Here is a 54,855-nt window from a genome sequence, read left to right on the forward strand (position 1 = left end):
ATCGGCCATCCCCGCCGGGGCTAGGGCCCCCCACAGGACCGGGCCGGCCACGTAGCGGCGCAGCACGCCCCCGAAGCCGTCCGGCTCTTCCAGGGGCCGTTCGAGCACGAAGCGGCGGCGCCGCGCGCCGAGGGGCGGGTGTTGGGACGAGGACGCCATCGGGGAAACTCCGGGAGCGAGCGTCACAGCCGTGTCAGAGCCGCATCCGCCGGAACGGCGCGGCGAGTTCGGCCGCGTCGGTACGGGCGGCATCGGGCTCGTCGCCGCGATGCTCGTAGCGGGCGGCGGCGAGACGCAGGATCGCGAGGCGCAGAGGCTCGGGGAGCGGCGGCCCGTCGCCGCCGTATCCCGCCGCGACCTCGATCAGGATCGTGCGGCCGGCGGGATCCGGCACGGCGGGATCGATGCGCAGGGACGGCGCCTCGCCCGGATCGGGGCCGAGGCGCACGAGCCCCGCGGCGAGGTCGGTGACGCCCCCCGAAGCCTCCGCGAAGCCGGCGCGGAGGAGCGCGACCAGGGGGCTCAGGGGCAGCGGCACCTGCCCGTCCGGCGGCCATGCGGACAGGGCGATCCGGTAGCGGCCGGGGATCAGGATCCGGCGGGTCTCGATCTCCAGGCTCGCGCGCGCCGCACTGATCAGGGCCTGGAGCAGCCCGTCCTCGTCGGCGCCCGCATCGGACTCGAACCGCAGGTAGGCGCGCAGGTCGGGCACGCCCACCGGCTCGACGGCGGCGGCCTCGATGCGTAACGGGATCATCGCGCGTCTCTCTGCAGGTGGTCCGATGCCGATCTCGAAGCGCCGCCCGGTGCGCCACCCGGCGGGGGGGAGCCTTGCGGCGGTCCTTGCGGCGGCCTTCGCGGCGGCCCTGGCGCCGATCCTGGCGTTCGCCGCCCTCCCGGCGCAGGCGGTGGTCGGCGGCACCGAGGCCCCGGCCGGCGGGGCCGTGATGGTCCTGTCGTCGAAGGGCGGCGTCTGCACCGGCGTGGTGCTCGCCCCCGACACGGTGCTGACCGCCGGCCACTGCCTCGCCGACGCAAGGGAGCACAGCGTCCATTTCCGCGACGCCGCCGGCGAACCGGTCCTCGTCGACGTTGCCGCGCAGGCGCTGCATCCGGGCTACGCGCCCGGCGCGGCCGCGGCCCGGCGGCGCTCCATCGACCTCGCGCTGCTGCGCACCGCGACGCCGCTGCCGACCCGCTTCGCGCCCGTGACCCTGAGCGCCGCCCCGGCCCGGGCGGGCGAGATCCTGACCCTGTCGGGCTACGGCGCGGCCAAGCCCGGCGATCCGCGCTCCACCGGCACCTATCGCAGCGTCGGGCTGCCGGTGATCGAGCCCTACGGGCCGAGCCGGGTCCTGGTCTGGCTGAAGGGCACGGGCGGCGGCGCCTGCCAGGGGGATTCCGGCGGCCCGATCGCGGGACCGGACGGGGCCGTCCTGGCGCTGTCGGCCTGGATCGGCGGCGCCTGCGGCGGCCTGACCCAGGGCATCCTGACGGGGCCGCAGCGCGGCTGGATCGATCGCGTGCTCGGTGGCTGGAACCGGACCGCGCGCTGGACGGAGTAACGTCACGGCGACGTGTGCGCAGGGAACCTCAGCTTGGCCGGGCACTTGCCTTGCTCTAGGCTCACCGCGCGCCGCCTCCCGCATCCGGCGCCCCCACCCGCGCAGAGCGCGCGCCCGGAGATCCCGATGTCCCCTCGCCCGATCCGGACGGCCGGCCCCCGCGAGCGCAGCCTGAGGGGCGGCTTGTGGGGCGGCCTGCTCGGCGTGTCGTTGCTCGGCGCCCTGACGGGCCTGCTCCCCACGCCCGCCGCCGCGGTGATCAACGGCGCGACGACGCGGGATCCGAACGGCGCGCGCAGCTTCGTGGTGCGCATCGAGAGCACCGAGGGCGAGATCTGCTCGGGGACGCTGATCGCCCCGGACCTCGTGCTCAGCGCCGCCCACTGCGTCATGCGCCCCGCCGGATACACGGTGATCAGCGTCGACCGGAGCTTCCGGCAGCACCGGACCCCGGTGATCGCCGCCTCCATGCACCCGGACTTCGTGCCCGGCACGACCCCCGAGGATCAGCCCGGCGTCGATCTGGCGCTGCTCAAGCTCGAGCAGCCGCTCGGCAACGACTACGTGCCCCTCGATCCCCGGGGCGCCGGCTCGATCAGCAACGGCGAGCCGGTGGACATCGCGGGCTTCGGCGTGGTGGCGGAGAACCGGCGGAACTCGGCGCGGGTCCTGCGTCTCGCCCATCTCGTGTCGATCGGCTCCCTGCAGGTCGCCAACCGGGTGACCGTCGTGACCGACCGGCGGCGCATGGCCGAGACCTCGGGCGCCGGTGCCTGCCTGGGCGATTCCGGTGGCCCGATCCTGACCGGAGGCCCCGGCGGCTACCGGATCGTCGGCGTGGTGAGCTGGTCGAGCGGGGCCCTGCAGCAGGGCACGCGCCGCACCGCCTGCGGCGGCTTCACCGCCGTGACGCCGGTGGCCGAGCATGCCGGCTGGATCGCCTCGCGCTCGGCGGAACTGCAGCGGATCCAGGTCGGCGAGGCGGCCTCCCGCGGCAACCGGTCGGACTGGATGGCGCGCCCCGGCCGCAACCGCTAGGCGCGCCCTGCGGCGAAACAGTCCCGCCGCCGCGGATCCGTCGCGGCTGCGGGAACCTGAGGCCGCACCGGCACTTTCGCATCCGAACCTTTTCGACTGACGGAGCGAAAGCATGGCCGAGAGCGGCACCAGCACCACACCCCGGGCCCACAAGACCCGCAACGACACCGACTCGAACGCCAAGAAGGTCTCGATCGACGCCCTGAACGCACGGCTCGCGGACGGCATCGACCTCGCCCTGGCGATCAAGCAGGCGCACTGGAACCTGAAGGGCCCGCAGTTCATCGGCATCCACGAGATGCTCGACGGTTTCCGCACCGAGCTGGACGACCTCAACGACAAGGTCGCCGAGCGCGCGGTGCAGCTCGGCGCCACGGCGTTCGGATCGGCCCAGGTGGTCGCCGAGCGCACGAAGCTGCCGCCCTACCCGACCGGCATCTACGCCATCGCCGACCACGTCGCGGCGCTGATCGACAGCTATGCCGGCTACGCCAACGCCGTACGCGAGAACATCGACGAGACCGACGAAGCGGGCGATCCCGGCACGGCCGACCTGTTCACCGAGATCTCCCGGGCGGTCGACAAGCACCTCTGGTTCTTGGAGGCCCACGTCCAGGAGCCGACCGGCGCCCTGCGCGACGGCAATCCGGGCCGCTGAAGGCGCGCGGTCCTTCTGAAGGCGCCGGCCCGGGGGAACCCCGTCCGAGACCGGCGCCGTCCCGGACGCGTGCAGTCCCCCCTCCCCCTGTGGGGAGGGGCCAGGGGCGGGGGCGGCTCTGGACCGAGCGGTCCGGTGACGTCCGAACGCCCCCCGTCCCGGTTCTCCCTGACGGCGGAGGAGCGCGCATCGCGGATGAACCGGCGCGGCGATCCGAAAGCGCCGAGGGGAGCGACGCGGCATCCCCTCAGGAGAATTTCAACAGCTTGATCGCGTCGAAATCCTGCACCCCACCGCCGACGCGCTTGGTGGTGTAGAACAGCACGTAGGGCTTGGCCGAGTAAGGGTCGCGCAGCACCCGCATCCCGGTGCGGTCGACCACGAGGTAGCCCCGGCGAAAATCGCCGAAGGCCACCGACAGGCTGTCCTTGGCGAGATCCGGCATCGCCTCGGCCTCGGTGACCGGGAAGCCGATCAGCGTGGCGGACCGGCCGGCGGCGAGCGGCGGCTGCCAGAGGTAATTGCCCTCCGCATCTCTGAATTTGCGGATCGCACTCTGGGTGCGCCGGTTCATGACGAAGCCGGCATTCTGCCGGTAGGCCGCCCGCAGCCCGTAGACCAGATCGAACAGCACGTCCGCCGGGCTGGCGGACGGGAAGGCCCCGGCCGCCCCCGTGGCGATCGTGCCGAGCTTGCCCGGCACCCAGGCGGCATTGGCGACCGTGTCGTAGCTGAGGAAGCCCCGCGGGCGGCTCGCGCCGTTGCCGGACACGAAGGCGACGCCCTCCTGCTCGGCGAAGGCGGTCTCCACCTCGGCCGAGAGCCACGCGTCGAGATCCACCACGGCATCGTCGAGAAGCGTCTGGGTGGCGGCGGGCATCGCGTAGAGTTCCATAGCGGGGAACGCGATCTCCGACAGGGCCGGCGCGGCGGTCTCCGGTCGTGGCGCGGTCTCGGCGGCCCAGCCGGTGACCGGCGCGCCCACCGAGACCGCTCGCTTGTACTGGGATCCCGAAATCTGCTGCACGCTGGCGATCGACCGGATCGGCGAGACCTGGCCGAGGCGCGTCAGCACGGTGCGCTCGATCGTGTCGGGGACGAGGTAGCCGCCATCCGGCCCGGAGCCGGCCGACAGGGCCTTGGCCTCCAGGCGCTTCAGGCCGGCGCTCTCGCCGGCCCGGACGTACAGATCGAAGGCGGCCTTGTGCTCGTGCGCCGCCCCCGCCTCGCGGATGTCCGGCTGCCCGAGGGGCGGCCGGGCCCGCTCCAGGGCGATCCGGTCGAGGCGGGTGCGGGCGGCGTCGAGGGCCGCGTCGATCCGGGCGAGCTTCTCCTCCGTGAGCACGTCTGCGCCGAGGCGGCCCTCGATCTGGTCGATCCGGGCGTCGTTCGTCTCCTTGAAGGCCGCGAAGGCGGCGGCGAGCTCGTCGAGGGCCGAGCGGACCGGGCCGCCCTCGGGTTGCGCGGCCTTGTTCTCCAGGAGTGGCAGGCCGCTCTTCGTCGCGAAGGCGGGATCGGTGTTCAGGGTCTGGGCGTCCATCGTGAGCCTCGTCGGCGGGGTAAAAGTCAGGACCGCGCGGCCAGCCGAGGCCGGGCGGCGGGTCTGGCGGTGCGGAGCGGTGCGATCAGGCCGGCGAGGCCGCGGATCGCGTCGGCCTCCGGATCCGGCTCGGGGCTCGGGCTCGCCCTCGCCCCCGGCTGCAGCGGGAAGGTCACGAGCGAGATCTCCCAGAGATCGACCTGCTGGAGCCGGCGCTCGCCGCCGGCGCCCTTCCGGGCGCGCAGCGTGCGGAAGCCGATCGACAGCCCGTCGAGGCCGCCGCCGCGCATCAGGGCGTCGACCTCCCGGGCGCGCTGCACCGCGAGGTTGAGCTGGCCTTCCGCGAACAGGCCGCGGCCATCCTCGCGCAGGGCGAGCCACCGGCCGATCGGCTCGGCGGGATCGTGCTGGAACAGGAGCCGCACCCCCGCGGCCCCACGCCGGGCGAGGCTCGCCGCGAAGGCGCCGGGCACCACCACGTCGCGGCCGAGATCGGGCACGCCGAAGAGGCTGGCATAGCCGGAGAAATGCCCGTCCATGGGGGGATCCTCGCGTGAAGCGGGTCGTGAGGGGACGTTCGGAGCTGCCACGGGCCCTCCCTCCCCCGCGCCGGGAGGAAGGAGACCTGCGCCTCACCGGGAACCCGGCTCCTGCGGCATCGCGGGCGGGTAGCCCACCGCCTCGCGCTTCTCCGCCACCGACAGGAAATCGGCGGCCTCGACCCGCCGCCACAGGGATTCCCGCTCCACCGCCAGCGCCTCGATCCGATCGAGGTCCGGCTCCAGGTCGACGAGGCCGAAGGCGGGCTCCAGCCAGCCGGCCAGCGCCTGCGCGGTGCGGGTGGCGAGGGGGATCAGGGTCTGGCGGTAGAGGGCGCGGTTGGCCTCGGCGTAGTTGGCGTGGGTGTTGTCGCCGGGCAGCCCCAGCAGCAGCGGCGGCACGCCGAAGGCCAGGGCGATCTCCCGGGCCGCCGCGTTCTTGGCCGCGACGAAATCCATGTCCCGCGGCGACAGCGCCAGGGGCTTCCAGTCCAGGCCGCCCTCCAGCAGCAGGGGACGGCCGGCATTGGCGGCCCCCTGGTAATTCGCCTCCAGCTCCGCCTTCAGCCGGTCGAATTGCGGTTCGGACAGCGACGCCCCGGCGAAGACCAGGGCCCCGGACGGCCGGGCGGCATTGTCGAGGAGCGCCTTGTTCCAGGCGCTCGCGGCGTTGTGGATGTCGAGGGCCGCGGCGGCGGCCGCGATCGGGGCGAGGCCGCCGGTCTCGTCGTCCGGGTGGAACAGCGCCAGCGCCAGGATCGGCGCCACGGCGGCCCCGGGTTCGGGCAGATCGAACCGGCGGCTGCGTCCGCCCGCCGTGTAGAGATAGGCCGTCGGCCAGCCGTCCGGGCCCGGCAGCATCCGCATGCGCCCGGGCCGGAGAGCCTGGAGCGCCGCGATCCGCCCGTCGAGGCTCACCGCCTCGAGATAGGCCGTGCCGCCGAGCAGGAGGTCGGCATAGACGGTTTCAAGCAGGTGCGTGCCGCTCTCCCGGGGGTTCGGCCGCGCCAGCAGCGCCAGGAGGTCGCCCGCCCGCTCGGCCCCGGGGCCGGTGGCGATCAGCGGCAGGCTCGCGGCGCTCTCGGCGACGAGCCGCACCGCCCGGTGGACCACCGGGTTGGCTTGGTAGCCGGCCCGGGCGAGGGCCGCTGGATCGCGGGGCGTCCAGCTGGCCCGGCCCTCGGCATAGAGGGCGAAGGCCGGGGCCGCGGCGGCCTTGGTGGCGAGCGCCGGGCCGCCGCTGGCGCGGCGCGCCACCCGCGCCAGCCGTTCGAGGAGGGTCGACATGCCGGTCCGTTCCTGAGCTATGGTCACGCGATGCAGCCCCGGTTCCCCACACGGCCCCAGGCGCGGTTCCGGGCGCGCTTCCGCGCCGCCCGTTTCGGCGGCCTCGTCGCGGCGCTCCTCGCCGCGCCCGCCCGGGCCGGCGATGCGCCCGGGCCCGCGCCCCTCTGGCCGGAACCCAATGGAACCCTGATCCTGGCGCGCACCTTCGGCCGGTCCGAGATCAGCCTGCGCCTGTCCCGGCGGGTCGCCGGAGCGGTGGACACCCTGACCTGGGACGGCGTCACGTTCCTGGCCGATACCGAACCGGGCGATGCCCTGCAGGCGCGGGCGGAGGTCGGGTCCGGAGGCGGCTGCCGCCGGGCGAGCGAGGCGGGCACCCCGCAGGACCCCACCGGCGAACCCGCCGCGCGCCGTCTCCGCGCCCTGCGCGCCGGACGGAGCTGGGCCGAGACCGAGACCCGCATGGCCTGGGACGGGCCGTCCGATCCCGCCGACGAGCCCCCGTCAGACTGCCCGACGGGCGCCGCGGCCGCGGCATTGCCCGCGCCGATCCTGCACAAGCGGATTGCCCTCGGCCTGCCCGGCCTCGGCAACGCCGTGGAGGTGCAGGCCCGCTTCGACCTGGCCGAGGCCGCGGCAGCGCTCCGGCTCGAACCCCTCGCCGCCGCCGTGCCGGCGGAATTCTCGTCGGCCTGGCGCTTCGACCCGGCCAGCGGCGGGATCGCGCCCCTCGATCCCGAACCGGGGGAGCGGCCGGACCCCGTGATCCTGGCGACGCCGGAGGGCTCGCACGCCCTGGCGGTCTGGGCGCCGGGCCCGCCGGAGCAGGAGCCCGACGCGCCGCGACCCGGCTTCGCGGTCGACGCCGAGGCCGGAGCGAACCGCCTGAGCTGCCGGTTCCGGGTGGCGCACGCCGCCGCCGGCGCGCACGCTTTCGCCTGCTATGCCCTGGTCGGCTCCCTGGCCGACGTCCGGGCCGCCCTGCGGACCCTGACCGCGCCTCCGTGACGGCGCCCCCCGTGCTGGACCGTCCGGAATGCAGGACCCGCCGGGGGCCCGAGGTTCTGGATGCCGGGCGCGCCTGCGGCGCCCCAAGCTGACGGCAAGGATCGTGCCCCCAGGATGCGCGGCCCGATCCACCCGCCGCCGTCGCACAAGGGGAAAGAATTGTGGTGGGGATTCCCAGCACGGGACGGCACGCCGTGGCAGGACAGCTACAGCTTTGGCGCACGACATTGTGTATACAGGATGCAGTTCGTTCCAGAGACCACGAACCACCTCCGGCGCGCTTCTCACGGAAGCGCGCCGAATTGTTTTCTCGCCGCCGCGGTCATAGCCGCCGGATCCGCGGCTCGGCCTGCGGGCCAAGCATCAGATGCGTCAGCGCCCAGACGAGGGCGTCGAGCCGGTCGGGCGAGGCCCCGCCGGACAGGCCGTCCGGCCCGAAATCGCACAGTTCGTCCTCCAGCGCCGGGAACGCCCCGACATGGTGGACCAGTCCGCGAGCGTAGAGCAGCGAGACCGGCTCGGCGCGGAGATACTTGCCGCGCGTGGCGTGCACCCGCGTGACCGGCACCGCGGGGTCGCACTGGCCGAGCACGGCGGCGGCCATCTCGCCACCCTGGTTGACCTCGACCACGAGGGCGTCGGCCTGGAGCCGGTGATAGAGCGCCAGCGCCGCACCCGCCCAGGCCTGCGGGGTGGCGCGGGCGAGGCTCGCATCGGCCAGGACGTAGGCGTGCCCCCCCGCGCGCCCGGCCGCCACGATCCCACAGGCATCCGAGCGCGCCCCGGAGGCGGCCGGGGGATCCACCGCCACGACGATCCGGCCGAGATCGGGCGCGGCGGCGACCCGGCCCGCCTCCAGCGCGGCGCGGTTCCACAGGGCGTCGTCCCGGTCGGCGATGAGCTCGCCGTCGAGTTCCTGACGGCCGAGCCGGGTGCCGGCGTAGCGCCCGACCACTTGGTCGAGGAAGTCCGGCGCGAGATGTGCGGCGTTGTCATGCGTCCGGGCCCGGCTCACCACCGTGCGCGGATCGGCGAGCAGGCGGCGGATCAGCGGCACCGGCCGGGGGGTCGTCGTCACGCAGTTGCGCGGCCGGGCGCCGAGGCGCAGGCCGAATTGCAGCATGTCGAAGGCGGCGTCCGGCCGGCGCCATTTGGCGGCCTCGTCGCACCACGCGGCGCCGAATTGCGGACCGCGCAGGGCGTCCGGCTCCTCAGCCGAGAAGGCCAGCGCGACCGCACCGTTGCTCCACTCGACGCGGCGGCGGCTCGGCGACCAGACCGGGCGGGCGCGCCCCCGCGCCGGCAGGCCGAGGAGTCCCGAGGGACCGTCGACCATCACGTCGCGCACGTCGAGATGGGTCTCGCCCACGAGCGCGATCCGTCCGACCGGGTCCTCGGTGAAGGCCGGATCGCCCCGGGCGAGGGCGTCGACCCACTCGGCCCCGGTGCGGGTCTTGCCGCTGCCGCGGCCGCCGATCACCGCCCAGGTGGTCCAGGGCTCGGGCGGCGGCAGCTGATCGGGCCGGGCCTGATGCAGCCAGTCGCCGGCCAGGGCCCGGAGTAGGTCCTGTGGCAGGGTCCCGAGGAAGTCAGGCAGCCGTCCGGCCGCCGACAAAGCCAGCATAGCGTCGCGCGATCTCCGCGCGCAGGGCGGGCAGGTCGGGTTCGCTCCCATCGCCCCCCTCCTTCCCCGCGCTCCGCGCCCTGTCCGCATCCACCGTGTCGAGGAGCCGCTTGAGCCCGCCGAGGTCGCGCAGGATCCGGGCGGAGTCGCGCGCGGCCGGCCCCACCCCGCTCAGCGTCGCGTCGAAGGCGGCGATCTGCCGGAGGATGTGGGCGCGCAGATGCGTCCGCAGGGTCGCCGGATCGGTCGCCGGGTCGCCGCGCCGGATCAAAGTCGGCGGCAGATCCGCCCCGAAGGCCGAGGCCAGCATCGCGGCATCGAGCCGGCCGAGTCCCAGGATCTCGGTGACGTCGCCGGGATCGGCGCCCGGGGTGCAGAGCAGGCGGATCAGCGCCGCCCGACGCGCCGCCGGCCAGCGCGCCGTCAGGAGCCTGGGCCGATGCTTCCGCGGTCTCAGCCAGCCGGCCCGGACATTCCACGTGCGGACCGTGCTCGGATGGACACCGAGGCGGGCGCTGATCGCGTCGAACGGCAGATCGGTCTGTCGGAGAAGCTTCAGGGCCTCGGCGCGGCTATCCGCCCTGCTGGGAGGAGGTGGCCACATCGGCGTCTCTCCGCACACGTCTCGACCGTGCCGTGTTGATACACGGGCAGCGCGACGGTGTCAAGCGCAAATTCCTATTCTTGGCCCGGGATAGGATTTAAGGCAGAGCTCGCCCTGGGCTTCAGCCTTCCCACCGGGCGACGCCGCCGTGGCGGGAGCAGGTGCCGCGATGGGTATGGCTGAAGCTCCACGTCCCGTCCCGGCACTTGGCGGTGGCGCCGGCCGGTTTGGCGCCGTCGAGGCTCTTGGCCGGTTGATGGACCTCGGATCCGTCCCGGCTCCGGTAATGGCCGTGCCGGTCGAGGTTCCGGTCGTCCGGTTCGGAGAAGGGCCGCGCGGTCGCACTGCCCGCCATGGCGAGGAGGAGGCAGCCACCGAGGGCGCACCAGCAGGCAGCGCCCCGGCGGAAGGCTCTGGGCCGCAGCGTGATCCGCCACCGGCTGGCGTCGCCACCGGCGCCCCTCCGGCGGAGAATGGGAACGGTCGCGATCGGGGCAGGCAGCACGGCGCCCTCAAGGTTGTGTCAAACACCATCAGACACAACCAGAGCATCGCGTCACGAACTATCTAAAGTTATCTCATCGTCACTCACAGGTTGTCGCTCCCGCATGATGGCCGGTCTGCCCGACCGGCTCGCCGGCGCGTGCGGTCCGGCCGTGCGCCCCGGTTCGGGCGCGCAGGGCGGCGGGGCGCGGAACGGGCTCGAAAGGTATCGCGGCTATCGTCGCCGAAAGTGCGCTGTTGAAGGCGGTGGAAGACCGGAACGGCCGTCCGGTCGACACGTTGACCGGCGCCATCCGCACGCAGGCATCGCCTTTTACGCAGTTCGTCAAAGTGAATCGGGTACAGAATGGTCGGTGAGCCACCAGGGTCCGGCGCGGCACAACCGCCGGATAACGGCCCCTCGGGGGATCCTGGTCGGGGTCCGGCACAGGGGACCGCGGAAGCCGCTGCCCTGAGCGACAGCTTCAAGCGATTCGCCGACGTCGTGCCCCTGATGATGTGGCGCTCGGACGAGGCCGGTCACGCGATCCACCACAACGAGTGTTGGCTGGAATTCACCGGACGCCCCCTCGAGGCGGAACTCGGGCTCGGCTGGCGCAGCGGACTGCATCCCGAGGATTTCGACCGGCATGCCCGGATCGTCGCCGAGGCCTTCGAGGCGCGGGCGCCGTTCACCGTCGAGTTCCGGCTGCGGCGGCACGACGGCGAGTACCGCTGGCTGCTCGACACGGCCCGCCCCCTCATGGAGGATGGCCGGTTCCAGGGCTATCTCGGCTCCTGCTTCGACATCACCGACCGCAAGCACGCGGAGGAGCATATCGAGCACGCGCTGGCCGAGAAGGAGGCGCTGCTGGCCGAGGTCTACCACCGGGTCCGCAACAACCTCCAAGTGATGGTCAGCCTGATCGGCCTCTACGGCCGGGCGGCGCCGGATGCCTGCCGGGGCAGCTTCGAGGCCCTGGGCCAGCGGGTCCGGGCGATCGCGCTGGTGCAGCAACATCTCCATGAGGCGCCGCACATCGCGTCGATCGACCTCAAGGACTACCTCCACCGCCTCGCCTCCGGGCTCGGGCAGCTCCGGCGGGCCGGGCGGATCAGCGTCCATGTCGGCGGCTCGGGGAACGGCCTCGTGGAGCCGCGTACCGCCAACGCCCTCGGCATGATCGTCGCCGAGATCGTCGCCGAGTGCCTGGACGCCACGGCCGAGCACGTCGCCTGCTCCATCGCCATCGACATCGAGTCCGGCCTCCCGGCGCGCCTGTCGATCGTCTCCGGGGTGAGCGAGATGGCCGATTCCGGCCGGTCGAACGTCCCGAAGCTCGGCCCCCGCCTCATCGCCGCCTACGCGGCACAGGCCGAGATCAGCGTGTCGGGCGATGCCAGCCCGGGCGATCCCCTGTGGCTGACCCTGCCGCCGACCCGCCCCGCCGCGCAATGAGCGACCGCGTCGCCGGGCCCCGTCGCCATGACGGCGCGGTCGGCCTATAGCGGCGTGGACCCTACCGGACCCGGCCGAGCATGCTTCCTCCGATCGACACCATCATCGAGAATTTCGAGATCGTCGAAGACGACGACATGCGGCTTGAGTATCTGATTGAGCTGGGCCGCGCCCTGCCGCCGATGCCCGAGTCGGAGCGGACCGAGGCGAACCGCGTCCATGGCTGCGAGAGCCAGGTCTGGATCGACACGAAGGCGGAGCCGTCCGACGGCACGCCGCGCCTCGTCCTCCACGGCTTCAGCGATTCGTTCATCGTCCGCGGCTTCGTGGCGCTGATGGTGGCGCTCTACACCGGCAAGACGCCCCGGGAGGCCGCCGAGACCGACGGCCTCGACCTGTTCCGGCAGCTCCGCTTCGGCGCCCACGTGACCTCGAAGCGCTCCAACGGCGTGCGGGCGATGGCGGAACGCATCCACCGCGACGCGGTCCGGCTCGCCGCCGGGGCCTGAGGGGCCTCACCCCCGCCAGAGGCGCAGTCGGCCCCGATCGGGCCCCGTCGCCTCCCGCTCCAGCCCGTAATGCTCGGCCAGCCGCCCCAGGGCGATGCGGGCCACGACCTTGGCCGAGCGGGCCGGCCAGCGCCGCTCGGCCTCGATCCGCTCCAGGCCCTTGAGGAAGCCGCAGAGGTCGATCAGCAGGCCCGACAGGTCGCTCCCGACCGCATCGAGGGCCCCGCGCACCCGTTGCCGGGCCGCGATCACGTGGTCGGCCGCGCTGGCCGGGTCGCGGGGACCGCCGCCATCGACCCGGGGGGCCCCGAAATCCGAGCCCATGCGCGGCAGCAACGCGGCGGCGGTCATGTCCCGCCGCAGCCGCTCGCCGGCCTCGAACGCCGCCGCGTCGATGAGCGGCGTGCCGTCCCGGTCGCGTCGGCGCACCATCCAGGCCAGGGGGTTCTCGGCAGCGTTGCGGAGGGTCGGCTCCGCACCACCCCCCTCCACGACGGCGAGGTCGTGGTGCTGGGCCGCGAAGGCCAGATCGCCCGGCATGGCCTGCCGGCGCAGGCGCGCCCGCCCGGCCTCCGTGATCGTCAGCCGCGTGCCGGCCTCGTTCCACGTCGCCAGATCGGCCGCGGCCAGAGCCCGGCCGGCCGCGGCCGCGAAGCGCCCGCCCCCCACCGAGACACCGCCGCCGCCGCGCCGGATCACCAGTGCATCCTCAACCAGGGGATCGGGCCGCGCATCGGCGCCCGCCTCGCCCAGTCGCGCCAGAAGGCGGCACGCATCCGCCGGCAGATCCCCAGGTCCGGCGCCGCGCGGCTGCGCCTGCACCGAAGCCACGCGGCGACCCTTGAAAGGTTTGTTCATGCTTTGTTCCGTATGGTTCACCGCGGACGCGCCGAAGCCGCACCATATCAGGAAAAATCAGAATTTCAAGGTTTTTTTACCTACAACTCTCAGCTATCGCGCCGCGGTCTTTCGCGCGGCACGGGTCGGTGCCCGATGGAGGATCTCGGCGATCTCGTCCTCGGACTTGTCCCGGACCTCGTAACCCATCGCCTCGAACCGCTCGATGAGCGCGGCGCTCTCGGCGGCGGAGCGGGCCGCCCAGACGGCGAGGAGGTCGTTCACCCGGTCCAGCTCCACCTCGGGGTGATCGTCCTGCGCATCCGGCGACGGATTGGGGATCGCGACCATGGCGGCACCTCGGGATCGAACCGGCGACCGTGTTCGATGCCACGGCCCGTCATGCAACGCCCGAGGTCGGGCGTGGCTCCCGCGGTCCCGCAACCGAAAGCCGGGTCGCTCGGGCCGACGACGGTCCGCCCGGGGCAGCAACCGGATGGCCGGCGGACGGCGCTATTCGGTCTGAGCGCGGTCATCCCGGTCGGCGTTCGCCAACGGGGCGACGGCTGTGAAGACGACGCCCTCGGCGCGGTAGTCGATATCGACCCGCCCACCGATCTCCGTGGCCAAAACGCGCTTGATCAGCTGGGTTCCGAAGCTCGTCTGCCGCGGGGCAACGACCGGGGGACCTCCGCGCTCCTGCCAGCGAATATGGAGGAGCGGAGGCTCCTTCCCGCCCTGAACGCTCCACGCCACGTCGACCACACCCGCGGCGACAGACAACGCGCCGTACTTGGTCGAGTTGGTCGCCAGCTCATGGAGTGCCAGGGCGTAGGCGACGACAACCTGTGGGGGCAGGCGCAGATCCGGTCCCGAGAGCTGAAAGCGGTCGCCGTCTTCGACCCCGAAGGGAGCGAGCGAACGCATGATGAGGCCCTGCATCGAGACGCTGCCGAAATCCTCCGTGATCAGAAGGGTATTGGCGGCCGACATCGCCTGGATGCGCGCCGTCAGCGTCGCGGCGGCGTCCTGCAGCGAGTTGGCGCGCCGCATGGTCTGCGAGACGACGGCTTGCAGCGAGGCCAGCGTGTTCTGCATGCGATGGTGGAGTTCGCGGGTCAGCAGCGCGCGATGGCTCTGAACCGCCCGACGGTCCGTGATGTCCTGCGATGTTCCCGTGATCAGGATCGGCGTCCCGTCGGCCCGGTAATGCGCCTTACCCCGAATCTGGACCCATCGCTCCTGACCGGCGGGCGTCGTCAGGCGATACTCGGCGTCGAGAAGCGACCGGTTCGCGATCGCCTGCTCGATCGCGTCCTGCTGGACCGCACGATCGTCCGGGTGGATGGAGGCGCGCAGTTCTTCGAGACTCAGCGGCTCGTCGGGCTGGCGTCCGCAGATCGCCTTGCAGCTGTCGGACGCTGTCAGATGCCCCGTGTCGAGGTTGATGCTCCAGCTTCCAAGCTGCCCCGCCTCGAGGGCAAAGCGCAGGCGCTCCTCGCTCGCCTGCAACTCGACATTGCGCCGCGCGACCTCCGCCTCCAGATCAAGGCGGTCGCGCTGGAGGCGAACCAGACGTTCACGCTCCAGGGTGACATCGAACTGGGACGCAAAGAAGTAGGTGAGCTGACCGTCTTCCCCGAACACGGGAGAGACGAGGAGGCGGTTCCAGAATGTCGAGCCGTCCTTCTTATAGTTCAGGAGGTCGAGTTCGATCGGCGTCCTGCTGTCGATCGCGCTCCTCAAGCGCGCGACGTCCGCCCGGTCGGTCGCAGGTCCCTGCAGGAAGCGGCAGTTCCGCCCGATGATGGCGTCGCGTCCATAGCCCGTCAGCCGCGTGAAGGCCGCGTTGGCGAAGACGATCGGGTTGTCGTCTTGTCGCGGGTCGGTGATGAGCATCGGCATGCGCGTGGCGCGAACGGCCGACGAGAAAGGGTCTGGTCCGGCGCCCGCCCGCGTCAGCTCGCGAATGATGCGGGCTTCTTCCTCATAGTCCGGCACCTGGGCACGTCCTGAACACATCAGACCTCAAGCGCTGCCGTATAACGCGTCGGCGCCTGCGCATGAAGAGCGCCGAAGACCGTTGAAGCGCCCATCCACCTGAACCGGATTGCTCGGGACCAGGGCGAGGCGCGCTGCTCCCGGGAAGGCATGACAGCCTTCCCTAGGCCCCCATGGGTGGGGAACGGAGCGACCGCTCGGGGTGGGTTTCCCCCGGTCCGCCTTCGGGCAAGAATTCAGGGCCGCGGACATCGTCGCCGCGCCTGTTTCCGGCCCGAAGCAGAATCTCGCGATCCCCGCTCCGTGCCGTCCCGATTTGACGGTCTGCGATGATGGAACGGGGTGAGAGAATTGTTCCGGATGGTCTCGCGGGACATCCAAATCAGACCAGTGGCCGTGGCGAGCCGCGACCATCCCCATGATGAACCGGCATCAGGCGCGGGGCCGGGATCACCGCGCGCCGGATCGAACAGCGGTCGGGTGACGTTCCTTACCGCCTACCCGGTCCAAACAGGAGGAACGCTCATGCGTATTGGCTATCTGCTGCCGCTCGTCGGCCTGCTCGCGCTCACGGCCTGCAAAGACGAGAAGAAGGCCGAGCCCCCCCCGCCTCCTCCGCCGCCTGCCAGCACCGCACCGGCAAACCCGGCGCCTCCGGCGACGACGACCAACCCGGCCCCAGCCAACAAGCCGTAGCCAACGAGCCTCAAGGGCGGCGGGCCCTGGCACGCATCCCAGCGCCACAGGACCCGCCGATCGCGACCGGGGCTGATGTCACCGCCCCGGTCGCGAGGCTCATACCCGAACCAGCCCCCTGGATCGACAGCCAGGGGGGGGGGCCTGCCCGTCCGCCCCCACGCAGCCTTGTGCGGAAGCGGACGAGGCCACCCATCCGCTCACGACCCGCCGCAGCGCCCGCGCGACGCGCCCGCATGCCGGCCTCGAATCGTGCGGCACGCCGATGCGGAGGCGAGTGTCGCCGTTCAAAACATCCCGTTGGGGTTGGCTGAGGCCTCTGGCAGGATCTGCAGCACGTCCCAGTGCTCTACGATCCGGCCGTTCTCATCGAGACGGAAAAGGTCCACGGCCGCGTAATCGTGGTCGCCCGGCCAGTGCTGATGGCAATGCAGCACGACCATATCGCCCTCGGCGATTGCCCGCTTCACCGACACCCGCTTCCCCGGCCACTCACGCGCCATGCGCTCGAAATAGGCGATGAAGCCGTCTTTGCCCGTGGCCACATGCGGGTTGTGCTGGATGTAAGCGTCGCCGGCATACCGCTCGATTGCTTCACGTGGACGGCACTCATTGAACATCAGCTCGTAGAACGCGATCACGTTTGCCTTATTTCGCGTGAGATCTGCCATGCGGCCTCCCTCTACAACGACAAGGCCAGTCTTCCGCCCCCGACAGCCAGTCGGATCGAGGGCGTCTTGATCGTGGACGTCTGCGACCGGTGATTGGGAGCATGTCGGCCTAGGGCAGGCAAGTGCCCGCGCCCCCTTCCAAGCCGCTCTCGCAGACAGACCGACGGATCGCCGCGTTCTGGACGCTGTGGCCATCTCCCGGAAGCCGGACAGGAATCGTGCGCCGAATGCCCTCTCGGGACCGGGAGCGATCCGATTACCGTAAGCAGCGCGCCGGGCGACCATCCTCACGAACCGTCAGCCCGCGCGCGGATGGCCTTCGGTCGGATCAAGGGCCGCCGACCGCGCAGGCCGCCCCGGGCTTGCCGTGCGGGCCGATCCGCTCGACCCGGCTTGCCGTCGCCGCGTTCATGCCGACCACAGGGAGCGCGATGCCGTGGCGACGGAACGTCCGCACCACCCGGTCGAGGGCGTCGAAGGCCGACATATGCCCCAGGAGAGCCGCCTGGAGGTCGCGCCTGACCGCAGGATACCGTTTGGGCGAACGATCACAGCCGCCTTACCGGCCTCCCCCTGCCGCGGGACGGTTGAGACGGCGGGGCGTGCCAGGGCGTCTGAGGTGGACCGGCATCGGCGTGGCAGACGGGCGTCGATCCCCGCGGCCCCTCCCCCACTAAGCGGCGCGGACCTCGTCCAGGAATTTGCGGACGGCTCGGCTCAGCCCATCGGACCGGACGGCGAGGGTGCGCGCGGCACCGAGAACCTGCGTCGCAGCCGATCCTGTTTCGCCGGCGCCCTCGCGCACCGATCCGATGTGATCCGTGACCTGCCGGGTCCCGTGTGCGGCCTCCTGGACGTTCCGCGCGATCTCGCGCGTGGCCGCGCCCTGTTCCTCGATCGCCGAGGCGATGTGGGTGGCGATGCCGGACATGTCGTCGATCGTGCGGCTCACGCCCTGGACCGCCTCGACCGCGCCGCGCGTGGCGGACTGGATCGCACCGATCCGGGCGCTGATCTCTTGCGTCGCCCGGGCTGTCTGCTCGGCCAGTGTCTTGACCTCCGCGGCCACCACGGCGAAGCCGCGCCCGGCCTCCCCCGCGCGGGCCGCCTCGATGGTGGCGTTGAGGGCGAGCAGATTGGTCTGGCTCGCCACGCCCGAGATCAGGCCCGCCGCAACGCCGATCCGGTCGGCACTGTCGGACAGCTCCTGAATGATGGTGCCCGTCTCCTGGGCGCGCGCGATGGCCGTGCCGGCGATCGCGACCGAATGCGTCACCTGTCCGCTGATCTCCTGGACGGAGGCCGCCATCTCGTCGGTCGCGCTCGCAACCTGCTGCACGTTGCCGGACGTTTGTTCGGCGGCAACCGCGACGCTGACTGCGAGCGTATTGGTCTGCGCTGCGATCTCCGTCATCGATGCGGCGGTCGCCTCCATCTCGGTTGCAGCCGCGGTCAGCTCGCCCGTGAGCGCACCCGCCTCCCGCTCGAAATCACGCGTGATGCGGTCGAGGAGTTCGGCCCGGCGCATCTTGGCGGCATCGGCCTCGGCCTGCAGCGCGGCCAGCCGCCGAGCCTCGATCCCGGCCTCCTTGAACACCTGCACGGCGTCGGCGATCTGGCCGATCTCGTTCGCCTCGCCCTGGTGCGGGATCGCGACGGCGAGATCCCCAGCCGCCAACTGCCGCATCGGTTCCAGCACGGCCCGGACACGGGCGGCGATGCTCCGCACGATCAGGGTTCCGAGGATGGTGGCGACCACGAGCGCCAAGGCGCCGATGGCGAGCATGAGCCGCTTGGCCTTGGACGCGGTCGCAACCCCCTGCGCCACGGCGTTCTCGCCCTTGGCATTGTTGAGGGCTACGATCTCTTCGAGAGCCTGGGAGGCCGCCTTGATGTGCGGGCGGACGCCGACGAGGCTCTCGCGCAGCGCCAAGTCCTTATGCCCGGTCCGCGAGTATTCCAGCACGGCGGGGATCGCCGCGAGATAGCTCTGCCATTCACGGCGGAACCCGTCGAAGAGTTCACGCTCGCGCGCGTCGCCGATCAGCGGCGCGAAGTTGCGCATCGCCGCGGCCGTGGCCTCTGTCTTCTTTGACAGGGCGGCCTCCTCGGCCTGCATGCGGGCAGCGTCGGTGTAGAGGATGTGGTTGACGACGCTGACGCGCACATCGATGACGTCGCCGCGCAGTTCGCCGGCATATCGGACGCTCGGCAACGTGTTGGTGCCGAGGTGGGCTTGGTCATCGGCGAGGGTGCCGACCGCGTGGAGACCCAGGCCGTCGACGAGAAGCAGACAGCCGATGAGCAGGCCCAGGACGCCGACAAGGCGGTGCTTGATCGAAAGTCTGGAGAACCAAATTCTCATGGCCCGAGCGCAGCCCCGACATCTACACCGATGAAAATAGCGATCGATCTTAAATTTTTCCTTAAAATATCAAAATGCGAATGAAAATATCAAATATCAATACTAAATTTTACGACACGATAATCGCGTGTCATCTTCCTGATCGGGACCGACATTTGGCGTAATCGAGGCCGTATCATGCGGTCGAAAGTGCCGGAGGCAGGAAGTCCGCGCCGGATGGATTTCCATCGTCCGCATCTAGCCGAACACGATCCGAAGGTATCAGTCGGCTCTGAGCCGGCCCGTCATCCCTTCCCGAGCCGTCCGTGAGGTCCTGGCTCGGTTCGGGGCGCTTCGCTTGCCCCGTGAGACGGGACGCAGGCCCACACGACAGCCACCCGTCTCGGCTGGTCGGCGGGCAGGCCTCGGTTCGACAACCGCCCCACCCATCCCGGCGTCGCGACGGCCAGCCCGCCACCCCGAGCCGGCTGTCGCGATGCCCGACGCGGGTGGCGCCTGCGGGACCGGCGCAGGAATCCGCATGGTCGCACCCGCCCGACAGCGGCGTAGCACGTTCTTTTGCCCCCGTGGCCGTTTGAAGAGCAGTCTTTTATCCCACCCGCTGACATGCAAAATTTAAATCTTAATGACGCGGCCCGTATTGCAATACTTTCCCTAATGTAAGAAGCGGAAGGCCGATCAAATCGGACTTACTGCGAAACGATCTCACTCAGAGACCAGTCGATTGTGATCGCACACGCACGATAGCCTTGCCGGAGGGCCACGCCATGACCCGTCAACCCGCGTCTCCCTCCGACAGCGCCTCGGCTGCCGGAGCGCATCGTGGGCCGACCCACGGTCTCGTCGTAACCCTGGAGGCGAAGAACGGGCAGCAGGAGCAGGTCGCGCAGACGCTCCACGCCGCCTTCACGACCGCCATCCGCGAGGGCGGCACCGCGACGTGGTACGCCTACCGCATCTCGGAGACGCGCTTCGGCATCTTCGACACGTTCTTCGACGAGGACGCGCGCAAGTCCCATCTGGATGGGGAGGTCGGCCGCTTGCTGAGCCGCATCGGCGAGGAAATCCTCGTCGGCCCGCCAGACTTTCGGGCCATCTCGATCCTCGCGTCCAAGATCTAGCGTCGCAAGGCCCGCCTCAAACACGCGCGCGGCTTCCGTCCGCGACACCGCCCTCCTTCCGGCCGATGGATAGAGTTATGCTGATCGATCAGCGACCGACGCGACCGCACATCTTCCTCAGTGCCTTCGACATGCACTGCGTCGTCCATCAGAACCCGGGCATGTGGCGGTATCCGGGAGACCAGACGCACAATTACAAGGATATCGAATACTGGATCGAGCTGGCCCGCGTGCTGGAGCAGGGCGGTTTCGATGCGCTCTTCATCGCCGACGTTCTCGGCTTCTACGATGTCTATGGCGGCAACCGCGATGCGGCGCTGCGTACGGCCGCGCAGGCGCCGGTCGGCGATCCGCTCATGACCATCGCGGCCATGTCGGCAGCCACGACCCATCTGAGCTTCGGGGCCACCGTCTCGCTGACCTACGAGCTGCCCTACAAGTTCGCGAAGACGATGACCACCTTGGATCATCTGACGAAAGGTCGTGTCGCCTGGAATATCGTGACGTCTTACCAGCAGAGTGCGGCCGTCAATCTCGGACTCGACACGCAAATCGCCCATGACGAGCGCTACAACATGGCCGACGAGTTCATGGAAGTCTGCTACAAATTGTGGGAAGGCTCCTGGGAGGACGACGCGGTGCGGCGCGATGTCGAGACCGGCCTCTACACCGACCCCTCCAAGGTTCACGACATTCGGCACGCGGGCAAATACTACAAGGTCCCGGGCGCACATCTGTGCGAGCCCTCCCCGCAGCGCACGCCCTTCCTGTTCCAGGCCGGCGCCTCCGCCCGGGGACGGAAGTTCGCCGCGCGCCACGCCGAGGCGGTCTTCCTCATCGGCACCAATCCCAAGGACACTCGCACCGTCGTCGATCAGTATCGGATGCTGGCGGCGGAGCAGGGCCGCGATCCGCGCAGCCTGAAGATCATCATCATGCTGACGCCGATCGTGGCGGAGACCGATGCAGCCGCCCAGGAGAAGCTCGCGTTGATCAAGTCGCGCGCGCAGGTCGATGCGGCCCTGGCGCTCTGGGGCGGCTGGACCGGCATCGACCTCTCCGGCGCGGATCCGGACAAGCCCCTCGATCAGTTCCAGGGGGACGGCATCCGGGCCTTCAGCGATATGCTGACGCGCGTGGACAGCGAACTCGTCTGGACGCCGCGGCGGCTCGCCGAGTGGCTCTGCGTGGGCGGGATGAGCGCGAGCTGTGTCGGGTCCCCCAGGACGATCGTCGATCATCTGGAAGAATGGCTCGACGTCGCCGACGTCGATGGATTCAACATCGCCCGGGTGACGAATTACGGCACGTTCGAAGATTTCCGGGATCTGATCACCCCGGAGCTTCGGCGCCGCGGCCTGATCCCGGAGGATCGACCCGCCCGTCCTCAGACAGCCCGGGAGCGGGTCTACGGTCAGAGCCGCCTGCGCGACGATCATCCCGGCGCGGCCTTCAAGGTTGGCGCGGCCCAGGCGTCGGCTCGGCGCAGCGCGGGCCCGGTTACGCTGCGCACCTCACCCCGCAACGTCGGCCTTCTGGTCACGCTCAAGGCAAAGCCGGAGACGAAGGAGCAGCTGGAAACGTGGCTGCATGACATGCAGCAATTCGCCGAGGATGAGGCGGGCACGATAACCTGGTACGCCTTCCAGATCGACGACCTGACCTTCGGCATCTACGACACGTTCCTCAGTCATGAGGGACGGGAGGATCACATCCACGGTCAGATCGTCAAATCATTGCGAACGCTGCAGCACGACATGCTGGAGAGCCCGCCCGACATCCGGCCCCTCGATCTCCTGTCCGTGAAGAGCTTCGCGCCGGGCCACTGAGAATCGGTCCGCGTTCGGCAATCCCGCCGGCGCAGCAGACGTCGCGCTCCCCCCGGCCGACGAACCTCGCGCCTGTCCGGGACCGCCTGAGTGAAAGGCATCGGACGGCGGCAAGGCACGTGAGCCGGGCCGCCCCTCTCCGTAAGCCTTGGTTGTTGACGGCCCGTCATCGCAACGCCTAATACGTATAGCACAGGCTATAATGATGGGTCATGGCTATGCGGCAGACGTCCGCCCGACATCGGTCGCCGGTGTCAGGCCCCCTCCTGTGCGGGCTCGCGGTGATGCTCGGGCAGCTCACGGCACCGGCGCTTGCGCAGACCCTTCCCACCGCCGCCGAGAACCTGACGCCCGGCGACCTCGACAGCGAGCATCTGTTCGGGTTCACGGAAGGCAGCGACCTCGGCGTACCCGGGGAAGTCGAGCTGGAATGGGAGACGAGCGGGCGCCTGGGCAAGCGCCTGGGCCGTTTCCTGGCCGTCGACAGCGGGCTCGCTCTGAAGGTCCCACTCACCCGCGACTTCCGCCTGGCGCCGGGGATCACCTTCAACGCCTACGATATCGGCGTGCCCGGCGACCCGACCCGGACCACGGGCGGGTTCAACGGCGGCTTCCTCGAAACCCGTCTGCGTCTGCTGGACCGCCGCACCGCGCCCTTCGGCCTGACCCTCAACCTCGTGCCGGGATACGGGACCGTAGACGGGGGATCAGGCGCACCGGCCAGCAGCTTCGGCACCGAGGTCGGGCTTTTGGCCGACCGCGAGGTCATCCCTGACATGCTGATCGCTGCGGTCAACGTCGGCTTCGCATTCTCATCGGTCCGGATGAACGCGACGGACGCGCGCGTGGCTGGGTCAGGCGTCGAGGTCGCCGGCGCCTTGGCCTACCGCGTGCAACCGGGTTACTTCCTCGGCGGCGAGGTCCGTTATGCCTGGACCTATGATGGCCTGACGCTGGACCGGCTCGCGGGTCAGGCCGCGTATCTCGGGCCTACGGCCTATGTGACCCTGTCGCCGCATGCCTGGGCCTCATTCACCTGGAGCTTCCAGATCGCCGGGCAGTCGGCGGGTGAGCCCGGTCCGCTCGATTTGTCCAGCTTCGACCGTCATCAGATGCGACTGCGTGTCGGTTACAGCTTTTGATCGCGGCCAGGGCAAACGCGCAGCGAGGCTCCACCCACGCCTTCGCGGACAAAGGTGACGCCGTTCACCCTTGTTGTGCCGCGTGATGCCGCCCGCGCACCCCGCCGGGTTCGTCGCACGGCCGACGAACAGCTCCTCGGGAGATCGGAGATCTATCGGACGTCCGACTCGGGCCGGGAGGGCAATAGCCGCTTTGGGTGGATCTCAGCTGCTCCGCTTTCGAACGGCAACGCATCGACGCGGACCTCGCCTTGCCACTCGCTGACGCCCCACCCCGGCCTCTCGGCGCGTCCGGTCATAGGATACGCGACCCAAGTCACGGGATAAGGCCGCTCTCCCGGTAAGCCGCAATGACATCGGTGTAGTGGGCGACTTCGTCTCGGCCGTGCGCGATCATCTGCGCGCCCGATACCGCCGCGAAGATGGCCTTCGCCCGCCGCCGGATCTCCTCGGGGGCATCCCCCTCCCCCGGGACCAGCACCCGCGCGATCCAGCGCTCGTTCATCTCGCCCCACCGGACGACTTCGGTCCGGACCTCGGCAGGGAGGTCGTTCCGTTCCGCCGCCAGCATCCCGGCCAAGCACATGCGGTTGCCGTTCAGCAACGTGTCCCGGAACACGTCGGTGTACCGCCGCATCACGGTCGTGCGGTCCGTGGCGTCGTTCAGGACCTCGTCGAGGTAGCGCTCGTAGCGATCGATGTAGCGCCTCACGATCGCCTCGACCAACGCACCCTTCGTCGGAAAGTAGTAGTGGATGCTGGCGCTCTTGATCCCGACTGTTTTGGCGAGCTCACGGAAGCTGAGTCCGCTGTATCCGAGATCCTGCACGGTCAGCCGCGCGGCCTCCATGATCCGGTCCCGCATCGTGTCGCCACTCATCTCGGCCCCCTGCTACCTGACGCCAGATAGGCTTTGACAAGCGATGCGTGAAGCTCCTATTCCGACCGTACCTACCTGACGCACGGTAGGTGCCCGTGGAGGACGCTACGATGACGGACAAGCCCCGCCTCTTCTCCTCGCCCTCGGCCTTCCCCAACCCCCAGCGCGTGCGCCTCTTTCTGCACGAGAAGGGCATCGCCGATCAGTTCGATGAGGTCATCTACGACATGGCCCCCGGTGGAGAGCAGCGGGGCTGGCAACACCTCAAGATGAATCCCTGGGGCGAGACGCCGACCCTACGCCTCGCCGACGGCGAGATCCTGTCCGAGACGACCGCCATCGTGCGCTACCTCGACCAAGCCTTCCCCGGCCGCCGCATCCTGGGCGAAACCCCGATGGCGCAGGGCCTGGACGCGATGTGGGACAGCCGCATCTGGGTCCACATCCTCTATCGCATCACCACGATGTTCCACGTCCTGCACCGTGGGCTGGGTCCGAAGCTCGAACTGACGCACAATCCGGCCTGGGGTGAGCACTGCCGCAAGGAGGCGCTGGCTCACGCGGGGCTCGTGGACCGGCACCTGTCGGACGGCCGCGCCTGGATGTTGGGCGGGGATGCGCCGACCTTCTCGGACATCACGCTGGCGACGGCGGTGGCTTTCTCGAAATTCCCCGTCTGCGCCACGCCCCTGGACGAGCGGTTCGAGCACCTCGATGCCTTCTGGCGGCGATGGCAGGAGCGCCCGGCGTTTCGAGCGGCCTACGCCGATCGCAGCAGCGGCGTGCCGGAGCTGGACGACCGTCAGTAATCCCGGCGCGTGATACGGCGGTGATGGGGACCGGCCCGATCGCGAATGCCTCGGCGATCGGGGCCGATCTACCCTCCCAAGGGAACGGCGAAGCGTCCGCTCCGGACGTGATGTCTGCAATTCCGGGTGTGGAACGGCACCTGGCGGCCGCTTTCCACCGCGAGCCGAAGTTGACGGATGCGGGGCTGCTTTCGGGCTCGGCCGACGGCCGTCCCGGCGGCCGGCATGGGTCGGAGGCGGATGCCCCCTTCGGCGCGACGCGCCAGGGGCCGCGCCCCGATCCAAGCCGAAGCTGCCGGCTGACCGACAAGGGGCCGCGCCCCGGAAGCGGCGACGGCGTTCCGCACGGCCGACAGGGGGCGAAAGCGGGCCGGCCGGTGCGGATGGATATGCGACGGGCTGCTTCTCAGCTGCCACCGTATCGAGGCGGAATTCGTAATCCCGCCTGGCGTAATTGCCAGATCCCGCACCTGTCGATCTGCGAGGCGACAGGAACAATCATCCGCCCGAACAGATGCCATCTTGCGCACACCGCGCAAACGGAGCTGCTCGCATGTTCATGAAGCTCGACCGCCTTCAGGCTGAACTGCCCCAGCCGAAGAAGCCCGATCCCAACGCCGCTGCCGCCCTGCAGGAGCTGCTCGGCGGAAAATACGGCGAGATGTCGACGCTCGGAAACTACATGTTCCAAAGCTTCAACTTCCGCAACAAGTCGAAGCTGCGCCCTTTCTACAGCCTGGTATCGAGCATCTTCGCGGAGGAACTCGGGCATGTCGAGCTGGTCTCGACCGGCATCGCCATGCTGAACAACGGTCCGGGTGACGACACCGAGGAGGTCGACGTCTCCAAGGCCCCCTTCCACGACATGCAGGACATCCGGCTGGCCGGCAGCTTCCTGTCGAACGGCGGCGGCGCGACACCTGTCAACTCGAACGCCCAGTCGTGGAACGTCGACATGGTCACGACCACGGGCAACATCATCATCGACCTGCTGCACAACTTCCACTTGGAGTGCGGCGCCCGCCTGCACAAGCTGCGCGTCTACGAGACCCTGACGGACCCGACCGGTCGCGAGGTCTGCGGCTATCTCCTGGTGCGCGGCTCGGTCCACGCCCACGCCTACGCGCTGGCGCTCAAGAAGCTCACCGGCGTCGAGATCGAGAAGATGCTGCCCACGCCGAACATCGTCCTCGACAAGATACCGGAATGCCAGAAATACCTGCAGGAGGGCTCGCACCGGCGCCTCTACCGGTTCAGCCCCGACGACTACAAGGAAGCGGCGGGCGTGTGGTCGAACGACGAGGTGGCGCTGCCCGGCGATCCGCCCGGCAACCTGGAAGTGGTGGACGGTCTGCCCGAAGGTGGCAAGATCCCCGAGCTCGACGGCAATTACGGGGCATTCGCGCCTAACTACGCGCCCCAGGAGATCTTCGAGATCGCGAGCAAGCTCTACAAGAAGAGCCGCTGAACGGACGACGGTGGATGGAGATCGCCCCGCGGATGCGATGCCGCGGGGCGCGGAGGCTCTCTCGGCGGCTCTCTCGAAGGCCTCTGCCGCTCGGACGGCCGAGCCGTTGGCGTTCAGACCCCGGGCGCGGTGCGCCCGGCCCGGATGCCCCTGGACGGCGGGGTGACGCAGATCCCGGGATCACCGCGCCGTTCTGCCCCGCAACACAGCCCTCGCCCTGCCGCCCTGCGCCCCGGGTGCCTTGCATCCCGGCGCCGGGCGGGACACATCCCGTCACCCGAACGTGACGGGACCCGACGGGAGAGACAATGACGGAGATCGGCCACGGCTTGCTCGCTCACCGGTCCGGCGCGCCGGTCGCCGAGGTCCGGCCGCGACGCTTCAGCGTCCACGGGCAGGAGATCACCGACGATTACGCCTGGCTGAAGGCCGAGAACTGGCAGACGGTCCTCAAGGACCCGTCGGCGCTGCCCGACGACATCGCCGCCTACCTGAAGGCCGAGAACGCCTTCGCCGAACAGGCGCTCGCCGGGAGCACGGAGCTGCGGCGGCAGCTGGTCGCCGAGATGCGCGGGCGCATCCAGGAGGACGAGAGCGGCGTCCCGGAGCCGGACGGGCCCTTCGCCTACTACACCCGCCATCGCGCGGGCGGCCAGCACCCGCTGATCTGCCGGCGGCCGGCCACGTCGCCCGACGTGCCCGAAACGGGGCCGGACCCGGACGAGACGATCCTCATCGACGGCGACCGCGAGGGCGAGGGCCTGCCGTTCTTCGAGATCGCCGCCGCGGTGCATTCCGACGACCACCAACGACTCGCCTGGAGCGCCGACACCAAGGGCTCGGAACTCTACACGATCCGGGTGCGCGACGTCGCCACCGGCCTCGATCTCGACGACCGGGTCGACGCGACCTCCGGCGAGGCGGTCTGGGCCGCGGACGGGGCAAGCTTCTGGTACGTGGCGGTGGACGCCAACCACCGGCCCGCGAAGGTCATGCGGCACCGCATCGGCACGGGGCAGAGCGAGGACGAGACCGTCTACACGGAAGCCGATGCCGGCTACTTCGTCCATATCGGCAAGACCCAGTCCGGCGCCTTCCTCGACGTGACGGTGAGCGACCATGAGACCTCCGAGGTCCGGCTCCTCGACCGGCACGCGGAGGACGCCCCCTTGCGCCTCGTCGAGCCGCGCACGCCGCTGCTGATCTACGGGGTCGAGCATCGCGGCGACCGGCTGTTCATCCGCACCAACGCGGACGGCGCCGAGGACTTCAAGATCGTCACCGCGCCGCTGGACGATCCGGGCCGCGCCCGCTGGACCGACCTCGTGCCGCACCGGGCCGGGGTGATGATCCGCCACCTGCACCTGCTCACCGGCCACCTGATCCGTCTGGAGATCGAGAACGCCAAGCCGCGGATCGTCGTGCGCGACTTGGCCGACGGCGCCGAGCACACGGTCGCCTTCGAGGAGGAAGCCTATTCCCTCGGCCTGCGCGCCGGCCTCGCCTTCGACACGGCCACGATCCGCTTCGTCTACGCGTCGATGACGACCCCGTCGGAGACCTGGGACTACGACTGCGCGGCCCGCACGCGGGTCCTGCGCAAGCGTCAGGCGGTGCCGAGCGGCCACGATCCGGCCGCCTACGTGACCCGGCGGCTCTTCGCCACCGCCCCCGACGGCGCGCAGGTGCCGATCTCGCTGCTGCACCGGCGGGATCTCGTCCTCGACGGCAGCGCGCCGCTGCTGCTCTACGGCTACGGCTCCTACGGCACGCTGATGCCGGCGGCGTTCCGCACGAACCTGCTGAGCCTCGTCGACCGCGGCTTCGTCTACGCGATCGCCCATATCCGCGGCGGCACCGAGAAGGGCTGGCGCTGGTACCTCGACGGCAAGCGCGAGAAGAAGCCCAACACCTTCACGGACTTCATCGCCTGCGCCCGGGCCCTGATCGCGGCGCGCTACACCGCCGAGAAGCGCATCGTGGCCCATGGCGGATCGGCGGGCGGGATGCTGATGGGGGCGGTGGCCAACCTCGCGCCGGAGCTGTTCGCCGGGATCGTCGCCGACGTGCCCTTCGTCGACGTGCTCAACACCATGCTCGACGCGGAGCTGCCCCTGACCCCGCCGGAATGGCCCGAATGGGGCAACCCGGGGGAGAGCGAGGCCGCCTTCCGGACGATCCTGTCGTACTCGCCCTACGACAACGTCGCCGCCAAGGACTATCCGGCGATCCTGGCGCTCGGCGGGCTCACCGACCCGCGGGTGACCTACTGGGAGCCGGCCAAGTGGGTCGCGCGGCTGCGCGCCACCATGACGGGCGGCGGGCCGGTGCTCCTGCGGATCAACATGGAGGCCGGCCATGGCGGCGCCGCCGGCCGGTTCGACCGGCTGGAGGAGGTGGCGCTGATCTACGCCTTCGCGCTCATGGCGGTGGGGAAGGCTTGAGCGCCGTCGTCCGTGCGGGCGCATGGCCCATGACGGCGATGACGGGGCCATGACGGGGCGCGGCGCCTGAGGCGTTCAGAGGGGCCGGTCCCACGGAGATGGGAGCTGCCTCAGGATGCGGCCGGCCTCACGGTCGGACCTCGGCGGGAGCCGGCGGTTGGGCGATCCCCTCGTCCGGATTGCGGGCCCGCTTCGCCGCCTCCTCGGCGGCCTTCTCCCCGGCGGCCTTCTCCGCAGCCGCTTTCTCGGCGGCAGCCTTCTCGGCCGCGGCCTTGAGAGCCGCCGCGCGGGCCCGGTCCATCTCGATCCGAGCGCGGCGGCGCTGCCGCTCCACCTGGTCGGCCTCGGTCAGCTCGATCGTCTCCAGCTCGCGCTGCAGCACGAAGGCGGCGAGGCCGTTCGACAGGGTGCCGACATCCAGCACCCGCTCCGGCGCGCCGAGGGGCCCGGTCAGGCCGAACTGGACCGCGGGCGGGCCGGCATTCCAGCCCCGGGGGACCGGGCCGCCCACAAGCGTGCCGCGGACGTCGAGGCGGCCGGCGCGCAGGTCGTAGCCGACGGTGCCGGCCCAGCGGGCCGGGCCGAGATCGAGGTCGAACGGCCCGGCCCGCAGGACGCCGCCCACGATGGTGGCGGCGGCCCGGGCGGATCCCCGCGCCTGCCCGCCGCCCCGGGCGAGTTCCTCGGTGACCAGGGCCTGGAGCCGCCCCTCGCGGAGCGGGTCGTCCATCTCGGCCGCCCGGGCCAGCACCCGGCCGAGGGCCGCGGGATCGGTCGCGGGCAGGCTCAGATCGGTCAGGGTGAGCGCGCCGCTGCCCGAGAGGCTGTCGGCGAGGCCCGGCAGGGTCTCGGCCGTGGCGGCGAACCGCAGATCGGCGCTCAGGCGGCCGCCGATCGGGCTGCCGGCCAGCGTCGGGAGCGCCGCACCGTCGAGGCTGCCCGAGCCGGAGACCGCGGCGCCGGCCCCGAGACGGGCGATCGTCATCGAACCCACGAGCCGTCCCCCGGCGAGCTTGCCGGACAGGTCCCGCAGGATCAGGTTCCCATCGGTGAGGCTCAGGGCGGCCGTCGCCTCCGTGGCGACGAGGCCGCGCCCGAGATCCAGGCTGGCGACGCGGGCGTCGAGGGACAGGGCCGGATGGGCCGTCGGCGGCCCGAACGTGCCGTTCGCCCCCGGCGGGATCACCAGGACGGCGGCGAGCTGCGGCACGGACAGGCGGTCGAGGGCGAGGCGGCCGTGCAGGGCGCCGCCCGCCGCCCGCAGCAGCGTCCCGTTCACCCCCGAACCCGCGACCGTGCCGGCGATGGCGGCGGCGGCCTCGCCCTGCTGCCGCGACAGCGTGACGGTGAGGTCGGCCGGCCACGCGCCGGGGGCCAGGGTCGCGGCGCCGGCGAGCGTCAGGAACGGCGCCAGATCGGCCGTGTCGGCCCGGACTTCGCCGCCCGTGGGCACGAAGTCGGGACCGACCAGGATCGGGCGGCCGGTGGAGAGCCGGAGGCCCGCGACCGTGCCGTTCGCCGTCAGGGCGAGGGCCTGCCCGTCCGGCCGCTCGGCCGTCACGTGCAGTTCGGCGGGCTGCTGGAGGCCAACGATGTCGGTGCGGCCGAACCACGCCCCCGCCCGGGGCGCGGTGAGCGTGGCGGTGCCGCCCTCGATCCGCGTGCCGCGGCTCGCCAGGGTCAGGTCGAGGGTGCCGCCGCCGGCGCTGCCCCGCGCCTGGGTCCGCAAAGCCGCGGCCGCGCCGCCCGCCCGGTCGAGGGTGACGGCGAGGTCGAGGGGCGCGTCCCGCAGGACGGCGGGCAGCAGGCGGATCTCGCCCACCCAGACCCGCTCGAGCAGGCCGAGCAGCGGCGCCGCCGCCGGGGCCTTCAGCCGTCCGGAGACGCGGCCGGTCCCGTCCGCGCCGATCTGGCCGGACAGCCGGGCGCTGGCGCCGGCGAGATCGGTGACGTCGAGGCTGTCGACCGTGAGGCCGGCGCCGTCGGACTGGATCCGCGCCGCGATCGTCCCGGTGCCGGAGCCCGTGGCGCCGAACCGGACATCCTTCGCTTCCAGGGTCAGGGCGAGGTCGGTGTCGCGCAGGGTCCCGAGCGTCGTCCCGAGGGGCGGCAGGCCGGCGATGTCGAGGCCGCTGGCGCGGATCTGGGCCTCGAAGCGGCCGCGCTCGGTGCCCTCGGCGGCGGTGTAGCGGGCGTTGCCGGTGATCCGCGCCGGTCCGAGGCCGAGGCGCAGGTTGCGCAGGGACAGGCCGGTGGCGGCGGCCGACAGGTCGGCGGCGGCCTCGACCGTGCGCCCGTCGAGGAGCGCGACGAGGGGCCCCTCGGCGCCGAGGCGGCGCAGATAGCGGCCCAACGCCTCCGAATCGGGGGCGGTGAGCGCCACCGGGCCGGTGAAACGCAACGGGGCCGTCTCGACCTGCCCGCTCGCCGCGACGGTGGCGTCGGCCGGGCCCGTCACCGACAGGCGGCGCAGCAGCAGGCCGCCGGCCCGTTCCAGGGTGCCGGTGAGGGCGAGGTTCGACCAATCCTCGCCGCCGAGCACGGCGCTGCCCACCGTGAGGTCGAGATCGAGCATGGCCGGCAGGCTGCCGGCCGAGCGCGGCAGGCCGCGGCCGATCAGGTTCTGGCCCTCCGCCGAGGTCAGGAAGGCGTCGAGGTCGAGGCGGCGGGCCTCGAGGGTCAGGCCGCCGCGCCACTGGCGCAGATCGAGCCGGCCGGTGCCGCCGAACCGCAGGCTCCGGCCCCCGGGATCGATAGCGAGGTCGACGCCCTCGAACCGCACCTGCGTACCCCGGGCCTTGAAGGTGCCGGCCAGCGAGAAGGGCAGGTAGGCGCCCGCGGCCTGGGTCGGCGGCCCGACGACGAGGCGCGCCGAGCCCTCGGCCTCGACCAGGGAGCCGCCGGCTTCGCTCGGCGCGAGGCCGAAGCGTGCATCCGCCTCGAAGCGCGGAGCCGCGTCGCCGCCGCCGGAGATCTTGGCGGCGAGGCGCCCGTCGGGTCCCGGCGTGCCGCTCACCGCCCGGAACGGGATGCCGCCGCTCGTCCCCTCGACCCGCCAGGGGCCGACCAGGGCCGGCGCCTGCAGGTGCAGGTCCTGGACGTAGAGCTGGTCGGTCCGCCCGGTGGCGGGCACCTGCGTGGTGACCAGGAACTGCTGGATCTGCAGGTTCTCGATCGCGAGGTCGCGGTCGCGCAGGGCGCCACCGAAATCGGCCGGCAGCTTCAGGGCGTCGGGGCCGGCGACCGGGAGCTTGATCTCGGCCCGGCCGATCCGGGTCTCGGTGAAACGGAACTCGCCCTTCAGGAGCGGCGCGAGGGCGATCTCGGCCTTGACGAACCGGGCGTCCAGGCTCGGCCGGTCCGGATCGGCGCCGAGATGCAGGCGGTCCACGCGCAGCCGCGGCGAGGGCAGCAGCCGGACCTCGATCCGGCCGTCGGTCCGGACCGGGACGCCGAGGGACCGGGCGAGCGCCCGGTCGACGAGCGCGCGATGGGCCTGCCAGTCGACGAAGGGCGGAACGGCGAGCGCCGCCACGAGAACCAGGATGACGGCGCACGCCAGCGCGGTCAGAAGATCACGCAATGGTCCTGTTCCGCACCATCTCTCCGCGAGGCCGCGCCATCACCGTGCCGCCGTGCCCCGCGTGCCCCCGCGAGTCAGTTGTCACGGCCATAGCACGATAAGCCCCCGGGAGCGCCAGCGGCGATGCCACGGTCCGGAGCGGTGCGCGCGGCTGTCCGCGGCACCCCGGGCGAGGGGTTCCGGACCAGGCGCGGGTCCCCTCTCCCGTGCGGGAGAGGGACAGGGTGAGGGATGCGACTTCTCCGGAAGGACCTGGTCCCTCACCCCAACCCTCTCCCGCACGGGAGAGGGGGCTTGTCGCGCTCCGCCGCCGCTGTCGGCCCCCGATCACACAGGTGCCGATCCGCGGCCACCGGGGAGACGGCGGCGCCCCGCAGCCGGCCGCGGGCCCCGAAGGCCGCGGATCGTCCCAGCGCGGACAGCCGCGCTTCATGGCTCCGCGCCCCCTCGGCGGCGCGAACGGCCTCGACGCCGTTCGCGATTTGGTCCAGGGATGCGGGATGCAGAACCGCCCGCAAGCGCAGCCCGCCGGGGACGGCGCGCCCGCCACGTCCATCACCGCCCGCGCCATGGGCGCCCTCCGCCGCGACGCCGCCGGCTATCTCGAGGGGCTCAATCCCGAGCAGCGCCGCGCCGTCGAGACCACGGAGGGCCCGATCCTCGTGCTGGCCGGCGCCGGCACCGGCAAGACCCGGGTGCTGACCACCCGCATCGCCCACCTGATCGCCACCGGGCGGGCGCGCCCCTTCGACATCCTGGCGGTGACCTTCACCAACAAGGCCGCCCGGGAGATGAAGCACCGGATCGGCACGCTGATCGGCCCCGCCGGCGAGGGCATGCCCTGGCTCGGCACCTTCCACGCCATCGGCACCAAGATCCTGCGCCGCCACGCCGAGCTGGTTGGGCTCAAATCCGACTTCACCATCCTGGGCACCGACGACCAGCTCCGGCTGATGAAGCAGGTGATCGCCGACCAGAACGTCGACGAGAAGCGCTGGCCGGCCCGGGCCCTGTCCCACGCCATCGACGGCTGGAAGAACCGCGGCCTCGGCCCCGAGCAGGTGCCCCCGGGCGAGGCTGCCTCGTTCGCCTTCGGAAAGGGCGGCGCGCTCTACACCGCCTACCAGGCCCGGCTCGCGACGCTAAACGCCGTCGATTTCGGCGATCTCCTGCTGCTCTGCCTCAAGCTCTGGCGGGAGAACCCCGACGTCCTGGCCAATTACCAGGACCGGTTCCGCTACATCCTGGTGGACGAGTACCAAGACACCAACGTCGCGCAGTACCTGTGGCTGCGCCTGCTGGCGCAACAGCGCAAGAACATCGCCTGCGTGGGCGACGACGACCAGTCGATCTACGGCTGGCGCGGCGCCGAGGTCGACAACATCCTGCGCTTCGAGCACGATTTCCCCGGCGCGGTGGTGGTGCGGCTGGAGCGCAACTACCGCTCCACCGGCCATATCCTCGCCGCCGCCTCGGGGCTGATCGCCAAGAACGAGAGCCGCCTCGGCAAGACCCTGCGCACCGACGACGAGCCGGGCGAGCGCGTCACCGTCACGGGCGCCTGGGATTCCGAGGAGGAGGCGCGGATGCTCGCCGAATCGATCGAATCCCTCCAGGTGAAGCAGCATCCCCTGTCGGAGATCGCCGTGCTGGTGCGGATTTCCGCGCAGATGCGCGAGATCGAGGATCGGTTCGTCCAGCTCGGCCTGCCCTATCGGGTCATCGGCGGCCCGCGCTTCTACGAGCGCGCCGAGATCCGCGACGCCCTGGCGTATCTGCGCGCCACCGTGAATGTCAGCGACGACCTCGCCTTCGAGCGGATCGTGAACACGCCCAAGCGCGGCCTGGGCGACGCCACCCTGCAGCAGCTCCACACCTACGGCCGTGCCAACCGGCTGCCCCTGCGGATCGCCGCCGAGCGCCTGTGCGAGACCGACGAGCTGAAGCCCCGCGTCCGCTCGACCCTGCGGGCGCTCACCGAGAGCTTCGCACGGTGGGCGCGACTGGTGGAGGCGCAGCCGCACAGCGAGGTCGCGCAGACGATCCTCGAGGAATCCGGCTACACCGAGATGTGGCAGAAGGACCGCTCGGCCGACGCCGCCGGCCGGCTGGAGAACCTGAAGGAATTCGTCCGCTCCATGGAGGAATTCCCGGACCTCGCGGCCTTCCTGGAGCACGTCTCCCTGGTGATGGAGGCCTCCGAGGCCGAGGGCGCCGAGCGGGTCTCGCTGATGACGCTCCACGCCGCCAAGGGGCTCGAATTCGACACCGTGTTCCTCCCCGGCTGGGAGGACGGCCTGTTCCCGAACCAGCGGGCGCTGGACGAGAGCGGCCGCGCCGGCCTGGAGGAGGAGCGGCGCCTCGCCCATGTGGGCCTGACCCGGGCGCGCAAGCGGGCGAAGCTGTCCTTCGCGGTCAACCGGCGCATCCACGGGCTCTGGTCGTCGACCATCCCGTCGCGGTTCATCGACGAGTTGCCCGAGACCGCCGTCGACGTGGTCGAGGCCCCCGCCCACTTCTCGGCCGGCGCCTCGCGGTTCGACCGCAACCCGGCGCCGTTCGGATCGAGCTACGGCACGCCGGGGTGGCAGCGGGCGCAGGCCAACACCGCGCCGGGTGGCCGGTCCGGGTCCGGCGGCGGCTTCCGGTCGGCGGGCCCGGGGGGCCGCTCCGGCGGCCAGTCCGGCGGACCTCGCCAGATCGAGGGCGAGCTGATCGCCAAGTCGACGGGCGCGCCCTCGGCCTTCCAGGCCGGCCAGCGGGTCTTCCACACCAAGTTCGGGCCCGGAACGGTCGCGGGCGTCGATGGCAACAAGCTCACCGTTGACTTCGACAAGGCCGGCCAGAAAATGGTGCTCGACAGCTTCATCCAGGCCGGGTGAGGCCCGTCCCGCCGACCAAGCCCGGACGTTTCAGGGCGGCAGGGTCGGCCGGCTTCGCCCCTGCGGGCGGGGAGGATCGTGATCGTGCCGGATGCCGCGTCATCGCGTCTCCCCCGTCCCGAACCTGATGCATCCGCGCCAGCCGCGCGGCTTTTTCGAAGCCCCCTTGCCCACCGTCACCCCTTGGTCACACCCGGCGCGCATTCGTCGGATGCGAATCGCACTGGTGCGCCAGTTGCATCGTGTATTCGGCCGCGCACGGATCGTCGTGACGCTCTCCACAGGCGGACGAGCGCGGGGCGGAACCTTCGGCCTGGGGCCGGTATTAAGTTTCGCAAACGAATAGAACCGGGAGCACGCAGGTAAACGGCAGTTCAGATACAGATCCAGGTTGGCTAGTCCCGTTGGAGTGTACATCCATGAAGAGACGCCGCGCACGACTTGAACTGGTTGAAGACCGCACGTCCCGCATTCACCGCACACGCTTCGACGAAGAACGCAACCTCGCGCCCATCCAGCCGCTCACCGAACGCCAGGCCGAGTATCTCGACGCCCTCGCCCGCTCCCCGCAGGTCATCGTCCTGGGGCCGGCCGGCACCGGAAAGACCTTCATCGCCGGCACCCGCGCGGCGGACCAGCTCCGCCAGCGCCGGATCGCCAAGGTCGTCATCACCCGCCCGAACGTGCCCTCGGGCCGGTCCCTCGGCTACTTCCCCGGCACGCTGGAAGAGAAGATCGCCCCCTGGGTCGCCCCGCTGACCGAGGCCATGAAGGAGCGCATGGGCGCCGCCGCCTTCGAGATCGCCCTCAAGACCGGCGACATCGAGATCGTCCCCTTCGAGGTGATGCGCGGGCGGACCTTCAAGAATTGCCTCGTGATCCTCGACGAGGCCCAGAACACCACGATCAACGAGATCAAGATGTTCCTGACCCGGATCGGCGACGATTGTCAGGTCATCATCAACGGCGATGTGTCGCAGACCGACCTGCGCGAGACCTCGGGCCTGCGCACCGTCATGCACATGGTCAAGAGCCGGATGATGCCGATCCCGGTGGTGGAGTTCACCCGCAACGACATCGTGCGTTCGGGAATCTGTGCCGAATGGGTGAAGGCCTTCGAGGAAACGAATCTCTGACTTGGCAGTTGATGGCGGCGGGTCCTCGCAGACCCGCCGTGCCGCCCCGCGGCACGAGACGACTCTCCGCACCTCCCGTCCGGGAGGAGGAACCGGGCACCCGACCCGGCCACCAGAAAATTGGAGTCTCCTCGTGAGGAAACTGACCTTCGCCTTTGCCGTGCTGGCCTCCCTGGGCGGCGCCGCCCTCGTCCAGCCGGCCTCGGCGGCTCCGGCGATGCCCGGCGCCGTCACGGCGCCCGACGCCGTGACCCATGTCCGCATGACCCCGATGGAGCACCGCATGATGCACCGCCGGATGGAGCGCCGCATGATGCACCGCCGGATGGAGCGCCGCATGATGCATCACCGCATGCATCGCCGCATGATGCGCCACATGTGATCAGCCGGCGAAGCGGGGGCCTCGCGCCTCCGCCTCGCCGTCCCGGACCGACCGGGCGTTGCTCCCCATCGCGAAGATTCCTATTTCGTCCTCTCGAATCGCGCCGTCAGGCGGCCGCCGCGGCAGCCGGCCGATCCGGGAGACCTCGATGCCCCCCTCCAATCGACTGTTCGACGACCTCGCCCGCCTGATGACCGACGCGGCCGGCGCCGCGCAGGGCGTCCGCCGCGAGGCGGAGACCGTGGCCCGGGCGCAGCTCGAACGCGTCATCCGCGACCTCGACATCGCCTCGCGCGAGGAGCTCGACGTGCTCCGCGACCTCGTGACTCAGCTGCAGGCGCAGAACGAGGCCCTGTCGGCCCGTATTGCGGCCCTGGAGGCGAAATCCGGTGCCGCCGGAGCGGGCGCCGCGGGCCTGAGTGAGGCCGTCTGAGTCTCCGCGGCAACGCCCCCGGCTTTTACACAGGAAGCCGCGGCGACGATCCGGTTTCCTGTTCACCGATTGTGACCTGCACTTTGTGTCGCGAGTCACGGCCGGTCTATAGTCGGGCATAGGGTGATTCGGGGGCTGCAGGGCGATGTCCGCAGAGCTTCGACAGTCGATCGCATCACCACCGGCCTAGATCTGCCGATCGTTCCAGTTCTCGGAGTGTTCTCACGCTCCGGTTTCGCGTCACCGTCACGTCGGGCCGGATCTCGTCCGGGCCGTCCTTTTGGATCGTCATGCCGCTTCTCAACGTCGACTTCCACGACCCGGACCGGAACGAGCATCCGCTCGACGTCGTCGAGCGGCTGGCCTCCCTGCGCGATTGGATCTTCGACCGGGCCGAGACCGACGAGATGTCGGTCACGAGCCCCGGCCGGTGGACCGACTACAACGTGGCCTTCACCTGGATCGAGGATGTCGAGGCGCTTCACGTCGCCTGCGCCTTCGACCTCAAGGTGCAGGAGCGGCAGCGCACCGAGGTGATGCGCCTGATCGCGATGATCAATGAACAACTGTGGGTCGGCCATTTCGACCTTTGGACCACCGACAATGTCGTGATGTTCCGGCACGCCCTGCTGCTGACGGGGGGCGCGGTGCCGACCCACCCGCAATGCGCCACCATGATGAAGACCGCGGTGGACGCCTGCGAACGCTACTTCCAGGCGTTCCAGTTCGTGCTCTGGGCCGGCAAGAGCGCCCGCGAAGCGCTGGACGCTGTCCTGTTCGAGACCGAAGGCGAGGCGTGACCGGCCCGATGCCGATGCCCGCCTCGCTGGTCCTGGCCGGGGCCGGCAAGATGGGCGGCGCGATGCTGGCGGGCTGGCTGGATGCTGGCCTCGACCCGCGCCGGACAACGATCATCGACCCCGTGCCGTCCGGCGCGATCGTGGACCTCTGCACCGAACGGGGCATCGCCCTGAACCCCCCGGCCCCCGAGCCCGGCGCCGTTCTGGTCCTCGGCATCAAGCCGCAGGGTCTGGAGACGGCCGCCCCGGGGCTCGACCGGCTGATCGGCCGCGACACGCTCCTCGTCTCGATCCTGGCGGGCAAGACCATCGCGGATCTCCGCGCCCGCCTGCCGCGGGCGCGGGCCGTCGTCCGGGCCATGCCGAACCTGCCGGCGAGCATCGGCCGGGGCGCCACCGGCGCCTGCGCGAATCCCGAGGTCACGCCCGCGCAGCGCGCGGCCGCCGAGGCGCTGTTCGCGGCGAACGGCACGGTGGCGTGGCTCACCGACGAGGCGCAGATCGACGCCGTGACGGCGGTCTCGGGCTCCGGGCCGGCCTACGTGTTCCTGCTCGCCGAGACCCTGGCGGATGCCGGCATCGCGGCCGGCCTGGATCCCGACGTGGCCCGCAGCCTCGCCCGGGCGACGGTGGCGGGGGCCGGTGCGCTCCTCGACGCGGACCCCGCCGAGGCGGCGGACTTGCGCCGCAACGTCACCTCCCCCGGCGGCACCACGGCGGCGGCCCTCGACGTGCTGATGCGGCCGGACGGCCTCGGCGCGCTGATGCGGGAGGCCGTGGCGGCGGCCCGCAGACGGGCGGAGGACCTCGCCGGCTGACACGGTGCGGCGTCCGTGCGGCATGGCCGCGCGACGGCCCTGCCCTTCGCCGCCGGCTCGCCTACATGAGGCGTCACGACCGACAGACCGGGCGACCGATCCATGACCGAGAGCAGAGCCACTTCCAAGCGTCCCCGCAAGGGCGCGACGTCCCCCAAGGCGAGCAGCGCCCCCGAGAGCGCCGCCCCCGCGGCCTCCGCTCAGGATGGCGCGGCGCGGAGCGCCGGTGCGGCGCCGGAGGATAGCGCGCCGAAGCTGCCGCCCCGGGAGGCCGCCGTCGAGGCTCTGATGCGGCTCGCCGCCGAGCAGCCCTGGAACGACATCGAGGTGAGCGACATCGCCCGGGAGGCGGGTCTGACGCTCGCCGAACTGCGCGACCTGTTCCCGTCGAAGGGCGCCGTGCTCGGCGGCCTGACCCGCATCATCGACCGCAAGGTCCTGGAGGGCGATCTCGCCGGCCTCGAGGAGGAGCCCACCCGCGAGCGGCTGTTCGACGTTCTGATGCGCCGCATCGATGCGATGGAGCCCTACAAGCCCGCCCTGCGCCGGATCGCCTACGCGCTGCGCGGCGAGCCGCTGTCGATGCTGGCGCTGAACGGCGTGATGCTGAACTCGCACCGTTACATGCTGGCGGCGGCCGGGATCGACACCGAAGGCCCCCTCGGACAGCTCAAGCTGCAGGGCGTGGTCATCGCTTTCGCCCGCGTGACCCAGGTCTGGCTCGACGACGACGACCCGGCCCTGGCCCGGACGATGGCGAAGCTCGACAAGGAAATCCGCAACGGCGAGCGCGTCATGGAACGCGCCGAGGATGTCCGTCGGTTGACGGCGCCCCTGCGCGCCCTCGGCCGCTCCTTCCTCGATCGACGCCCCCGCGAGCGGCGGACGCGCGACGGCGACGAGACCGACACCGCCGCCATCTAGGCCGCCCTGGCCTTCACGCCGCCTGTATGTCGTCGAGGAAGCTGTCGACCTCGCGCTTGACCGTCAATGACTGGGTGGCAAGCTCGGACGCAGCGCTCTGGACCTGCGCGGCTGCGCTGCCGGTCTCGCGGGCGGCGGCCAGCACGCGCGTGACGTTGGCCGACACATTCTCCGTGCCCCGCGCCGCTTCACCGGCATTGCGCGAGATCTCGCTCGTGGCGGCCGTCTGCTGCACCACCGTCGCGGCGATGGCGCCGCTGATCTCGTTCACGGCGGCGATCGTGCGGCCGATCTGGGCCATCGCCTCCGCGGCCTGCCCCGAGGCCGCCTGGATCGCGGCGATCTGGCCGCCGATCTCCTCGGTGGCCCGCGCCGTCTGCGAAGCGAGCTCCTTCACTTCGGAGGCCACGACGGCGAAGCCGCGCCCCGCCTCGCCGGCCCGCGCCGCCTCGATGGTGGCGTTGAGGGCCAGCAGGTTGGTCTGGTTCGCGATGCCGGAGATCATGATCACGGCAGCGCCGATCTGCTCGGCGGCGGCGCGCAGGCTCGCCATGGCGGCGTTGGTCGCCTCGGCCTCGTGGGCGGCGTGACCGGCCACCTCGTTGGAGCGCACGACCTGCCGCTCGATCTCCTGAAGCGAGGAGACCATCTCCTCGGCGGCCGCCGCGACGGTCTGGACATTGGCCGAGGTCTGCGCGGCGGCCGAGCTCGACGTCACCGCCTGACTGTTGGTGTTGTCGGCCACCCGGGTCATCGCCTGCGCGGTCGCGTCGAGTTCGCTGGTCGCCGCCGTGACGATGGCGAGCGAGGCGGCGATCTTCGCCTGGAAGGCTTGGACGCGCTGCTCGACCCGCTCGGCCCGGCGCAGGCGAGCCTCCCGTTCGGCGGCCTGCGCCGCCTCGAGTTCCGCTCGGGCGACCGCGTTCTGCCGGAAGATGTCGACGGCCTTGGCCATCGCGCCCATCTCGTCGGCCGCGTCGCGGTACGGCACCACGACCTGAAGGTCGCCGCCGGCCAGCCGCGTCATCGCCTCCGTCATGCCGGCGATCGGCCGGATGATGCTGCGGGCCAGCATGAAGGCCAGGACGCCCCCGAGGAGCAGGGCCGCGCCGACGAGGCCGATCAGGATGTAGCGGGCCCGTGACGCGGCCGACGCGGTCTCCCGGGAAATCCTCTCGCCGGCGGCCACGATCCGGTCGCGCAGCGCGATGCCGAGCCGTTCGATCGCGTCGGTGTGGGGCTTGATCCCGGTTTCGAACGTCGCCTTTGCCGAAGCCACCGCCTGATCGTACGCACGGAAGCCGGTCGCGGCGGCGACCAGCGCGTCGCGAACGGCCCTGACCTGCTGCGCGAAGACCGCGCCGCCCTGCGTGTCCTTGAACGCATCCAGGACCGCCAGAGCCTGCTCGACCCGCTGCTCGAAGGTGCTGCGGTCCTGCGGATCCAGGCCGATCACGAAGCGGGCCGATGCGATGCGGGACCGCAGGACGGCATTCTCGATGTGCTCGATCCGCGCCAGCATTGCCTCGCCGCCTCGGGCGCGCACGTCCGCGAGCAGGTTTCCGAGAAGAACGGTGAGTGTATTGCCGGTCTCGTAGAGTTTCGCCCTGGCTTCACGCAGGGTCGCGCCCGAGGCCGCGAGGCGCTCCAGCTCCGGCTTCATCGCGCGGGCGGCTTCCCGCACGTCGTCGTACAGCTTCCGCCCGCCGTCGGTCATGGCCAGCGAGAAGTACTTGTCGCAGGTCTGCTCGATCGCCCGCCGGGCCTGCTCCATCGCGACGATCAGATCGGGATCCGGCTGGATCCGGTACCGTTCGGCGGTTCCGATGAGGCGTGCGGCGTGACCGTCGATCATCAGGACCGATTGCGCACCCCGCTCCACCCGCTCCCGGAGCGCGTGGTCTTCGCTGATCACTCCTTGCTGGTAGATCGCGAATGCACCGATGATACCCGTGATCATGACGAGCATCGCAAATCCCGCGTAGAGGCGAGAGCGTATCCCAGTTCTCACAGGCGCATCTTCCACAGAACAGGCCAAGTTCTCGGCCGAACGATAGACGCAGCAATCATGACAACATCGTGTCACGCAATCAAGTTCAACTTGTACTATAGATATTTGGCGGCAATATCTCGAGATATATTTGATATTCAGGCCAGGCAAGTCAGCCGCAGACGCAGGGCGGCACGCGCAAACGGCAATCGGGGCGTTCTCGTCGCGATGGACCAGTTCTGACAACGCGTCCTGGGCTGCCAGAAAGCTTCGCCTTGCGCGTGTCCGCTGCTGAGCCGCGCTAAGACTGCGCGCTCATCCCTCTTTCACCGGATCACGCGGCCGCTGCATTTGGATTGCCGTGCGGCCCGGCCTGCGTTGCTGACATCGAGCGGGCCGTCCCGATTGCAACAGTCCCGAACCGGCACGGAGGCGCGGCAACGTCGTGAGTCGCGTCGGCCGCGATTCGCTCGACGCCTTGCGAGGCCCCTCAGGCCGTCGCGCCGGACCTCAGGCCGCGCGGTTCGCCAGCGCCTCGCGCATCATCGTGGCGACCATGCCGTTCTGAAGCTGGTCGCGCGGGACGCGCAGCGCGTCGGGCACGCGGGCCGACGCCTCCGGCTCCATCGCGTCCACCGGGTCGCTGGCGAGGATGATGCGCAGGGCCGGGCGCAGGGCCCGCGCCTCGACGGCGAGCTGCGCGCAGCACAATCCCCCCTGGAGCGCGGTATCCACCACGATCACATCCACGGGGAGGCCGAGGGCCAGCACCGTCATGGCGTCGACGCCGCGATCGCAGGCGGTGACCTGATAACCCAGCATCCGGACTTGCGCGGAGACCTCGTCGCGCCAGCGCTTGTGGCAGCCGACCACCAGAACCTGGATTCGATAGCAGCTGCCCTGGGGAAGGCTGCCCGAGGCAGTCTCGACGTCGGCTGGGGGCATTCCGCACTCGACCTCGCGCTGACTTTGCGATGCAGCATGCTAGGCTGGGATGCAATCCACACGCAAGCCCGACGCCGTGATACCGCCGTATTCGGCGCCGTCGGTGCACAAAACCGAAGCAGCTCGAAGCGTGGCCATAGGCTGAGCACACGGTTGACGCCGCAGGGGTCGCGCGGGCAACACCGGGCGGCCGCGGAACCTGAGCCGCGCGTGCCGGAGCCTGAGCCGATGTCATCCGCGAAAGCCCCTCCCGTCTCCCCGCTGGCGCCCACCGCGATGCCCGAGCTGCCCCCCCTGCCGGGCGTGCGCATCGCCACCGCTCAGGCGGGGATCCGCTACAGCGGCCGAACCGACGTGCTCTACGTCGCGCTGGAATCCGGCACCCGGGCCGCGGGGGTGTTCACCCGGTCGAAATGTCCCTCGGCGCCGGTGGATTGGTGTCGCGACGCCCTGGCCGACGGATCCGCGCGGGCGCTGGTGGTCAATTCGGGCAACGCCAACGCCTTCACGGGCCGGCTCGGACGCGACGCGGTGGCGCGCACCGTCGAGATCGCCGCGCAGGCGGCGGGCTGCCGCACGGGGGAGGTGTACGTGGCGTCGACCGGCGTGATCGGCGAGCCGCTTCCGGCGGAGCGGTTCGAGGGCGTGCTCGCGGAGTGCGCGGCCCGGGCCGAGGATGGACCGGCCGCCTGGAATGCGGCGGCCCGCGCGATCATGACCACCGACACGTTCCCGAAGCTCGCCACCCGCACGGCCGAGATCGCCGGCGTGCCCGTGACCATCAACGGGATCGCCAAGGGCGCCGGCATGATCGCCCCCGACATGGCGACGATGCTGTCCTTCGTCTTCACCGACGCGGCCCTGCCGCAGGACGTGCTGCAGGCGCTCCTCTCGGCGGGCACGAAGACGAGCTTCAACTGCGTGACGGTGGACGGCGACACGTCCACCTCCGACACGCTGATGCTGTTCGCCACCGCCAGGGCCGGCCATCCGGCGATCACGGATCCCGCCGACCCGCGTCTTGCCGGCTTCCGGGAGGCGCTCGACGGCCTGCTGATCGAGCTGGCCCAGCTCGTCGCCAAGGATGGTGAGGGCGCGCGCAAGTTCGTCACCGTGCGGGTCACCGGCGCCGAGAGCGACGCCTCCGCGCACCGCATCGCGATGTCGATCGCCAACTCGCCGCTGGTGAAGACCGCGGTGGCCGGCGAGGATGCCAATTGGGGCCGCGTCGTGATGGCCGTGGGCAAGGCCGGCGAGCCCGCCGACCGCGACCGGCTCGCGATCTGGTTCGGCGACGTCCGGGTGGCCGTCCAGGGCGCCCGCGACCCCGATTACAGCGAAGCGGCTGCCAGCGCCGTGATGCGCGAACCGGAGATCGAGATCCGGGTCGATCTCGGCCTGGGCGACGGCAATGCCCGCGTCTGGACCTGCGACCTGACCAAGGCCTATGTCGAGATCAACGGGGATTACCGCTCGTGAGGGCCATCCTGTCCGGCGCCCTGCTGGTCACGGTCCTGGCGGCCCCGGTTCAGGCCGACGACGCGGCGTGCAAGCGGCATATCAGCGTCGTCGGACGCGCGGCGGAGACGCGGGCACCGGACTTCGCCGAGGTGACCGTCGGCATTGAGGCGCGCGCCGCGACCGCGGCAGCCGCCCTCGACGCGGCCTCGAAGGCGGTGTCCGGCGTCTCGGCGCAGGCCCGTGCCCTCGGGGTCCCGCCGGCCGATATCGGGACGGCCGCCGTCACCCTGCAGACGGCGACCCGCACCGTCGCCCGGCCCGGAGGCGCCGTGACCGAGGAGCCCGACGGCTACCGCGCCAGCAACCTCGTCACGGTCCGCCTCGCCGATATGGACCGCCTCGGCGACCTTCTCCGGCAAGCACTGGACTCCGGGGCGAACCGCATCGACGGCGTGAGCTTCGGACTGCGCGACCCGGACAAGAGCGAAGCAGCCCTTCAGGTCGCGGCGACCCGGGACGCCCGGAGCCGGGCCGAGGCGCTCGCCGAGGCGGTCGGGGCCAAGCTCGGCGCGCTCTGCACGCTGACCACCACGGTCGGGACACCGTACCGCCCGGCGCTGGAGATGGCCCGCGCGGCACCGATGGCCGCCAAAGGGCGACGGGTGCCGATCGAGGCGGGCACGATACAGATGTCCTCCGAGGTCTCGGCCGCTTTCGCGGTGGCGCAATGAGCGGGCTCGAAGGCGGCGCGCTGCGCCTGCTCCTGGTGGTCGCCGTGGCCCTCGTCGACGTCGACGGCCGGGTGCTGGTGAGCGAGCGTCCGGCGGGCAAGCAGCTCGCCGGCCTGTGGGAGTTCCCCGGCGGCAAGGTCGAGCCCGGCGAGCGCCCCGAGCAGACCCTGATCCGGGAGCTCGCCGAGGAACTCGGCATCCGGGTCGAGGAGCCCTGCCTCGCGCCGCTGACCTTCGCCAGCCATGCCTATCCGGACTTCCACCTTTTGATGCCGCTCTACGTCTGCCGGCGCTGGACCGGCACGCCGCGCCCGATGGAGGGACAGGCGCTCAAATGGGTCCGGCCGAAGGCGCTGCGCGATCTCGCCATGCCGCCCGCCGACGCGCCGCTGATCCCGTTCCTGGTCGACCTGCTGGGAAGCTGAACGCCTCACGGTCCGGGTCGCTCGGTCCCGGTCCGCTCCGTCATCGCGAGCGCAGCGATCCAGGGTAGCGAGAGGCCAACCCGCGTCCCGCGGCCTGGATGGCCGCCCTCCGCTCGAAGACGGCGGAGCCTCGGCGGGTTCGTTCTTCGGGCGTGGCCCGCGCCCGGCCCTCACAAGGCCAGAATACCCTCTACGACCTCCTGCACGGCGAGCGCCTCCGCGAAGGTGGCGAGGGGGTGGGGTTCGCCGCGGGCCATCCGGACGACGCCCTCGAGCTGTCGCCGGAGGGTGATCGGCCGCAGCCGCTCGTTGGGGATCGCGTCCGGCTCCGGCTCGAAGCGCCCGTCGGCGCCCCGACGCTCCGCGATGGCCCAGTCGCGCAGCCGGACGGCGCCCGCATCGCCCTCCAGCGTCCACGTGTTGTGGTCGTCGGCCTCGACGCCCCCGACCCTGCCGGTCAGGGTGACGGGAATCCCACCCGCGGTGAGCGTCACGTCGATCGCGCGCTCGGACCGGCCCGACTCCGGGAACGCGATCCGTCCCGCGAGACCCTGGAGCGGGCCGAGCTGGCGGCGGGCCAGGAACAGGAAATGCGAGACCACCTCGCGGGTGAAGCCGCCCTCCGCCCGGGCGTCGAGCCAGTGCGCGGCGTCGGCCTGCCAGGGGCGCGGCCAGCGAGCGAATGCCACCGCGATGGTGAGCGCCCGGGGCGTGCCGACCGCGCCCGCCTCGATCCAGCGCTCGATCGTCGCCACGCCCGGCGACGAGGCGAACGGGAAATTGACCGCGCCGGCACCCGTGGTGTCCGCCACGAAGGCGCGGGCATCGGCCAGATCGATGGCGAGCGGCTTCTCGCAGAAGACGCTCCGGCCGGCGGCCAGGGCGGCGCGGGCATAGCCGAGATGCGAGGCGGGCGGCGAGGCGACGTAGACGCAGTCGCTGGCCGCCACGACCGCGGCGGCGTCGGCCACGCGCGGCACCGCCGGGAAGGCCGCGCCGATCCGGGCCAGGGCCTCCGGAGCCGGATCCCAGATCGCCGCGACCCGCACGGGCGAATCCGCCGCCCCGTGGATCGCGCCGAGCAGGCGCTCGCCCATGATGCCCGCGCCGATGATCCCGAGGGCGAGGGGTGCGTCGGAGGTCGGCATGCGAGGATCCGTGCGGAGGTTCGGGTCTGACGGACCGCGGCGTGCGGCCCGTCGCAGGCTTTAGGAGCCCGGACCCGCGCGGGAAAGGCCGCCGGTCTCCTCAACCTTGGATGAAGGCGAGCAGGTCTGCGCTGAGCCGGTCCTTGTGGGTGGCGGCCAGCCCGTGCGGGGCGCCCGGATACTCCTTCAGCACGGCGTTCGGCACGAGCTTGACGGCGGCGCGCGCCGCGGCGTCGATCGGCACGATCTGGTCGTCGTCGCCGTGCACGAACAGGGTCGGCACGTCGATGCGCTTCAGGTCCGCGGTAAAGTCGGTCTCCGAGAAGGCCGCCACGCAGGCGTGCACGTTCCGCAGGCCGGCCATCATGCCCTGCATCCAGAACGTGTCCCGCAGACCGTCGCTGACAGCGGCGCCCGGTCGGTTGGCGCCGTAGAAGGGGCCGCTCAGGTCCTTGAAGAACTGGGATCGGTCGCGGAGGACCGAGTCGCGGATGCCGTCGAACACCTCCCTGGGCTGGCCGCCCGGATTCGCGGGGGTCCGGACCATCTGGGGCGTCACGGCCCCGACCAGCACCGCCTTGGCGATGCGCGCCGTGCCGTGCCGCCCGATGGTGCGGGCGACCTCGCCGCCACCGGTGGAGTGGCCGACCAGCACCGCGTCGCGCAGGTCGAGATGGGCGATCAGCCCGGCGAGATCGTCCGCATAGGTGTCCATGTCGTTGCCGGACCAGGGCTGCTCGGAGCGACCGTGCCCCCGGCGGTCATGGGCGATGACCCGGAACCCGTGCTGCCCGAGGAACAGCATCTGGTCCTCCCAGGCGTCGCCGTTGAGCGGCCAGCCGTGGCTGAAGACCACCGGCTGCCCGGTGCCCCAATCCTTGAAGTAGATCTGCGTGCCGTCCTGCGTGGTGAAGTAGGGCATGGTGGTCTCCCGATAGTGGCAACAGTCGAAGGACGGGTCAGGCCCGGCCCTGCCGCGCGTCGAGGCTGAACGGACCGGCCCCGAAGGCCGCGACCTGGAGCAAGCCGCCGGCCATGGCGAGGTTCTTCAGGAAGTGGAACATCTGGTTCTGGTCGCCGAGGGCCGCGTGGAAGGTCACCGCGGTGGCGACCGCGAAGAGTGCGAGGATCAGGGCGACGAGCCGGGTGCGGTAGCCGGCGATGAGCAGCAGCCCGCCGACGACCTCCACGCTTGTCGCCGCCGCGTAGGCGAGCGGCGGCAGCGGCAGATGGGCGGCCTCGATGGTGGCGAGCGTCGCGGCGGGGGCGGCGAGCTTGCCGGCGCCACTCACGAGAAAGATCGCGCTCATCAGGACCCGGCCGGCCACCGGCAGCAGGGCGGTCGCGCCGGGAGAGGAAATCGGGGACATCGTCAATCGCTCCATCCTGTCGTCAGTTGCGGAATCAGGCCGCTTCGGGGCGTGGGAGGCTGCGAAGCCATGCGAGGGCCTGACTGACATCGGCCTGCGACAGGCCGTGGCCGGCCGGCAGGATCCTATGCTCCACGCGCGCCCCGGAGGCGGAAAGCTGCTGCGCGAGGCGCCTTGCATTCTCGACGGGTACGATCGGGTCCATCGCCCCGGAGAGGATCAGGACCGGCCGGCCCGCGAGGTCCGCGGCCGGGGGCTCGGCGAACGGCACCATCGGGCGGATCAGCACGGCACCCGTCAGGGTCTCCGGCCGGAGCATCAGCAGCGAGGCGGCGATGTTGGCGCCGTTCGAGAATCCCAAAGCCAGGGGGGCCCCGAGGCCGTACCGTGCCCGGGACGCCGCCACGAAGGCGGCGAGGTCGCCGGTGCGCCGACGGAGATCCGCCTCGTCGAAGACGCCTTCGGCCAGGCGCCGGAAGAAGCGCGGCATGCCGTTCTCGCTGACGCCGCCGCGCGGCGCGAGCAGGGCGGCCTCCGGCGCGACCATGCGGCCGAGGGGCAGGAGGTCGTTCTCGTCGCCGCCGGTCCCGTGCAGCAGCAGCAGGGGACGCGCGGTGTCGGGACCGGGCTCGAAGCGGTGGATGAAGCCGGTGGTATCCTGGGTCATGATGGCCTCACGGCTGATGGGGCGCGGTCCCGCCCCGCACGGATGCGGGGCGGGCATGATGGTGTCGCGGCTCAGGCGACCTTGGGCAGGACGGCCTCGATCTCGGCCCGGTGCGGCTCCAGGCCGGCGGGGAGCTTGAGCGCCTGGCCGAGGGCCTCGATCGGCTCGTCCACCGCGAAGCCGGGCGCGTCCGTGGCGATCTCGAACAGCACGCCGCCGGGCTCGCGGAAGTAGACCGAGCGGAAGTACTGCCGGTCGCGCTGCTCCGTGACGTGCAGGCCCCGCGCCGCGAGCGCCTGCCCCATCGCAGCCTGCGCGGCGTCGTCCGCCGCCCGGAATGCGATGTGGTGGACCGAGCCCGCCCCCGGCCGTCCGGGCAGGAAGCCGCCCACCGCCCGCAGGGTGACGAGCCCGCCGAGTTCGGCGCTGCCCGCGAAGCGGATCAGGCTGCCCTCGCGGCCGACCTCCTGCAGGCCGAGCACCTCCGTGAGGATCGCGGCCGTGGGCTCGGCCCTGTCGAGGAGCAGCGTCACCCCGTGGAGGCCGCGGATCGCGTGCTCGGCCGGTACCTCGCTCGACGCCCAGCCCTCCGCATCGCCGACATCGACGCCCACCAGGGCGAGCATCATGCCATCCGGATCGCGGAATCGCAGGGTCGGCGCGCCGAAGACCTGAACGAGCGGCTCGTGGGCGACGCCCTTCTCGATGAAGCGATGGGTCCACCAGCCGATGGAGGCGCGGGGAACCCGGAAGGCGGTCTCCTGGGTCTCGCCGATCCCGACGCGGCCCGGCGCGGCGTGCTCGATGGGGAAGAAGGTCAGGATCGTGCCCGGGCGCCCGGCCGCATCGCCGTAATACAGGTGATAGGTGCCCGGATCGTCGAAGTTGACGGTCTTCTTCACCAGACGCAGCCCGAGGACGCGGGTGTGGAAGTCGAGGTTGCGGAGGGCCGGGCCGGAGAAGGCCGTGACATGATGGAGGCCGGTCTGAACCATGGCGATGTCTCCCGACAGGCCACCGCGGAGGGCGGCGTGTTTCGATGACGGGAATGTGCCCCTTGCCATGTCTCGCGAAAATAGAAACGATGGAAACCTATCGTTTCTGGAAATGACCGATGCGATTGCCCGATTTCGAGGCCTGGGCGGTGTTCGCTAAGGTGGTGGAGACCGGCACCTTCGGTCGGGCTGCCACGGAGCTCGGCCTGTCGAAGGCCACGGTCTCGAAGGCGGTGAGCCGGCTCGAGGTCCGGATCGGTGCCCGTCTGTTCAACCGCACGTCCCGGAAACTCGCCCTCACGGCGGCTGGGCAAGGCGCCAAGGACAGCGCCGCACGCATCCTGGCCGAAGGTGAGGCCGCCGAGGCCCTCGCGACGGCGAGCGCCACAGAGCCGCGCGGCCTCGTGCGCCTCGCCGCGCCGATGACCTTCGGGGTGATGCACGTGGCGCCGATTCTGCCGGCCTTCCTGCAGCAATACCCCTCCGTTTCGGTCGACCTGCACCTGTCCGACGCGGTCGTCGACTTGGTCGGGGGCGGATTCGATGCTGGGCTGCGCATCGCCGCCCTGCCCGACTCATCGCTGCGGGCGCGCCGGCTCTGCGGGATCCGCCGCTCGCTGGTGGCCACGCCCGCCTATCTCGACCGGCACGGCAGGCCCGAACATCCGGACGATCTCGTCCATCACACCTGCCTCGGCTACGCCTACCTGCCGACGCCCGATCGCTGGCGATTCGTGGACGGAGCCGGGACCGAGGCCGTCGTGGTGCCCGCGGGCCAGCTTCGGGCGAACAATGCCGAGGCCCTGACACCGGCGCTTCGGGCCGGTCTCGGCCTCGCCCTGCAACCGGACTTCATGATCTGGGAGGACCTCGAGGCCGGGCGCCTCGAACGGGTGCTGCCCGCTTGGTCGCCGCCCCCGATCGCGCTGCATCTCGTCATGCCCCCCGGCGATCCGAGGCCGGCGCGGGTGACGGCGCTGATCGCATACCTGGGGCAGACCCTCGCCCAGTCGCCTTGGGCCGATCCGCACCACCGGCGCGATCCGCCAGAACGATAGGCCGCGCGACGGGGCCGTGCCCCACCCGGTTTCGGTCCTGGTTTTCGCAATCTGGATCAGTGCCGTCCACGTCGGCGTGCGTTATCGGCGAACAGCAGGCGAGTCGCATGATGTCCCTGCCGGCGGAATGACATCGCGGGCGGGGGCCGAGACGTACAACCAAACCGCAGGGGCCCGTAAATTTGCAACCTCAAGTTCGATCAGGACAATCTGGCATTGGACATGCGAGCGTTTCCGCGGCATGACGGTGTCCTGCATAAATGTATACATTCGGCGAGGCGTTGATGTCCCCTGCGGTCCCCGGACGACCGGCGCCAGATCGGCTGCGGCACAAGACCGTGTCCGCGGCCGTCGCGGACTCGTTGCGTCAGCAGATCCTGAACGGGGACCTGCCGCCCGGGGTGCAGCTTCGCCAGGATGCCCTGGCTGAGGAATTCGGGATCAGCCGGATCCCGATCCGCGAAGCTTTGCTCCAGCTGGAAGCCAGTAATCTCGTGAAGATCATGCCGCATCGGGGTGCGGTCGTGACGGGCCTGTCGCTGCAAGAGGTCGAGGACATCTTCCAGCTGCGCGTCCAGCTGGAGCCGCAATTGCTGCTGCTATCGGCCCCTCATCTGTCGCACGACGAGATCCGGGATCTCGACGCGCTCGCGCAGGAGTACGGCGCGGCGCTGGAGACGGGCGAGGTCCTCCGATGGGGCGACCTGAACAGCCGTTTCCATCTCGACCTGCTCCGCCACGCCAATCGCCCGCGGTCGCTGACGATCGTGTCCGGGCTGCTGCAGGATTGCGAACGGCCGACGCGGCTGCAGATCTCGACCTCCAACGACGCGACCCGCGCCCTCAGCGAACATGCGCAGATCCTCGACCTGTGCGAGGCGCGCAGGTTTGAGGAGGCCGCGGCCTGCCTGCGCGGCCATATCGAGCATGTCGGCACTTCCCTCATCGCCCTCTACCGGCGTGCTCTCGCCCGGGCTTGATCGGACCTGGCGAAGCCGTGCGCCCCGGTGCATCCGGCCGACTCAGTCCGGCTTGGACGCCCGACCGCCGATCCGACCCGGCAGACGGGTCAGGCGATCCTTCATCTCGAGCACCTTCTGGACCTTTGCGCCGAGGGTGAGGAGCTGGACGAGGCGCTCTGTTTCGAGGCGGCGCACGTCGGCGTACCAGCCCGCGAACAGCTCGAAGAGGTCATGCATCTCCTTGAGACGCTCCTGGGCGTGCCGCTCCTCCTCGGTGGCGGCGTCCTGCATCAGGAGCTCGCGCAGGAGGGTCAGCGTCGGATCGACTTCCCGCTTCTTGCGCTCCTCGACCAGCGTCCGGACGATCTGCCAGATGTCCTCGGGCGTCGTGAAGTAGTCGCGCCGGTCGCCCGGCCGGTGCTGGAGGCGCACGAGATTCCAGGCCTGCAGTTCCTTCAGGCCCATGCTGACGTTGGAGCGCGACACGCCGAGCCGTTCCACGATCTCGTCGGCGTTGAACGGCCGCTCGGCCACGAACAGCAGGGCGTAGATCTGCCCCACGGTCCGGTTGATGCCCCAGCGCGAGCCCATCTCGCCGAAGTGCAGCACGAAGGTCTGGACGAGGGGAGGCAGCTGCACGGCGAGGGTCCGACGCGGGGAAGGTACGGGGTCGCCCCCGGCTTATCAGGACTTGAGCCAGAACCGGAGAAGCGTCGCCACGAAGGCGAGGCCGACGACGCTCGAGGCCCAGAGCACCGCGAACCAAGCGAGGCGCTTCCAGAGGGGTTGTGCCGATGCGGGTGCCATCAGTGATATCCGTGCGCGTCGACCTTGCCGCGGAAAACCCAGTACGCGTACGCGGTGTAGGATAGGATGATCGGGATCAAAACCGAGGCGCCGGCGAGGAGAAAGATCTGGCTCGCCTCGGGAGCGGCCGCCTGCCAGATCGTGATCCGGCCCGGCACGACGTCGGGGAAGATGCTGATGCCCAGCCCCAGGAAGGTCAGGGCGAACAGGCCCAGCGCAATCAGGAAGGGCGCCCGCTCGGCCCCGCTGCGCAGAGCCCGCCACAGGGCATACGCGGCGAGCGCCACGAGCAGCGGCACCTGCGCGGTGACGAGCACGTTCGGCATCGCCAGCCAGCGCTCGGCGTAGCGGCCCTGGAGGAACGGCGTCACCGCACTGACGAGGGCGATGGCCGCGACCGTCGCCACGGTGAGGCCCAGGGCATAGCGCCGGGCCTGCGCCTGGAGCTGGCCCTCGGTGCGCATCACCAGCCACGTCGCCCCGAGCAGTGCGTAGGCGACGACCACGCTCGCGCCGACGAGGATGCTGAAGGGCGTGAGCCAGTCCCACCAGCCGCCGGCATAGGCCCGCCCCTCGACGGTGATGCCCTGCAGGAGGGCGCCCAGCGTGATGCCCTGGGCCAGGGCCGCCACCAGCGAGCCGCCCGCGAAGGCCACGTCCCAGGCGGCGCGGTGGCGGGGATCGCGCCAGCGGAACTCGAAGGCGACGCCGCGGAAGATCAGGCCGAGCAGCATCGCGATGATCGGCGCGTAGAGCGCCGGCAGGATCACCGCGTAGGCCAGGGGGAAGACGGCGAACAGGCCGCCGCCGCCCAGCACGAGCCAGGTCTCGTTGCCGTCCCAGACCGGGGCGACCGAGTTCATCGCGGTGTCCCGCTCCGCGCCGGGCCGCAGGAGGGGGAACAGGAGGCCGATGCCGAGATCGAAGCCATCCATGACGATGTAGGCGAAGACCGCGAAGGCGATCACGAACGCCCAGACCACCGTGAGGTCGAAGCTGTAGGCCATGGGTTCCTCACTCGGCCGGCTGGAGATGGCGGTCGGGATCGATCGCCGGGGCGGGGGTGAGGCCCGCCGTCCGGATCGGCACGCCGGGCTCGATGCCGCGCTCGCCGGCATGCGGGGGCTTGGCCATCAGGCGGAGGATGTAGGCGGTGCCCATGGCAAAGACCGCGAAGTAGATCACCACGAAGGCGGTGAGCGAGGCCGCCACCGCGGGCGCGTGGAGCGGCGAGGCGGACTGCGCCGTGCGCAGCAGGCCGTAGACCGTGTAGGGCTGGCGCCCGACCTCGGTGGTGATCCAGCCGGCCAGCACCGCCACGAAGCCGGCCGGGCCCATCGCCACCGCGAAGCGGTGCAGCGGCGGCCACGTGTAGAGCGTCCCGCGCCAGCGGGCGAGGAGGCTCAGGGCGCCGAGCAGCAGCATCAGCATCCCGAGACCGACCATGATGCGGAACGACCAGAACACGATCGGCACCGGCGGCCATTCCGCCCGCGGCAGGCTGTCGAGCCCCGTCAGGGGCGCGTTCGGATCGTGCTTCAGCACCAGCGAGGACAGCTTCGGAATCTCGACCGCGTAGCGGACGGTGCCGGTCTTCTGGTCGGGCAGGCCGAACAGGATCAGCGGCGCGCCGTCCGGGTGGCTCTGGTAGTGCCCCTCCATGGCCATGACCTTGGCGGGCTGGTGCTCCAGCGTGTTCAGGCCGTGCGCGTCGCCGGCGAGGATCTGGACCGGCGCCACCAGCGCGGCCATCCACATCGCCATCGAGAACATCGTCCGGGCAGCCGGATTGGACCGGTCGCGCAGGAGGTGCCACGCGCCGACCGCGCCGACCACCAGGGCGGTGGTGAGATAGGCGGCCAGCACCATGTGCACGAGGCGGAACGGGAAGGACGGGTTGAACACGATCGCCCACCAGTCGAGCGGCACGAACTGGCCGTCCGCGTTCGTGCCGTAGCCCGCCGGGGTCTGCATCCAGGAATTCACCGACAGGATCCAGAAGGCCGAGAAGAAGGTCCCGAACGCCACCATCAGCGTCGCGGCGAAGTGCAGCCGCGGCCCGACCTTCGTCATGCCGAAGAGCATCACGCCGAGGAAGCCCGCCTCCAGGAAGAAGGCCGACAGCACCTCGTAGGCCATCATCGGGCCCAGCACCGGGCCGGTCTTGTCCGAGAAGACCGACCAGTTCGTGCCGAACTGGTAGGACATCACCAGCCCCGACACGACGCCCATGGCGAAGGCGATCGCGAAGATCTTAATCCAGTACTTGAACAGGTCCATGAAGACCTGACGCCCGGTGGCGAGCCAAAGCCCTTCCAGCACGGCGAGGAAGCTCGCGAGGCCGATCGAAAAGGCCGGGAACACGATGTGGAAGGCCACCGTGAACCCGAACTGCATGCGGGCGAGGATCAGGGGATCGAGATTGGCGAGCACGTCGGGCCTCCGGCACTGAGCGCGACTCGGCATATAGCAATTTCAGAAATGCCTGAAAAGTCAGAATGCAGAACGGCCGCGCGTCGGGGCGGCCGCGCGCGTCGGCCTCCGGGGCTGATCCGGGCGACGCGCGGGTCTGGACGTCAGCGCTTGAACGCGGCAGGGTCGCGGCCTTCCCCACAGGTCGGGATCCTGCAGGCGCTCCGGTGCATGCCGCGCCACGGCACGCCGCGTCCCGACGCAAGCAGAGCACGCGCCGCCATGGCCGATATCCCCGCATCCGCCGCGCCCGTCGATCTCGCCTCCGCCCTCTCGGCGCGCATCCGCG

53 protein-coding genes (2 of these 53 cut by a window edge) are annotated in these 54,855 nt (G+C 71.0%); 26 read left to right on the forward strand and 27 right to left on the reverse strand.

Annotated features, from left to right (window positions below; all coding sequences use genetic code 11):
• A protein-coding gene (locus GGQ91_RS02685) for a head-tail adaptor protein (RefSeq protein ID WP_043349544.1) crosses the window boundary here: on the reverse strand, positions 1 to 159 show its start. Its footprint begins 195 nt before the window's first position; 159 of the gene's 354 nt are visible here — the first part of the coding sequence; it begins with the start codon at positions 157 to 159; its stop codon lies beyond the left edge, outside the window.
• Between the two features lie 34 nt (positions 160 to 193).
• Entirely contained in the window at positions 194 to 757 is a 564-nt protein-coding gene (locus tag GGQ91_RS02690) for a head-tail connector protein (RefSeq protein WP_182591282.1), read from the reverse strand.
• 25 nt (positions 758 to 782) lie between these two features.
• Here GGQ91_RS02690 and GGQ91_RS02695 point away from each other — a divergent pair, with 25 nt between their 5' ends.
• The 3 genes from GGQ91_RS02695 (at position 783) to dps (ending at position 3,261) form a co-directional block, all read left to right on the forward strand.
• Positions 783 to 1,565: a S1 family peptidase gene (locus GGQ91_RS02695; RefSeq protein ID WP_182591283.1), complete on the forward strand. Its 783-nt coding sequence runs from the start codon at positions 783 to 785 to the stop codon at positions 1,563 to 1,565.
• 126 nt (positions 1,566 to 1,691) lie between these two features.
• Positions 1,692 to 2,603: a S1 family peptidase gene (locus tag GGQ91_RS02700; protein ID WP_182591284.1), complete on the forward strand. Its 912-nt coding sequence runs from the start codon at positions 1,692 to 1,694 to the stop codon at positions 2,601 to 2,603.
• 112 nt (positions 2,604 to 2,715) lie between these two features.
• Positions 2,716 to 3,261 (forward strand): DNA starvation/stationary phase protection protein Dps, encoded by a 546-nt coding sequence (gene dps, locus GGQ91_RS02705; RefSeq protein WP_182591285.1) that lies wholly within the window; start codon positions 2,716 to 2,718, stop codon positions 3,259 to 3,261.
• Between the two features lie 247 nt (positions 3,262 to 3,508).
• Here dps and GGQ91_RS02710 read toward each other — a convergent pair whose 3' ends face one another.
• The 3 genes from GGQ91_RS02710 to GGQ91_RS02720 form a co-directional block, all read right to left on the reverse strand.
• Complete coding sequence (locus tag GGQ91_RS02710; RefSeq protein ID WP_182591286.1) at positions 3,509 to 4,801, reverse strand: phage major capsid protein; 1,293 nt, start codon at positions 4,799 to 4,801, stop codon at positions 3,509 to 3,511.
• 26 nt (positions 4,802 to 4,827) lie between these two features.
• Positions 4,828 to 5,340, reverse strand: a complete 513-nt coding sequence (locus GGQ91_RS02715; protein WP_182591287.1) for an HK97 family phage prohead protease — start codon at positions 5,338 to 5,340, stop codon at positions 4,828 to 4,830.
• Between the two features lie 93 nt (positions 5,341 to 5,433).
• Positions 5,434 to 6,627 (reverse strand): phage portal protein, encoded by a 1,194-nt coding sequence (locus GGQ91_RS02720; protein WP_053609249.1) that lies wholly within the window; start codon positions 6,625 to 6,627, stop codon positions 5,434 to 5,436.
• Positions 6,628 to 6,657: 30 nt separating this feature from the next.
• Between GGQ91_RS02720 and GGQ91_RS02725 the strand changes: the two genes are divergently transcribed.
• On the forward strand, positions 6,658 to 7,635 hold the full coding sequence (locus GGQ91_RS02725; protein ID WP_182591288.1) for a hypothetical protein: 978 nt from the start codon (positions 6,658 to 6,660) through the stop codon (positions 7,633 to 7,635).
• A gap of 322 nt (positions 7,636 to 7,957) precedes the next feature.
• Here GGQ91_RS02725 and GGQ91_RS02730 read toward each other — a convergent pair whose 3' ends face one another.
• The 3 genes from GGQ91_RS02730 to GGQ91_RS28000 all read right to left on the reverse strand — a co-directional run bounded on the left by GGQ91_RS02730 (position 7,958) and on the right by GGQ91_RS28000 (position 10,368).
• Positions 7,958 to 9,259: a DNA-packaging protein gene (locus GGQ91_RS02730; protein ID WP_078947096.1), complete on the reverse strand. Its 1,302-nt coding sequence runs from the start codon at positions 9,257 to 9,259 to the stop codon at positions 7,958 to 7,960.
• Positions 9,225 to 9,863, reverse strand: a complete 639-nt coding sequence (locus GGQ91_RS02735) for a helix-turn-helix domain-containing protein (protein ID WP_182591289.1) — start codon at positions 9,861 to 9,863, stop codon at positions 9,225 to 9,227. The genes GGQ91_RS02730 and GGQ91_RS02735 overlap by 35 nt, the downstream gene beginning before the upstream one ends.
• Before the next feature lie 121 nt (positions 9,864 to 9,984).
• On the reverse strand, positions 9,985 to 10,368 hold the full coding sequence (locus tag GGQ91_RS28000; protein WP_279900099.1) for a DUF3761 domain-containing protein: 384 nt from the start codon (positions 10,366 to 10,368) through the stop codon (positions 9,985 to 9,987).
• Between the two features lie 345 nt (positions 10,369 to 10,713).
• On the opposite strand from GGQ91_RS28000, the gene GGQ91_RS02745 reads away from it, so the two are divergent.
• On the forward strand, positions 10,714 to 11,805 hold the full coding sequence (locus GGQ91_RS02745) for a sensor histidine kinase (RefSeq protein ID WP_170861828.1): 1,092 nt from the start codon (positions 10,714 to 10,716) through the stop codon (positions 11,803 to 11,805).
• A gap of 80 nt (positions 11,806 to 11,885) precedes the next feature.
• A complete protein-coding gene (locus GGQ91_RS02750) occupies positions 11,886 to 12,314 on the forward strand; it encodes a SufE family protein (protein ID WP_043355266.1) in 429 nt (142 codons plus the stop codon).
• A gap of 6 nt (positions 12,315 to 12,320) precedes the next feature.
• Here GGQ91_RS02750 and GGQ91_RS02755 read toward each other — a convergent pair whose 3' ends face one another.
• The 3 genes from GGQ91_RS02755 to GGQ91_RS02765 all read right to left on the reverse strand — a co-directional run bounded on the left by GGQ91_RS02755 (position 12,321) and on the right by GGQ91_RS02765 (position 15,152).
• Positions 12,321 to 13,172, reverse strand: a complete 852-nt coding sequence (locus GGQ91_RS02755) for a DUF6456 domain-containing protein (RefSeq protein ID WP_182591290.1) — start codon at positions 13,170 to 13,172, stop codon at positions 12,321 to 12,323.
• 93 nt (positions 13,173 to 13,265) lie between these two features.
• The gene (locus GGQ91_RS02760) at positions 13,266 to 13,502 is read right to left on the reverse strand and encodes a hypothetical protein (protein WP_053609252.1); all 237 of its coding nucleotides are present in this window, start codon (positions 13,500 to 13,502) and stop codon (positions 13,266 to 13,268) included.
• Positions 13,503 to 13,664: 162 nt separating this feature from the next.
• Positions 13,665 to 15,152: a PAS domain-containing protein gene (locus tag GGQ91_RS02765; protein WP_052083755.1), complete on the reverse strand. Its 1,488-nt coding sequence runs from the start codon at positions 15,150 to 15,152 to the stop codon at positions 13,665 to 13,667.
• 525 nt (positions 15,153 to 15,677) lie between these two features.
• On the opposite strand from GGQ91_RS02765, the gene GGQ91_RS02770 reads away from it, so the two are divergent.
• Positions 15,678 to 15,848: a hypothetical protein gene (locus tag GGQ91_RS02770; protein WP_170867482.1), complete on the forward strand. Its 171-nt coding sequence runs from the start codon at positions 15,678 to 15,680 to the stop codon at positions 15,846 to 15,848.
• Positions 15,849 to 16,135: 287 nt separating this feature from the next.
• Here GGQ91_RS02770 and GGQ91_RS02775 read toward each other — a convergent pair whose 3' ends face one another.
• The 3 genes from GGQ91_RS02775 to GGQ91_RS02785 all read right to left on the reverse strand — a co-directional run bounded on the left by GGQ91_RS02775 (position 16,136) and on the right by GGQ91_RS02785 (position 18,884).
• Positions 16,136 to 16,519 carry a nuclear transport factor 2 family protein gene (locus tag GGQ91_RS02775; protein WP_182591291.1) on the reverse strand — a complete coding sequence of 128 codons (384 nt, stop codon included), beginning with the start codon at positions 16,517 to 16,519 and terminating at the stop codon, positions 16,136 to 16,138.
• 328 nt (positions 16,520 to 16,847) lie between these two features.
• Positions 16,848 to 17,006 carry an STAS domain-containing protein gene (locus GGQ91_RS02780; protein WP_182591292.1) on the reverse strand — a complete coding sequence of 53 codons (159 nt, stop codon included), beginning with the start codon at positions 17,004 to 17,006 and terminating at the stop codon, positions 16,848 to 16,850.
• Between the two features lie 186 nt (positions 17,007 to 17,192).
• Positions 17,193 to 18,884 (reverse strand): methyl-accepting chemotaxis protein, encoded by a 1,692-nt coding sequence (locus GGQ91_RS02785; protein ID WP_043760102.1) that lies wholly within the window; start codon positions 18,882 to 18,884, stop codon positions 17,193 to 17,195.
• A gap of 767 nt (positions 18,885 to 19,651) precedes the next feature.
• On the opposite strand from GGQ91_RS02785, the gene GGQ91_RS02790 reads away from it, so the two are divergent.
• From GGQ91_RS02790 to GGQ91_RS02800, 3 genes are all read left to right on the forward strand, one after another.
• Entirely contained in the window at positions 19,652 to 20,005 is a 354-nt protein-coding gene (locus GGQ91_RS02790; RefSeq protein WP_053609254.1) for a putative quinol monooxygenase, read from the forward strand.
• Positions 20,006 to 20,082: 77 nt separating this feature from the next.
• Positions 20,083 to 21,834: an NtaA/DmoA family FMN-dependent monooxygenase gene (locus tag GGQ91_RS02795; protein WP_182591293.1), complete on the forward strand. Its 1,752-nt coding sequence runs from the start codon at positions 20,083 to 20,085 to the stop codon at positions 21,832 to 21,834.
• A gap of 284 nt (positions 21,835 to 22,118) precedes the next feature.
• The gene (locus GGQ91_RS02800; RefSeq protein ID WP_236952771.1) at positions 22,119 to 22,976 is read left to right on the forward strand and encodes a hypothetical protein; all 858 of its coding nucleotides are present in this window, start codon (positions 22,119 to 22,121) and stop codon (positions 22,974 to 22,976) included.
• A 316-nt stretch (positions 22,977 to 23,292) separates the two neighbouring features.
• On the opposite strand, the gene GGQ91_RS02805 is transcribed toward GGQ91_RS02800, so the two are convergent.
• Positions 23,293 to 23,856 (reverse strand): TetR/AcrR family transcriptional regulator, encoded by a 564-nt coding sequence (locus GGQ91_RS02805; protein ID WP_053609257.1) that lies wholly within the window; start codon positions 23,854 to 23,856, stop codon positions 23,293 to 23,295.
• Between the two features lie 110 nt (positions 23,857 to 23,966).
• Here GGQ91_RS02805 and GGQ91_RS02810 point away from each other — a divergent pair, with 110 nt between their 5' ends.
• The 3 genes from GGQ91_RS02810 (at position 23,967) to GGQ91_RS02820 (ending at position 28,577) form a co-directional block, all read left to right on the forward strand.
• Positions 23,967 to 24,665, forward strand: a complete 699-nt coding sequence (locus GGQ91_RS02810; protein ID WP_053609258.1) for a glutathione S-transferase family protein — start codon at positions 23,967 to 23,969, stop codon at positions 24,663 to 24,665.
• 553 nt (positions 24,666 to 25,218) lie between these two features.
• Positions 25,219 to 26,133 (forward strand): manganese catalase family protein, encoded by a 915-nt coding sequence (locus GGQ91_RS02815; protein ID WP_043355261.1) that lies wholly within the window; start codon positions 25,219 to 25,221, stop codon positions 26,131 to 26,133.
• A gap of 308 nt (positions 26,134 to 26,441) precedes the next feature.
• The gene (locus tag GGQ91_RS02820; protein ID WP_182591294.1) at positions 26,442 to 28,577 is read left to right on the forward strand and encodes a S9 family peptidase; all 2,136 of its coding nucleotides are present in this window, start codon (positions 26,442 to 26,444) and stop codon (positions 28,575 to 28,577) included.
• Positions 28,578 to 28,704: 127 nt separating this feature from the next.
• Here GGQ91_RS02820 and GGQ91_RS02825 read toward each other — a convergent pair whose 3' ends face one another.
• On the reverse strand, positions 28,705 to 32,160 hold the full coding sequence (locus tag GGQ91_RS02825; protein WP_182591295.1) for an AsmA family protein: 3,456 nt from the start codon (positions 32,158 to 32,160) through the stop codon (positions 28,705 to 28,707).
• A gap of 500 nt (positions 32,161 to 32,660) precedes the next feature.
• On the opposite strand from GGQ91_RS02825, the gene GGQ91_RS02830 reads away from it, so the two are divergent.
• The 7 genes from GGQ91_RS02830 (at position 32,661) to GGQ91_RS02860 (ending at position 39,535) form a co-directional block, all read left to right on the forward strand.
• Positions 32,661 to 35,042 (forward strand): ATP-dependent helicase, encoded by a 2,382-nt coding sequence (locus GGQ91_RS02830; protein ID WP_043389230.1) that lies wholly within the window; start codon positions 32,661 to 32,663, stop codon positions 35,040 to 35,042.
• A 419-nt stretch (positions 35,043 to 35,461) separates the two neighbouring features.
• Complete coding sequence (locus GGQ91_RS02835; protein WP_012321860.1) at positions 35,462 to 36,178, forward strand: PhoH family protein; 717 nt, start codon at positions 35,462 to 35,464, stop codon at positions 36,176 to 36,178.
• A gap of 133 nt (positions 36,179 to 36,311) precedes the next feature.
• Positions 36,312 to 36,560 (forward strand): hypothetical protein, encoded by a 249-nt coding sequence (locus GGQ91_RS02840; RefSeq protein ID WP_043346996.1) that lies wholly within the window; start codon positions 36,312 to 36,314, stop codon positions 36,558 to 36,560.
• Positions 36,561 to 36,708: 148 nt separating this feature from the next.
• On the forward strand, positions 36,709 to 36,993 hold the full coding sequence (locus GGQ91_RS02845) for an accessory factor UbiK family protein (protein ID WP_043346993.1): 285 nt from the start codon (positions 36,709 to 36,711) through the stop codon (positions 36,991 to 36,993).
• A gap of 290 nt (positions 36,994 to 37,283) precedes the next feature.
• Complete coding sequence (locus GGQ91_RS02850) at positions 37,284 to 37,793, forward strand: type III secretion system chaperone family protein (RefSeq protein WP_043346992.1); 510 nt, start codon at positions 37,284 to 37,286, stop codon at positions 37,791 to 37,793.
• 8 nt (positions 37,794 to 37,801) lie between these two features.
• Entirely contained in the window at positions 37,802 to 38,611 is an 810-nt protein-coding gene (proC, locus tag GGQ91_RS02855) for a pyrroline-5-carboxylate reductase (RefSeq protein ID WP_053609270.1), read from the forward strand.
• Between the two features lie 102 nt (positions 38,612 to 38,713).
• On the forward strand, positions 38,714 to 39,535 hold the full coding sequence (locus GGQ91_RS02860; protein WP_182591296.1) for a TetR/AcrR family transcriptional regulator: 822 nt from the start codon (positions 38,714 to 38,716) through the stop codon (positions 39,533 to 39,535).
• A 13-nt stretch (positions 39,536 to 39,548) separates the two neighbouring features.
• On the opposite strand, the gene GGQ91_RS02865 is transcribed toward GGQ91_RS02860, so the two are convergent.
• Complete coding sequence (locus GGQ91_RS02865; RefSeq protein WP_182591297.1) at positions 39,549 to 41,495, reverse strand: methyl-accepting chemotaxis protein; 1,947 nt, start codon at positions 41,493 to 41,495, stop codon at positions 39,549 to 39,551.
• A 540-nt stretch (positions 41,496 to 42,035) separates the two neighbouring features.
• A complete protein-coding gene (locus tag GGQ91_RS02870) occupies positions 42,036 to 42,470 on the reverse strand; it encodes a response regulator (RefSeq protein ID WP_043346983.1) in 435 nt (144 codons plus the stop codon).
• 228 nt (positions 42,471 to 42,698) lie between these two features.
• Between GGQ91_RS02870 and argJ the strand changes: the two genes are divergently transcribed.
• From argJ to GGQ91_RS02885, 3 genes are read left to right on the forward strand one after another with little or no spacing between them, the layout of a single operon-like run.
• Positions 42,699 to 43,949 (forward strand): bifunctional glutamate N-acetyltransferase/amino-acid acetyltransferase ArgJ, encoded by a 1,251-nt coding sequence (argJ, locus tag GGQ91_RS02875; protein WP_043346982.1) that lies wholly within the window; start codon positions 42,699 to 42,701, stop codon positions 43,947 to 43,949.
• On the forward strand, positions 43,946 to 44,662 hold the full coding sequence (locus GGQ91_RS02880; protein ID WP_043346980.1) for an SIMPL domain-containing protein: 717 nt from the start codon (positions 43,946 to 43,948) through the stop codon (positions 44,660 to 44,662). Before argJ ends, GGQ91_RS02880 begins: the two co-directional genes overlap by 4 nt.
• On the forward strand, positions 44,659 to 45,087 hold the full coding sequence (locus GGQ91_RS02885; protein WP_043346979.1) for a (deoxy)nucleoside triphosphate pyrophosphohydrolase: 429 nt from the start codon (positions 44,659 to 44,661) through the stop codon (positions 45,085 to 45,087). The genes GGQ91_RS02880 and GGQ91_RS02885 overlap by 4 nt, the downstream gene beginning before the upstream one ends.
• A gap of 170 nt (positions 45,088 to 45,257) precedes the next feature.
• On the opposite strand, the gene GGQ91_RS02890 is transcribed toward GGQ91_RS02885, so the two are convergent.
• The 5 genes from GGQ91_RS02890 to GGQ91_RS02910 all read right to left on the reverse strand — a co-directional run bounded on the left by GGQ91_RS02890 (position 45,258) and on the right by GGQ91_RS02910 (position 49,267).
• A complete protein-coding gene (locus GGQ91_RS02890; RefSeq protein WP_179697604.1) occupies positions 45,258 to 46,235 on the reverse strand; it encodes a Gfo/Idh/MocA family protein in 978 nt (325 codons plus the stop codon).
• Positions 46,236 to 46,335: 100 nt separating this feature from the next.
• Positions 46,336 to 47,157 carry an alpha/beta fold hydrolase gene (locus GGQ91_RS02895; RefSeq protein WP_043346975.1) on the reverse strand — a complete coding sequence of 274 codons (822 nt, stop codon included), beginning with the start codon at positions 47,155 to 47,157 and terminating at the stop codon, positions 46,336 to 46,338.
• A gap of 37 nt (positions 47,158 to 47,194) precedes the next feature.
• The gene (locus GGQ91_RS02900; RefSeq protein WP_043388964.1) at positions 47,195 to 47,605 is read right to left on the reverse strand and encodes a DoxX family protein; all 411 of its coding nucleotides are present in this window, start codon (positions 47,603 to 47,605) and stop codon (positions 47,195 to 47,197) included.
• Between the two features lie 34 nt (positions 47,606 to 47,639).
• Positions 47,640 to 48,272 carry an alpha/beta hydrolase gene (locus GGQ91_RS02905; protein WP_182591298.1) on the reverse strand — a complete coding sequence of 211 codons (633 nt, stop codon included), beginning with the start codon at positions 48,270 to 48,272 and terminating at the stop codon, positions 47,640 to 47,642.
• Positions 48,273 to 48,343: 71 nt separating this feature from the next.
• Positions 48,344 to 49,267 (reverse strand): ring-cleaving dioxygenase, encoded by a 924-nt coding sequence (locus tag GGQ91_RS02910; protein WP_043346971.1) that lies wholly within the window; start codon positions 49,265 to 49,267, stop codon positions 48,344 to 48,346.
• 119 nt (positions 49,268 to 49,386) lie between these two features.
• On the opposite strand from GGQ91_RS02910, the gene GGQ91_RS02915 reads away from it, so the two are divergent.
• Positions 49,387 to 50,325, forward strand: a complete 939-nt coding sequence (locus GGQ91_RS02915) for a LysR family transcriptional regulator (protein WP_182591299.1) — start codon at positions 49,387 to 49,389, stop codon at positions 50,323 to 50,325.
• Between the two features lie 284 nt (positions 50,326 to 50,609).
• Complete coding sequence (locus tag GGQ91_RS02920) at positions 50,610 to 51,305, forward strand: GntR family transcriptional regulator (protein ID WP_043346988.1); 696 nt, start codon at positions 50,610 to 50,612, stop codon at positions 51,303 to 51,305.
• Positions 51,306 to 51,347: 42 nt separating this feature from the next.
• On the opposite strand, the gene GGQ91_RS02925 is transcribed toward GGQ91_RS02920, so the two are convergent.
• The 4 genes from GGQ91_RS02925 to GGQ91_RS02940 are packed head-to-tail and all read right to left on the reverse strand — an operon-like array spanning position 51,348 to position 54,527.
• The gene (locus GGQ91_RS02925; protein WP_075381225.1) at positions 51,348 to 51,926 is read right to left on the reverse strand and encodes a GbsR/MarR family transcriptional regulator; all 579 of its coding nucleotides are present in this window, start codon (positions 51,924 to 51,926) and stop codon (positions 51,348 to 51,350) included.
• Positions 51,927 to 51,971: 45 nt separating this feature from the next.
• A complete protein-coding gene (locus tag GGQ91_RS02930) occupies positions 51,972 to 52,094 on the reverse strand; it encodes a DUF2474 family protein (protein ID WP_043346965.1) in 123 nt (40 codons plus the stop codon).
• Complete coding sequence (cydB, locus tag GGQ91_RS02935) at positions 52,094 to 53,101, reverse strand: cytochrome d ubiquinol oxidase subunit II (protein ID WP_043388977.1); 1,008 nt, start codon at positions 53,099 to 53,101, stop codon at positions 52,094 to 52,096. The genes GGQ91_RS02930 and cydB overlap by 1 nt, the downstream gene beginning before the upstream one ends.
• Before the next feature lie 7 nt (positions 53,102 to 53,108).
• A complete protein-coding gene (locus GGQ91_RS02940; RefSeq protein WP_182591300.1) occupies positions 53,109 to 54,527 on the reverse strand; it encodes a cytochrome ubiquinol oxidase subunit I in 1,419 nt (472 codons plus the stop codon).
• Positions 54,528 to 54,788: 261 nt separating this feature from the next.
• Here GGQ91_RS02940 and GGQ91_RS02945 point away from each other — a divergent pair, with 261 nt between their 5' ends.
• On the forward strand, positions 54,789 to 54,855 hold the 5' end (the start) of the coding sequence (locus GGQ91_RS02945; protein WP_182591301.1) for a pyridoxal phosphate-dependent aminotransferase. It continues 1,154 nt past the right edge of the window; only the first 67 of its 1,221 coding nucleotides appear in the window; the start codon lies at positions 54,789 to 54,791; its stop codon lies beyond the right edge, outside the window.

The sequence above is a fragment of the Methylobacterium fujisawaense genome, assembly GCF_014138435.1.
Taxonomy (GTDB): Bacteria; Pseudomonadota; Alphaproteobacteria; order Rhizobiales; family Beijerinckiaceae; genus Methylobacterium; species Methylobacterium fujisawaense.

Bases quoted from the DNA above. Each gene is read 5' to 3' on its own strand.
- GGQ91_RS02690 (WP_182591282.1), bottom strand. From the start codon at position 757: ATGATCCCGTTACGCATCGAGGCCGCCGCCGTCGAGCCGGTGGGCGTG.
- GGQ91_RS02695 (WP_182591283.1), top strand. From the start codon at position 783: ATGCCGATCTCGAAGCGCCGCCCGGTGCGCCACCCGGCGGGGGGGAGC.
- GGQ91_RS02700 (WP_182591284.1), top strand. From the start codon at position 1,692: ATGTCCCCTCGCCCGATCCGGACGGCCGGCCCCCGCGAGCGCAGCCTG.
- dps (WP_182591285.1), top strand. From the start codon at position 2,716: ATGGCCGAGAGCGGCACCAGCACCACACCCCGGGCCCACAAGACCCGC.
- GGQ91_RS02710 (WP_182591286.1), bottom strand. From the start codon at position 4,801: ATGGACGCCCAGACCCTGAACACCGATCCCGCCTTCGCGACGAAGAGC.
- GGQ91_RS02715 (WP_182591287.1), bottom strand. From the start codon at position 5,340: ATGGACGGGCATTTCTCCGGCTATGCCAGCCTCTTCGGCGTGCCCGAT.
- GGQ91_RS02720 (WP_053609249.1), bottom strand. From the start codon at position 6,627: ATGTCGACCCTCCTCGAACGGCTGGCGCGGGTGGCGCGCCGCGCCAGC.
- GGQ91_RS02725 (WP_182591288.1), top strand. From the start codon at position 6,658: ATGCAGCCCCGGTTCCCCACACGGCCCCAGGCGCGGTTCCGGGCGCGC.
- GGQ91_RS02730 (WP_078947096.1), bottom strand. From the start codon at position 9,259: ATGCTGGCTTTGTCGGCGGCCGGACGGCTGCCTGACTTCCTCGGGACC.
- GGQ91_RS02735 (WP_182591289.1), bottom strand. From the start codon at position 9,863: ATGTGGCCACCTCCTCCCAGCAGGGCGGATAGCCGCGCCGAGGCCCTG.
- GGQ91_RS02745 (WP_170861828.1), top strand. From the start codon at position 10,714: ATGGTCGGTGAGCCACCAGGGTCCGGCGCGGCACAACCGCCGGATAAC.
- GGQ91_RS02750 (WP_043355266.1), top strand. From the start codon at position 11,886: ATGCTTCCTCCGATCGACACCATCATCGAGAATTTCGAGATCGTCGAA.
- GGQ91_RS02755 (WP_182591290.1), bottom strand. From the start codon at position 13,172: ATGAACAAACCTTTCAAGGGTCGCCGCGTGGCTTCGGTGCAGGCGCAG.
- GGQ91_RS02760 (WP_053609252.1), bottom strand. From the start codon at position 13,502: ATGGTCGCGATCCCCAATCCGTCGCCGGATGCGCAGGACGATCACCCC.
- GGQ91_RS02770 (WP_170867482.1), top strand. From the start codon at position 15,678: ATGCGTATTGGCTATCTGCTGCCGCTCGTCGGCCTGCTCGCGCTCACG.
- GGQ91_RS02775 (WP_182591291.1), bottom strand. From the start codon at position 16,519: ATGGCAGATCTCACGCGAAATAAGGCAAACGTGATCGCGTTCTACGAG.
- GGQ91_RS02780 (WP_182591292.1), bottom strand. From the start codon at position 17,006: ATGTCGGCCTTCGACGCCCTCGACCGGGTGGTGCGGACGTTCCGTCGC.
- GGQ91_RS02785 (WP_043760102.1), bottom strand. From the start codon at position 18,884: ATGAGAATTTGGTTCTCCAGACTTTCGATCAAGCACCGCCTTGTCGGC.
- GGQ91_RS02790 (WP_053609254.1), top strand. From the start codon at position 19,652: ATGACCCGTCAACCCGCGTCTCCCTCCGACAGCGCCTCGGCTGCCGGA.
- GGQ91_RS02795 (WP_182591293.1), top strand. From the start codon at position 20,083: ATGCTGATCGATCAGCGACCGACGCGACCGCACATCTTCCTCAGTGCC.
- GGQ91_RS02800 (WP_236952771.1), top strand. From the start codon at position 22,119: ATGCTCGGGCAGCTCACGGCACCGGCGCTTGCGCAGACCCTTCCCACC.
- GGQ91_RS02805 (WP_053609257.1), bottom strand. From the start codon at position 23,856: ATGAGTGGCGACACGATGCGGGACCGGATCATGGAGGCCGCGCGGCTG.
- GGQ91_RS02810 (WP_053609258.1), top strand. From the start codon at position 23,967: ATGACGGACAAGCCCCGCCTCTTCTCCTCGCCCTCGGCCTTCCCCAAC.
- GGQ91_RS02815 (WP_043355261.1), top strand. From the start codon at position 25,219: ATGTTCATGAAGCTCGACCGCCTTCAGGCTGAACTGCCCCAGCCGAAG.
- GGQ91_RS02820 (WP_182591294.1), top strand. From the start codon at position 26,442: ATGACGGAGATCGGCCACGGCTTGCTCGCTCACCGGTCCGGCGCGCCG.
- GGQ91_RS02830 (WP_043389230.1), top strand. From the start codon at position 32,661: ATGCAGAACCGCCCGCAAGCGCAGCCCGCCGGGGACGGCGCGCCCGCC.
- GGQ91_RS02835 (WP_012321860.1), top strand. From the start codon at position 35,462: ATGAAGAGACGCCGCGCACGACTTGAACTGGTTGAAGACCGCACGTCC.
- GGQ91_RS02845 (WP_043346993.1), top strand. From the start codon at position 36,709: ATGCCCCCCTCCAATCGACTGTTCGACGACCTCGCCCGCCTGATGACC.
- GGQ91_RS02850 (WP_043346992.1), top strand. From the start codon at position 37,284: ATGCCGCTTCTCAACGTCGACTTCCACGACCCGGACCGGAACGAGCAT.
- proC (WP_053609270.1), top strand. From the start codon at position 37,802: ATGCCGATGCCCGCCTCGCTGGTCCTGGCCGGGGCCGGCAAGATGGGC.
- GGQ91_RS02860 (WP_182591296.1), top strand. From the start codon at position 38,714: ATGACCGAGAGCAGAGCCACTTCCAAGCGTCCCCGCAAGGGCGCGACG.
- GGQ91_RS02865 (WP_182591297.1), bottom strand. From the start codon at position 41,495: ATGATCACGGGTATCATCGGTGCATTCGCGATCTACCAGCAAGGAGTG.
- GGQ91_RS02870 (WP_043346983.1), bottom strand. From the start codon at position 42,470: ATGCCCCCAGCCGACGTCGAGACTGCCTCGGGCAGCCTTCCCCAGGGC.
- argJ (WP_043346982.1), top strand. From the start codon at position 42,699: ATGTCATCCGCGAAAGCCCCTCCCGTCTCCCCGCTGGCGCCCACCGCG.
- GGQ91_RS02885 (WP_043346979.1), top strand. From the start codon at position 44,659: ATGAGCGGGCTCGAAGGCGGCGCGCTGCGCCTGCTCCTGGTGGTCGCC.
- GGQ91_RS02890 (WP_179697604.1), bottom strand. From the start codon at position 46,235: ATGCCGACCTCCGACGCACCCCTCGCCCTCGGGATCATCGGCGCGGGC.
- GGQ91_RS02895 (WP_043346975.1), bottom strand. From the start codon at position 47,157: ATGCCCTACTTCACCACGCAGGACGGCACGCAGATCTACTTCAAGGAT.
- GGQ91_RS02900 (WP_043388964.1), bottom strand. From the start codon at position 47,605: ATGTCCCCGATTTCCTCTCCCGGCGCGACCGCCCTGCTGCCGGTGGCC.
- GGQ91_RS02905 (WP_182591298.1), bottom strand. From the start codon at position 48,272: ATGACCCAGGATACCACCGGCTTCATCCACCGCTTCGAGCCCGGTCCC.
- GGQ91_RS02910 (WP_043346971.1), bottom strand. From the start codon at position 49,267: ATGGTTCAGACCGGCCTCCATCATGTCACGGCCTTCTCCGGCCCGGCC.
- GGQ91_RS02915 (WP_182591299.1), top strand. From the start codon at position 49,387: ATGCGATTGCCCGATTTCGAGGCCTGGGCGGTGTTCGCTAAGGTGGTG.
- GGQ91_RS02920 (WP_043346988.1), top strand. From the start codon at position 50,610: ATGTCCCCTGCGGTCCCCGGACGACCGGCGCCAGATCGGCTGCGGCAC.
- GGQ91_RS02930 (WP_043346965.1), bottom strand. From the start codon at position 52,094: ATGGCACCCGCATCGGCACAACCCCTCTGGAAGCGCCTCGCTTGGTTC.
- cydB (WP_043388977.1), bottom strand. From the start codon at position 53,101: ATGGCCTACAGCTTCGACCTCACGGTGGTCTGGGCGTTCGTGATCGCC.